This is a genomic window from Candidatus Accumulibacter sp. ACC005 (assembly GCF_907163215.1).
In the GTDB taxonomy this organism is placed as follows: domain Bacteria; phylum Pseudomonadota; class Gammaproteobacteria; order Burkholderiales; family Rhodocyclaceae; genus Accumulibacter; species Accumulibacter regalis.
In genome coordinates, this window is record NZ_CAJQUB010000007.1 from 1 (window position 1) to 57,523 (window position 57,523).

A 57,523-nucleotide genomic window follows, 5' to 3' on the forward strand; every position below is an offset into this window, starting at 1 on the left:
TTGCTGATTCCAGATGCCGATCTGCCGGAAGAGACCTTCCATGCCGAAGGTGCGCGATTCGTCGGGAACGATGGGGGACCACGTGGCGGCCGACCTTCTTGTCCTTGAGCAGGATGTTCAGGAGCGGACGATGGACATCGTGGTCGATACTTCACGCCCCTCGCCCGACGCCTTGAGCAGCGCGTCGAAAGCCGACAGGGCGGGGATATCCAGTGCTTCGGCAGTGCGGCGGCGTTTCGGCAGGTAGCCACCGAGGTCCATCCGCCGCTGGCGCATGTAGGTCAGTTCCGGCGAGCCCTCCGCGAACTTCAGGGTACGGCAGTTCCTTGAGCTGGTCGTCGGCGACCGGCAGGCTGAAGCGATCGCGGAAGCGCTTGATCGCCTCGTAATCGAGTTTCTTCTGCTGGTGCGAGATGTTCATAGCCTCGCCGGCCTGGCCCATGCCGAAGCCCTTGATCGTCTTGGCCAGAATCAGCGTCGGCTGGCCCTGGTGCTCGACGGCCGCCTTGTAGGCGCTGAAGATCTTGAAGATGTCGTGACCACCGCGGTTCAGCCCCCAGACCTGCTCGTCGGTCCAGTCGGCGACCAGTTCCCTGAGTTCCGGAGTATTGAAGAAATGCTCGCGGACGTAGGCCCCGTCCTTGGCCTTGAAGGTCTGGTACTCGCCGTCGACGGCGGTCCATCATGCGCTGCTTGAGGATGCCCTTCTTGTCGCGCAGCAGGAGCGTGTCCCATTGCGTTCCCCAGACCAGCTTGATGACGTTCCAGCCGGCGCCGCGGAAAGTGCCTTCGAGTTCCTGGATGATCTTGCCGTTTCCGCGCACCGGCCCGTCGAGACGCTGCAGGTTGCAGTTGATGACGAAGATCAGATTGTCGAGATTTTCGCGTGCGGCCATGCCGATGGCGCCCAGCGATTCGACCTCGTCGGTCTCGCCGTCGCCGAGGAAAGCCCAAACCTTACGGTCTCCGGCCTGGATGAAGCCGCGGCTGTCGAGGTACTTCATGAAACGCGCCTGGTAGATCGCCTGGATCGGACCGAGGCCCATCGACACCGTCGGGAACTGCCAGAAATCGGGCATCAGCCAGGGGTGCGGGTAGGAAGACACCCCCTTGCCATCGACTTCCTGCCGGAAGCAGTCCATCTGCTCGTCGGTCAGACGCCCGAGCAGGTGCGCCCGCGCGTAAACACCGGGCACCGAGTGTCCCTGGAAGAAGATCAGGTCGCCGCCGTGCTGCTCGGAAGGCGCGTGCCAGAACCACGAGAAGCCGACATCGTAAAGCGCCGCCGCCGAGGCAAAGGAAGCGATGTGGCCACCGACGTTGGTGTCGCGGTTGGCGCGCACAACCATCGCCATGGCGTTCCAGCGAATGTAGTTGTGAATCCTGATTTCGAGATCGGCATTACCGGGATACTTGGGCTGCTGATCGACCGGGATGGTATTGATGTACTCGGTAGTGGCGCTGTAGGGGATATCGATTCCCTCCTGGCGCGCCTGCGAAATCAGGCCGTCGATCAGGTAGTGAGCGCGCTCGGCGCCTTCCCTGTCGATTACACCACTGAGCGCGTCTTGCCATTCCTGGGTCTCTTGCGGGTCGGCATCGGTGGCGCCGGCCGACAGCGCGTTTTCGGGCAGAGCTGCCATGAACTTGTCTCCTGGTCTGCAGAATCATGAAATGAATAGTCTTGCCGGACGCCAAAGCGGACGCCAACACGGAGGGTAAACGCTTGCGTGCCGACAAAGTACCGCAGTGCAGCAAGCGCCTGTTTATCGCATTGTAAAACAGCATTTTGTATCGTGCAATTTTTTGGCCCCGAGTGGCACTTTCGAGGCTTTTCGGCACTTCCTATTGACCGTGCCTTGGCCAGGAAGTTGATCGGCGGCAACCGAAAATCGTCAATCAGCGGCTCGCTGGCCCGCTTAACACCGCTGCCTTGGTCGCCACTTCGGGGCGGGCGTGGCGCCGCAATTCCGCCGCCTTCAGCAAACTGGGCAGCCGCCTGAAAGCCTGTCGTCGCCGGAATCCTTGGCTTCCACACCGCGTGCAACACGACCCTTGCGCGCTTGCTTCCCTTGCGGCGGCCAAGCTCGACCAGCGACTCGGCACCACCCTGCTTGGCAGTACCGGGCAGGGGCCGATTTGCGATAAAATCGCGGCTTTCCCGAGGTGTTGAGAAGAGGCCGCGCTCCCTGCGACCGTCAGCGCGGCTGGCGCCCGTACGTCGCCCGCCGCTGCCGTCCGCCATTGCCCTTCCCGCCCCTTTCTCCACCTCCCTTCTGGCGACTCCAGGAACACCCGACATGACCGCAAAAATCCTCGACGGCACCGTTCTCGCACAAAAACTGCGTGCCGACTTCAAGACCCGCGCCGAAGCCCTTGCCGCGCGCGGCACACGCCCCGGACTGGCGGTGATCCTGGTCGGCGAAGACCACGCTTCGCAGGTTTATGTCCGCAACAAGGTCAACGCCTGCGCGCAGGCCGGCTTCCACTCCGAGAAAATCAGCTACCCGCCCGACGTCGAGCCGGCGGTGGTGCTCAAGAAGATCGCCGAACTCAATGCCGACTCCAGGATCCACGGCATCCTCGTCCAGTTGCCATTGCCAAAACACTTCGACAGCGACGCGGTACTCAAGGCGATCTCGCCGGAGAAGGACGTCGACGGCTTTCATGCCGAGAACTTTGGCGCCCTGATGCAGGGCAATCCGCGCTTCATCCCGTGCACCCCGTATGGCGTGATGAAGTTCTTCGCCGACGCCGGCATCGACCTGAAAGGCAAGGAGGCAGTGGTCATCGGTCGCTCGAACATCGTCGGCAAGCCGATGGCCATGCTCCTGATGCAGGCCGGCGCGACGATCACCGTCTGCCATTCGCAGACGCGCGACCTCCTGTTCCATACCCGGCGCGCCGACATCCTGGTCGCCGCGCTCGGGCGTGCCCAATTCGTCACCGCCGAGATGGTCAAGCCCGGTGCGGTGGTCATCGACGTGGGCATCAATCGCCTGCCCAATGGCAAGCTCTGCGGCGACGTCGACTTCGCTGCGGTCAGCCAGGTCGCCTCGGCGATCACGCCGGTCCCCGGCGGCGTCGGGCCAATGACCATCACCATGCTGCTCGCCAACACCCTCGAAGCCGCCGAAAGAGAGGCGCTCTGATGGCGCAGCAACAGGCTCCGCTGGTCGGCGTCGTCATGGGCTCGGATTCCGACTGGCCAACCATGCAGGCCGCGGCCGTGATGCTCAAGGAGTTCGGCGTGCCTTTCGAAGCACGCGTCGTCTCCGCCCATCGCACCCCGGACCTGTTGTTCGAGTACGCGTCGACAGCTGCCGCGCGAGGCCTGAAGGCGATCATCGCCGGCGCCGGTGGCGCGGCGCATCTGCCCGGCATGCTTGCCGCCAAGAGCACCCTGCCGATTCTCGGTGTGCCGGTGCAGTCGAAGGCGCTGTCGGGACAGGATTCCTTGCTCTCGATCGTGCAGATGCCGAAAGGGATACCGGTCGCCACTTTTGCCATCGGCGAAGCCGGCGCGGCCAATGCCGCGCTGTTTGCCGTCGCCATGCTGGCCACCGGTGACCCGGCGCTGGCCCAGCGCCTCGACGAGTTCCGGCAGGCGCAGGCGACCAAGGTCATGGCCATGAAGCTGCCGGAAGTGTGACGCAGCGCAGCGCCGAGCAGCCCCCCGCTTCCGGCAACACTTCCTTCACGCGCCGCTATCCGCGTCTCGTTCAACGGATCGCCGCGCGCCACGTGAGAAGAAAATGATTCTTCCTCCTGCAAATCTCGGCATGCTCGGCGGCGGCCAACTCGGCCGCTTCTTCGTCGCCGCCGCGCACGAACTCGGCTACAAGGTCTGGGTACTCGACCCCGACCCGCGCAGCCCCGCCGGACTGATTGCCGACCGCCATCTGGTCGCCGGCTACGACGACTATCCAGCGCTCGACGAACTGGCGCAGGCGTGCACGGCGATCAGCACCGAGTTCGAGAACGTCCCCGCCGCCACCCTCGACTACCTGGCCAAGTTCGTCCTCGTCCGACCGTCGGCAGCGGCAGTCAGCGTCTGCCAGAACCGCATCGCAGAGAAGAACTTCCTGCGCCAGCACGGCCTGCCGATCGCCGACTTCATCGCCGTGACGGGCGAAGCGGATCTGCGCAGTGCCGCGCCGGGCCTATTCCCGGCCATCCTCAAGGTCGCCCGTTTCGGCTACGACGGCAAGGGACAGGCGGTGGTCGACGGCCGTGAACAAGCCATCGCTGCTTTCCAGCACTTCCAGGGCGAGACCTGCGTCCTCGAACAGAAGCTCGCGCTCGGCAGCGAAATCTCGGTCGTCCTGGCGCGCGACGAAGACGGCCGGATGAAGAGCTTTCCGGCCGTCGAGAACAGTCACCGCAAGGGCATCCTCGACGTTTCCCTGGTACCGGCGCGCGCGCCGTCCGGGCTGCGCAGCAGGGCCGCCGAGCTGGCCGAGAAGATCGCCGACGGCCTGGGCTATATCGGCACGCTGGCGGTCGAGTTCTTCGTCGTTGACGGCGAGCTGGTGGTCAACGAAATGGCGCCGCGTCCGCACAACAGCGGTCACTTCACGCTCGACGCCTGCCTGACCAGCCAGTATGAGCAACAGGTACGCGCGCTCTGCGGCTTGCCACTCGGCGACCCGCGCGCGCACTCGGCAGCGGCGATGGTCAACCTCCTCGGCGACCTGTGGTACGAAAACGGCCCGGCCGGTCCTCGCTACCGGGAACCCGACTGGTCGCAGCTGCACGCCTTTGCGGGCCTCAAGCTGCACCTCTACGGCAAGCACCACGCACGGCACGGTCGCAAGATGGGGCATTTCACGGTGGTCGACGACGACCCGCAGCAAGCCCGCGAAAGGGCGCTGGCAGCGCGCGCTGCGATCGGCATCGTCGATGCTTCCTGAGCAGGCCGACATCGATCGTGCCGTCGCGCTGCTGCAGGCCGGCGAGCTGGTCGCCTTTCCGACCGAGACGGTCTACGGTCTGGGGGCCGACGCCGCCAACCCGCACGCAGTGGCGAGGATTTTTGCGGCCAAGGGTCGCCCCGCCGATCACCCCTTGATCGTCCATCTCGCCGGCGCCGGCTGTCTCGAACGCTGGGCCCGCGACGTCCCGCCACTGGCCTGGGAACTCGCCGAGGCCTTCTGGCCGGGACCGCTGACCCTGATCCTCAGGCGCGCAGCGGCGGTTCCCACCGCGACCACCGGCGGCCAGGACACGATCGGCGTACGCGTACCGGCCCATCCCGTGGCCCTGGCGCTGCTGCGTGCCTACGCCGAGGCCGGCGGAGGCGTCGGCGGCATGTGCGGTGTCGCCGCGCCGTCGGCCAACCGCTTCGGGCGCATCAGCCCGACCGAAGCGAGACATGTGCGCGAAGAGCTGGGCGAGACCGTGCCGCTGATCCTCGACGGGGGTCGCTGCCTGGTCGGCATCGAGTCGACGATCGTCGACCTGAGCCGCGGCGAGACCCAGCCGCCGCGGCTGCTGCGCCCGGGACGCGTGACGCCCGAACAGATCGCCGCGGTGATCGGCGTCCTGCCGCAGACGGCGACGCCGGCGACGAGCGACGACGCGCCGCGCGTGTCCGGATCGCTGGCCGCTCACTACGCGCCGACGACGCCCCTGCGACTGGTCGCCCCCGCGCAGCTTGCCGACGTCGTCGACGCGCTACAGCAGGCGGGACGCCGCTGTGCGGTCGTCTGCCGCAGCCCGCTGCCGCAAGCCGTCTCGCCGCACGCGCTGCGCAAGCTGCCCGACGATCCCCGCGGCTACGCGCGCGCGCTCTACCGGGCCCTGCGCGAGCTTGATCACAGCGCGGCCGACCTGATCGTCGTCGAAGACGTCCCCGTGACGCCATCCTGGGCTGCCGTCACCGACCGCCTGCGGCGCTCTGCCGCTGGCGCTCAGGCCACGGGTCTGCGCGACGGGTAACGCCGACTCCCGGTCAGCGGCAGGCCGGCCCGGAAAAACGAGGCTGACGGCGCGGGGAGTGCCGGGATTGCCGGGATTGCCGGGATTGCCGGGATTGCGACCGCCTCAACGCCCGAAACTGTATTTCCAGAAGAAATCCAGAGCGTTGTCTGAACCGGCACGACCGACGACGTAGAAGTTGCGGTTGAGATAGGCCGTCAGCTTGACGACGCTTTCCGCGGTGCTCAGTGACTGCTCGTAGCTGATCAGGACATCCGACGACAGCCGCTTGCCGACGCTGACGATCTGGCCGGTGGTGGTATTGGTCGAACCAAAGGAACTGGTGTTGGCAATGCTGCTGGTCTGCGAGCGGCCCGAACCGCCGATCGAACCGCTGCTGACACCGAATTCGTCGATCCCCAGACTGCGCTGCAGCTTGCCCAGCGTCCCGCCGTCCTGGCCGCCAAACAGCGTCTGCGCGGCGGCCAGCAGGACGCCACCACCGCCCGATCCCTCCTGGTCGGACGCGTGCCCAAGAACCAGCCACGAGAGTTTCTCGGCATCCGGCACCACGGGGTCGGAAACCAGGCGCACGATCGGCCGCCGGGCGGTTCCGGTGACTTCGACACCGGCCTCGACCGGCAGGTTGGTACGAATCGCGCGGATGTTGAGACCGGGATTGTCGATCAGTCCCTGGAAGTTGAGAATGCCACGCTCGATGGCCAGCTTCTGGCCGTAGGCGTCGAAGCGGCCGCCTACCGTCCGGATCGACCCGGTCGCTCGTGGCAGGCCGCTTCCTTCCGAGGCGATCTTGATCGAGCCTGCGAGGCGGCTTTCGACGCCGGCACCACGAAAATGGAAGTAGCGTCCGAGGTCAGCGTCGATGTTCAGCGACAACAGACGCGCCGCCGCCGGCGCCTTGGCTTTCTTCTGTTCCTTGCGTTTGATCACCACGTCGTCGGAGAGCTGCGGTGTGCCACTCTTGGCCAATTCCCAGTAACCGGCGTCGACCTTGAAACTTCCGAGAACGTCGAGCAGTTTCTCGCCCAGGGTCAGTTTGGCGTCGCCCGAGACGAGCATCCACTGATTCGCGCGCTGCGTCACCCCGAGACGATCTGCGCGCAGGGTCAAGACGCCATCGGTATTCCCGAGATGCAATTCGCCGCTGGCCTCGACACGACCGGGTTTGGCGGTCAGGTTGGCGGCAGCGACGCCGGGGTCGAGGGCCAGGGTGCGCGGCATGGCCTGGAAATCACTCTCGAAAGACAGCTGCTTGAGAAGCAGGCGCACGTCACCGGGTTTGTCGCCGGTCAGCTGCAGCAGCAACTTGCCACGTTCCAGGCGCATCCCGTGGTCCAGGGCGCGCACGGCGAGGCCGTCACCACGCAATTCTCCGCCGAGCTCAGGCTTCGCCGGAGTTCCGGCAAGCTGCATCGCGCCCTCCAGACGACCGCCCAATTGCCAGCCGTCTCCCACCAGGCGAGCGGCCCAGGCCAGATCCGGAACGTCCATCTTGAGTTGCCCGCGCCACGGCGCCTGCTGACTGATCAGCGTCGTCGCCGAACTCGCCGCGCTGAGCCTGCCACTCAGCTCACCCAGTTTCTTGCCCCGCAGGCTGAGTTCGGCGTCGAGACGTCCATCCTTGGCGAGAAGGCTGACCACTCCCTCCGTCAAACCGAGCGGAACGACGCCGATCGACAGGTCGCCGCTCTCGCGCCACAGCCGCAGACGGCCCGTCGGCAAGCTGCTCTTCGCCACTTTGCGCTGGCCGCTTGCACGGCTATCGCCGCTGTTGCCAAGATCCCACTCGGCGTTCAGGCGCAGCGTCTCGCCGCTGCCCTTGGCGGCCCCGATGGCCGAGTCGTCGAACCATTCCGGAAATTCGGCGAGCGTCGCGACCAGCGGCAGGCCGCGCAGACTGCCGGCGGTCTGCCAACGCTGCCCCTCGTAGAACACCCGCTCGAGGCGCGCCGACCACGTCGGCCCGACAAAGTCTGCGGGACCGGCGCTGAAGCGCGCCGCAGCGACCTGCAAGGGCAAGGGCCCGGCGAGGCGGACGAAGGGCTTGTCCTTGCTCGCCAGCGACGAGACACTCAGTTCGCTGAGCGCGCCAGTCCATGCCATGCCGCTCGCCGGAGTCGTCAGCCCCCCTTCGAGCAGCAGGCGCAGATCGCGTTTTCCGGGTAGCGCAAGCTGGCCGCGCAGGCGGTGTGCGCTGCGTACGCCGTCGGCCTCGAACAGCACTTTGCCGGCCACCGGATTGCCGTCGGCCAGATCGACGCCGCTGAGCTGCAACCTTCCCGACAGCGCGCCGTCCTTGCCGTCCCCCAGGCGGGCTGCGAGATCGAGCCCGCGGATTTCGCCGAAGTCCTTCCCCGCCAGACGCGCCGAACGCAGGTCGGCCGACACTTCGGGCGACTTCATGGTACCGGCGAGCAGCAGCGTCCCGTTGAGATCGCCGGCCACACCCAGCGGATCGAGTCTTGGCGCACTGATCGATACCGTCAGACGGTCGCCACGGGCGCCGAAAGCGCCTTTCGCGGTCAGCCGATTGCCGGCCGCGTTGAGCTCGACGTCGGCCTTGCGCAGGCGTTCACCGGCAAGATCGACTTCTCCGGAACCGGTCAGCGACTGGCCGCGAAAGCGACTGTCGTGCAGCTGAAAGCGCAGAGCGAGCGTCAGCGGCGGCCGGCTGCTGCCGTTGGCGTCGAAGTCGGCGTTGAGCCGTGCCGGCGGCACCTCGGCAAAGCGGCTGGGATCGAAGTTCTTCAGACTTCCCTTGACGACAAACCTGCCGGCGTCGACCAGGCCGAGCCGCCCACTGGCGACGAGCCTGGCGTCGCCAGTGGACAATCGCAGCTGGTCGACGACGATCTCCGTCGGCTTGATGGCGATCTTGCTGTCGAGGCTGAACTGCGGGTCGCGCAGTTCCAGCTCGAGCAGCTGCTGATTGATGCCCAGGCTGGCGCGCAACGGGCCGGCGAGCTTGGTTGGGCGCAATGTGCTGACCAGGGCGCGCGCGTCGAGCGCCGTGGCCATCAGGCGCAGGGTCAGTTCGCTGCCGCGGAGAAGGCCACTGCCGCGCAGGCGCCCGCCGCCGGACAAGCGCAGATCGAGATCGGCCAACTGCAACTCGTCGCCGCTCAGCCGCAAACCGGCGTGCAGGGACTCGACCGGCAGCGACTGCTGGTCGGCAGCGCCCGGACGCCGATTGCGCAGCGTCAAACGCCCACCCAGGACGTCCGGCGCGTCAGCGAGCGGCCGCAAATCGACGCCCAGATCGAGCGCTGCCTGTGGCGCACCCTTGCTCCATGCCGCCGGGTCGACTCCCGATATCTTGGCCACGATTTCGACGATCGGCTGCGCCAGGAAAGGCTTCAGTCGAGCACTGACTTCAGCCGCAAAACTCTCGCCGGTTCTACCGTCGATCGGCTCACCGCTGCCCCGCAGGCTCAGTTCTTCGAGCGGCCCGTCGGCGAGCAGATCGAAAGCCAGCGCTCGTCCAGCGGCTTCGCCTTCGATGCGCAACTTCGCCGCCAGCGCGTACGGCTTGTCGGCGGCCAGAGAGGCCTCGCCGCTGAGCGCCAGCCCGCTGACATTGGCGGTCAACGCAGTCACGCGATGCCATTCGCCAGCGCTGCTCAGCCTCAGCGCCAGCGCCTCGACGACCATCGCCGCCTTTCCGTCGGGGTGGGTATAGTCGCCGACTTCGATGCTTCCGAGCTGCAGTTGCTCGACGTCGATGGCCAGCGGCAGACGCAGGCTGTCGGGCACGACCAGCGGCTCGTCGCTGGGAAGGCTGGCGAAGCGCAGGCTCGCCACGGCCAGACGGCTGACCGAAAGTCGCGCCTGCAACAACTCGGCGGGGCGCCAGTCGAACTGCAGGTCCTGCAGCTGCACGTCGAGCGTCGCGTCGCGCCAGTGCAGCGACGGCAGGGTCAGCGAACCCTGCAACGAGCCCGTCGGTTCGCCGAGCGTCAGCTGCCCCCCGGCGAGCTGCTCGAGGGCGCGGCAGGCGACGCGAAAACCACTCTCGGTCGCCAGCAGCCAGGCCAGGGCGACGAAGAGGCCCAGTACGATGGCCAACGGGCTGATCCATAGCCAGCGCAGAGAACGCCTGGATGGCGCCGGCGGCGCCGCCCGGCTGTCGCCGCCGGCGCCCTCGGGCGCCTCCGCCTGTCCGTCGAGCGGACTCGCCACGGGCGCCGCGGGCGGTTCTTTTTCGTCGTTCAAAACGGCACCGCCAGCGAAAAGTCGAAGCGCAACTTGCCGTCGCGCTGGCCGTAAGCGAGATCCAGACCGAGCGGGCCAACCGGACTCTTCCAGCGCGCGCCAAGACCGTAGCCCACCGCCAGATCGAAGGCGTCACGACTGTCCTGTGCGTCACCCGCGTCGACGAATGCCGCCGCACCCCAGGAGGGGGTGATCCAGTGCGTGTATTCGGCACTCATGGTCATCAGGTAACGGCCGCCGACAACTGCTTCGCCTTGCTGCACACCGAGGCTCTGATAGGCGTAACCGCGAACCGAGTTGCTGCCGCCGGTACGAAAGAGGAAATCCTGCGGAATACCGTTGCTCGAGGGCGCCAAGGTGGCGCCCAGTTCGGCGCGCAGGAGCAGGCCATCGCTGGCGCCCAGCGGCACCCCCTGCGCGTAGCGAAAGTAGGTCCGCAGGAAGTTCTGATCGGACAGCAGCTGTTTGCTGGCTCCGCCAAGCTGAAACTGCAGGGCAATCCCCTCCGACGGATCGAGGGGATCCCGCGCGTGCCGCCAGGTCCAGCCGGCCTGCGCGGTGAGGGCCTGGTTGGTCGTCGTCGGCGAACCTTTCGGCGTCTGCTTTTCTTCCTGCCAATTGAGTCCCAGGCGCTGCTCGACACTGCCGCGCTGCTGCACGCGCGTCGCCCCCACGGAGAAACTCTCGAGCGCCAGATTTTCGATGTCGGAGCTCTGGAAAGCCATTCCCACGCCGTCACGCCGCCGCCGATCGTCAGGCGGGAAAAAGACATCGGCGTAGGCCGTCTGGCGCAGCTGCTCGATACGCACGCCGGTGTGAAGTTCCCAGGCGCGACCGAAGAGGTCGCTGCTGCGGTAGTTGGCTTCGACGCGCGCGCCGGTGTTGGTGCTGTAGCCGGCGCCCAGCGACACCTGGTAGGGCGCACGCTCGCGGACATGCACCAGTACCGGCGCGCTGACCCGTCCATCCGCGTCAACGGGCGGGCTGTCGCCATCCTTGCTGCGCTCGAGCGAAACGGTCACCGACCCGAAGTACGGCGTGTCCTGCAAGGCTGTCTGCAAGGCCAGCAGCCGGTCCTCGCGATAGGGCTTACCGGCTTCGACCGTACGGTTGTAGCGCTCGATCAGGGCCGGCTCATAGCGCTTCAGGCCACTGATCTTCAGCTCGCCAAAACTGTACGGCGGACCCGCAACGACGACCACGTGCAGGTCGACGCTGTGCGCCGCAGGGTCGACCTCGGCCGTACTGTCCTGCAAACGACCGCCGGCAAAGTCTACGGCCAGCAGGTCGGCGAGCAGGGATTGCTTGGCGTCATCCCAGTCGGCTTGCCGGAAAGGCTGGCCGCTTTTCAGTTTCCAGCCTTGGCGCAGGGCTTCACGACGCGCCTCGTCCACCGCACCGACGATTTCGATGCGCACGCCGCCGACCGTCGAGCGTACGCCTGGATCGACATCGACGAGCAGCGTGTCGTCACTCCCGGTGACCACAACCTGCGGCGAGAAATAGCCCTCGGTCGCCAGCAGGGCGGGCACTTCGCGCCGCATCCGGCGCTCGAAGGCGGCCTCCGCCGGGGCGTCGGCGACGTCGCCGAGTTCCAGGTAGTCGGTCAGCAGCTGGCGAACGTCTTCCGGCGCCTGCAATTGCGGCACAGCGGCGGCGACCGGCAGGGCGAGCAGCAGCGCTGCCAGAACAACGGGCTTGTGCATGGACGGAGAGAGGAACGGCTGTAGCAAACTGAATAGCGTGACTTCGATCGTTCTGACGCGCCGCGCGAGCGCTGCGTCGCCGGCCGACGTGCCGGAGGCGCTTGCGGCAGGCCGTATAGCATAGACGTTTTGCGCGCGCCGTTGGCAAGAACTGTGCAAACGTCCGCGCAAACCGACGCCGTAGACGCTGCCGGCGTCGCCTGGAGACGACAGGAGACAGCTTGCGGGAGCCAGGCATGGCGCTCGCCGAGCAGCGGCTGGCGCTCACCCGCGACAGGTTTCGGGCCGCGCGCCACGAGCACCATCCTCGCCCGGGGCGATCTCCGAAATGCTTAAGCGACGTAACATTGCCGTCTTCTTCTCATGGTGCATTTCCATGCGCTTCAACACATCGCACAGGAAGCGCAGCGTTTGCATGATGTAAGGCCCCTTGTTGAGCATTACGCATTCGGCGCGGGTTCCCATCGCCGCGTCGGTCACTTCGGCGCGCGACGGCATGCCCCCCTTGGCCAGAGATTCGAGCACCTGCGTTGCCCAGATCACCGGGACATGGGCGGCCTCGCACAGCCAGAGAATCTCCTCCTGCACTTCCGAAAGACGTTCAAAGCCCAGTTCGACACCGAGATCGCCGCGCGCCACCATGACCGCGACGTTGGGGTGCCGCATGGCCGCAAACAACAGGCTTGGCAGCCGGCTGAAAGCCTTAGTGGTCTCGATCTTCAGGACCATGCCCAGGTGATTGGCGTCGAACCGGTCAAGTGCGAGCAGCAAGTCTTCGATATCCTGCGGCCGCTGCACGAAAGACATGGCCACCATGTCGGCGTGCCGCACGACGAAAGCGAGGTCCGCAAGATCGTTCGCACCCAGCGCCAGCAGCTTGAGGTCGGTGTCCGGCAGATTGATTCCCTTCTCACCCTGGAGCTTTGCCGCGCCCCCCGCTGCGTAGGTGACATCGACGCTGAAGCGCTCGGGCGTCACCCGGCGGATTTTCCCGGCGATCTTTCCGTCATCGAAGAAAATCCTCTCTCCTTCGCGGACGCTGATGAATGCCTCGTCCAGCGAACAGGCGATGCATGCCGCTTCGAGCAGCTTGCCATCATCATCATAGGTTGCCGGCCGGCCGAGAATCTCGCCTCTGACCACCTCGAGGACCTCCCCAGGCTTGAGCAACAAGGCCTGCGGCGTTGGCGGCAGGGGGCCAACGGTGGCTTTCGCTACGGTTCTTGCCTTTCGCCGTACGCTCAGTCGGGTGCCCTCGACGACGTAAGCCGTGCGCACCCCCTGGCAAAGACAGGCGTCTGCAGAAACGGCGATCACCTCGAGCGTTCGTGCCCGCCCGCGTGCATCGTGCAAGGCGATGAAATCGCCCCCTCTGACCCGGGCCAACAGCTTCCCCTGCACCGGCACTGTCGTTCCGGCAAAAGCATCGTCGGGAACTTCGTTGACGAAGCGAACCAGCGCCGGCGCAATCGTCTGGCCGAGCGCATTTCTCTGTGGCCGCCACTTGACGACGCCCGGCGACGATTCGACGGCACCGGTGCGCAGCTTCGGTCCGGCCAGATCGCAACAGACCTTGCACGAGCGCCCCAGCTTCCTTTCCGCCTGCCGCAGCTGGTCGACCATTCGCCCCCAGACGTCTGCGCTGTCGTGCGCACAGTTGATGCGCATGATGTCCATCCCCTGGGCGAGAAGGTTGCTGACGAAGGACGGGTCGGCAGCCGCTTCACTCGGCATGGTGACCATGATCCGCGTCTTGCGGTCGCTGTGCAGAGGCCCCAGGATCGCATGCGCATGCCGTGCCAGCACTTGATCGCCCTCGTGGAAACGAATCGGCCGGACCGCCTGCACACGATCGGGAACAGCGCTCTTGCGCAAGAGGCAGAGGACATCGGCCACGTTGTCCAGTGAAGCCATCACGTGCGCCTCCATGCGGCCCAGCGAACTCAGCCCCAATCGGCCCAGTTCGCGCTGCAGGATGCGGATGTCGACCCGCCGCACGGCCAGATAGTGTGCCAGGTTGCGAGCACTCGCTGCGCATTCCGGCGCAACGAGGCGCAACCGGTCATCCAGTTCATCCTCGATGGCCATCGCATCTTCGCGCAGCCTCTCGACGGCAAGCCCCACGCGGCGCACAAGGGCGTTGCGCGATTGCTCGTCGGTCATCTCTTCTTGCTCGCTGGCCACGCCGGCTTTCCCCAATCAACTTGAAATGTTCCTTGCCAAGGGCGCCATTCTTGGCAAGCAAGGTTTCAGTTGTGTGAAGCTGACCGGCAAGCGCACCAGACAGGCCTTGCGCCGACCCTCGTTCGCGGCAGCAAAAAAACAAGCTTGATGCCCATAGCATTGCCTGTTGCCGGCCGAAGGCGACAGCCGCGCCGGCCCACTTCCATCCGCCAGGCGGTGCCCGGAGGACGCCATCCCGCATTTTTTTTCGGCGCCGCTCGCGGATTACGGCAGCGTCCTCGCCCGCCAGCGTTGCGGACCTCCGCAATCGTCCGAAACCTGTCTGATTCCCGGCTTTTAGCGCCGCCAAGCATTGCACCGTCGAAGCCGAATTGGGTATGATCACTGAGTCACGTCCACGCGGCTGTTCCCACCAAATCACTCCTACGGAGCCCAATTATGGCAAAAGCAGAAAAAGTAAAAAAATCGAAGAAAATTGCAGATACCGAACAAGGCGAAACACTGGCTGTAAGCAGCCCTGAGTTCGTCAAGATCACCAAGGTCGTCGGTCGGCAGATCCTCGACTCGCGCGGCAACCCGACCGTCGAAGTCGACATCACGCTCGACAATGGTTACATGGCTCGCGCCGCTGTCCCGTCGGGTGCGTCGACCGGTGAATTCGAAGCCTGCGAACTGCGCGATGGCGACAAGAAAGCCTACCTCGGCAAAGGTGTCCTGAAAGCCGTTGCTGCGGTCAATGGTCCGATTGCCAAACTGCTCAAGGGCAAGAACCCGCTCGAGCAACGTGCCCTCGACGAAGCGATGATCGCCCTCGACGGCACGCCGAACAAGTCGAATCTCGGTGCGAACGCACTACTTGGCGCGTCGATGGCCATCACCCTGTGCGCTGCCAACGTCAGCAAGATGCCCCTCTGGAAGTACATCGGCAAGATTCACCACAACCGCGATTTCTGCCTGCCAACGCCGATGGCCAACATCATCAACGGAGGCAAGCACGCCGACAACCTGATCGACTTCCAGGAATTCATGATCATGCCGGTCGGCGCGCCGAGCTTCTCGGAAGGCCTGCGCTGGATCACCGAGATCTTCCACGCGCTGAAGAGCATCCTGAAGAAAGGCGGGCATGTCACCGCCGTCGGCGACGAAGGTGGCTTCGCCCCCAACCTGACCAACGACCAGTCACTCGAAGTGATCATGGAAGCCATCGTCGCGGCCGGCTACAAACCCGGCAAGCAGATCGGCATCGCCCTGGATTGTGCGTCTTCCGAGCTCTTCGACGAAGGTGACCGCAAAGGCTACAAGTTCTGGAAGTCCAACCCGGACAAGCTGTTCACCGACGACGAGATGATCAAGGTGTACAGCGACTGGTGCAAGAAGTACCCGATCGTGTCGATCGAGGATGGTCTCGACCAGAGCGACTGGGAAGGCTACGTCAAGCTGACCAAGGCACTCGGCGCGAAAGTGCAGATCGTCGGCGACGACTTCTTCGTCACCAACCCGGTCCGCCTCAAGCAGGGTATCGACATGAAGGCGGCCAACGCGATCCTGATCAAGGTCAACCAGATCGGCACGGTGACCGAGACGCTCGACGCCATCAAGATGGCGCAGAAGGCGGGTTACGGCGTCATTTCTTCGCACCGTTCGGGCGAGACCGAGGACGCGTTCATCGCCGACCTCGCTGTCGGCACCGGCGCCGGCCAGATCAAGACCGGTTCGCTGTCGCGTACCGACCGCATCTGCAAGTACAACCAGCTGCTGCGCATCGAGGAGCAACTGGGCAGCAAGGCCGTCTACAAGGGCCTCAAGTCGATCAAGGGCGCCGGCTTCTAAGTCGCGCTACCCGTGAGCAAAAAGGCATCGCCAGGCGATGCCTTTTTTTGTTCACCCGCCTGCTCCGCCGATTACTCGCCGAGGTCGCCGAGCCGGATCGGCTTGCTGCGCGTGCCCGCCTGACGCGGTAGCAGCAGCGAAAGCAGGCCGGCCACCAGGACGAATGCCGAGGACGCCCACAGGCAGGCGACGAGACCGTTCTGGGCTCCGCTTTGCAGCCCCCACTGATAGAGCGCACCGGAGAGAACCGTTCCGGCAAGGCGACCGGCAGCGTTGGCCATGTAATAGAAGCCGACGCTCATCGCCACCTTGTCGCTGTCGGTGTAGGCCAGAATCAGGTACGAGTGAACCGCCGAGTTGAGCGCAAAGACGGCGCCGAAAACGATCAAGCCGGCGACGACGACGACCGCCGGCGCCGCACCGGCGCTCAGCGCCAGGGCAATCGCCGCCGGCAGCGCGGCGAGGACGAACGCCAGGATCGTCGCCGTCCGTCCGTCGGGTTCGTGCCGCCCCTCGACCCGGCTGCGCAAGAGTCCCGGAGTCGCCGCCTGGACGATGCCGTAGCCGATGATCCAGATCGCCAGAAAGCCACCCGACTGCCAGAAGGTCCAGCCGAGGACGCTGGACAGAAATACCGGCAGACCGACGACGAACCAGACGTCACGCGCCCCGAAGAGAAAGATGCGCGCCGCCGCCAGCTTGTTGACCGCCGCGTTGCGCGAAAACATCTGCCCGAACTTGGCCTTCCTGTTGGCCTGCCCGAGGCCGCCGCGCATGAGCACGGCGGCGAGGGTCAGGGCGACGGCAACCAGCACCACCAGCAGTTTCAGCGCGCTCTGAAAGTCGAGCACGCTGAGCAGAAGGCCGCCAAGGAAGAAGCCGACACCCTTCAGCGCGTTCTTCGACCCGGTCAGAATGGCCACCCAGCGGTACAGGGTTGCCGACGAATCCTCCGGGACGATCAGCTTGACGGCACTCTTGGAACTCATCTTGGTCATGTCCTTGGCGATCCCGCTCAAGGCCTGCGAGGCCATCACCCAGGCGACGACCAGCCAGGCCTGCGGCGCGAAGGCGAGCATCGACAATGCCGCCAGCTGTGTGCCAAGACCAATGAACAGCGTCGTCTTGAGCCCGAAACGGGCGCCGATGTAGCCACCGAAAAGGTTGGTCAGGATGCCGAAGACCTCGTAGAAGACGAACAGCGAAGCCACCGCAAGCGGCGTGTAACCGAGGTTGTAGAAATAGAACAGCACCAGCATGCGCGTGGCGCCATCGGTCACCGTATCGGCCCAGTAGGCACCGGTGACCAGCACGTAATTGCGCAGACCGGCGCGCGACGCGTCGCTGCTCACTGCGGATGGATCGCTCATCGCCCTTTTCCTCTTTCGCTGTTCGCCTCCGCCGCGAGCGTCAGCGCTGCGCACGCTGCCCCGCTACGGAAAGGCTCCTAAAGCGATCTCGCCAGCTTGCGCGCGAGTTCGGCGTAACGATTGGCGTAGCCCCACTCGTTGTCGTACCAGGCGTAGATCTTGAGCATCGTCTCGTTGACCACCAGCGTGTGCGCGGCGTCGATGATCGACGAACGGGCATCGCCCAGGTAGTCCATCGACACCAGCGGCCGCTCCTCGTAACCGAGGATTCCCTGCAGCGGGCCTGCCGCAGCGGCCTTGAACAAGGCATTGACCTCGGCGGCCGTCGTCGGCCGCTGCATTTCGAAGACACAATCGGTCAGCGACGCGTTGAGCAGCGGCACGCGCACCGCGTGGCCGTCGAGCTTGCCTTTCAGTTCCGGGAAGATCAGCGCGATCGCCGTCGCCGAGCCGGTCGTCGTCGGGATCAGCGACAGACTGGCCGCCCGCGCTCGCCGCAGATCCTTGTGCATCTGGTCGTGCACCACCTGCGTGTTGGTCGAGCTGTGGATGGTGGTGATCATCCCGCGCGTGATGCCGATCGCTTCGTGAACCACCTTGACCACCGGCGCCAGGCAGTTGGTCGTGCATGACGCCGCAGTGACGATCTGGTCGCGATCCGGGTCGTAGAGATGGTCGTTGATGCCCATGACGATGTTCAGCACGCCGCCATCCTTGACCGGCGCGGCGACGGCCACCTTCCTGACTCCGGCGTCGAGATAGGGGGTCAGCTGATCGACGCTGCGCCACTTGCCGCTGGCTTCGAGAACGATATCGACGCCGACGTCGCTCCAGGGCCCGCCGGCAACGTCCTTGGCGCTGCTGTAGCTGATCGACTTCCCGTCCACCAGAATGCGTCCGTCGCGCACCTCGATGTCGCGCCGCCAACGGCCCTGTACCGAATCGAATTCGAGCAGGTGCGCCGCCGACTCGACCGGGCCGTTCGCCTCGTTGATATGCACGAACTCCAGCTCCGGGAAATCCCAGGCCGCGCGCAGCGCCAGCCGGCCCATGCGTCCGAAACCGTTGATGCCAACCTTGATAGCCATTTTTAGTTCCTCCGAGTGGTGACCTGGTGCGTGCTGCCTGGCCGGAACGCAGCGAGTCGGCGAGGCTAACGCGGCCAACGCCGCAAGCAGCAGTGCCCTGCGGCACGTTTCCATAATGCTAGAATCTTCGAAATATGTAAAGCCGCCCATCGTTGCGGCTGTCGCCAAGGCCGGGGGTAGAGCATGTCGGACCACGGCCGTGCGGACCGGGCGCTGAACATGAGCGGCGAATCGCCGGGCAAACGCTTTGCGGCAGCGCCAGTATTTCGGTATTGTTGGAACAATGAACAATACCAATGCCGTCACCGCGCTTGCCGCGCTGGCGCAGGAAAGCCGTCTCGCCGTCTTCCGCTTGCTCGTCCAGAATGCCCCTGCCGGCCTGACCGTGGGGCTCATTGCCGAGCAACTGGAGCTGCCCGCGCCGACGCTGTCCTTCCACTTGAAGACGTTGACCCACGCCGGCCTGGTGAGCACCGTACAGGAAGGCCGCTTCGTTCGCTGCCACGCCGACATGCGTCGCATCGACGCCCTGATCGGCTTTCTGACCGACAACTGCTGCGGCGGCCATCCGGAGATCTGCAAGCCGGCGGCGCAGGGGGAACGGTAGATGCCGTTTCCGGAAGCTTGCCGATCGCCGACCGCTGCACCGCCGCCTGGCTGCGTGCGCGCGCATTGGCGATGGCCGGGCCAATGAGTTTCTTCGAGCGCTGGCTGACGCTTTGGGTGTTCCTGTGCATCATTGCCGGAACGATCATTGGCGTCGCCGCTCCCGAACTGGCGCAGACCGTCGGCCGCCTGCAGATCGCCCAGGTCAACCTCCCGGTCGGGCTCCTGATCTGGGTGATGATCATCCCGATGCTGATGAAGGTCGACTTCGCCGCGCTGCATCAGCTGCGCAGCCAGAAGAACAGCATCGGCATCACGCTGTTTGTGAACTGGGCGGTCAAGCCGTTCTCCATGGCGCTGCTCGGCTGGATATTCATCCGCCACGTTTTCGCGCCTTTCCTGCCCGCAGCGCAGGTCGACAGCTACATCGCCGGCCTGATCCTGCTTGGCGCCGCGCCGTGCACGGCGATGGTTTTCGTGTGGAGCAATCTGTGCCGGGGCGACGCCAACTTCACGCTCACCCAGGTCGCGCTCAACGATCTGGTGATGGTCTTCGCCTTCGCTCCGATCGTCGCCCTGCTGCTTGGCGTATCGGCGATTCCCGTGCCCTGGGAGACGCTGTTTCTGTCGGTGGTGATGTACATCGTCCTGCCGCTGGCGATCGCCCAGTTCGCCCGCCAGCGTCTGCGTCGTCACGGCGAGGCGTTTTTCCAGCGCGCCCTGACACGCATCGGGCCCTTCTCGATCGTCGCCCTGCTGGCCACCCTGGTTCTACTTTTTGCCTTCCAGGGGCAGGCGATCAGCGAGCAGCCGCTGATCATCGCCATGCTCGCCGTGCCCATCCTCCTGCAGGGCCTGTTGATCGCCGCGCTTGGCTACTGGCTCAACCGAAAGTTCTGCGTTGCCCATGCCGTGGCCGGCCCGTCAACCATGATAGGAGCATCAAACTTTTTCGAACTGGCTGTCGCGGTGGCAATTGCCCTGTATGGCTTCGATTCCGGTGCTGCACTGGCCACTGTCGTCGGCGTCCTGATCGAGGTCCCGGTGATGCTCTGGCTGGTGCATCTGGTGAATCGCAGCAAGCCCTGGTACGAAGCCGGCCTGCGCCCGCGCGAGCCGCTTCGCGAATCGCACTGAGCAAGGACCAGCACCCGCAAGGCCTGGGCAGACGGCGCTTGACGAGTCGCTGTGCGAACGAGATACTTCCAGTGAACCGGTCAACTACACTGGCCGTGCTCCCCTCGCTTCTGAACCCTTTCGATCAACCGAATCTGGATAAGAACTCATGAATGCCAAAAACATCAAACCGGGTGTTGCCACCGGCGACCAATTGCAAGCGATCTTCGAACTGGCCAAGGAAAAGCAGTTCGCTCTTCCAGCGGTGAACGTCATCAACAGCAGCACCGTCAACGCAGTCATGGAAACCGCCGCCGAGCTGAAGGCTCCGGCGATCATCCAGCTGTCCAACGGCGGCGCGCAGTTCTACGCCGGCAAGGGCCTCGACAATGCCGGTCAGCGTGCCTGCATCGCGGGTGGCGTCTCCGCCGCCACGCACATCCATCAGATGGCCGAACTGTACGGCGCCACGGTGGTGACCCATACCGACCACGCGGCCAAGAAATTGCTGCCGTGGATCGACGGCCTGCTCGACGCCGGTGAGCAGTACTTCAAGGCCCATGGCAAGCCGCTGTACAGCTCGCACATGCTCGACCTCTCCGAAGAGCCGATCGAAGAAAACATCGAAATCTGCAAGCGCTACCTCGAGCGGATGAGCAAGATGGGCATGACGCTGGAAATCGAACTGGGCGTCACCGGCGGTGAGGAAGACGGCGTAGACAACACCAACGTCGACAGCTCCAAGCTCTACACCCAGCCCGAAGACGTCGCGCTGGCGTACGAGGAACTCTCCAAGGTCAGCGACCGCTTCACCATCGCCGCCGCTTTCGGCAACGTGCACGGCGTCTACAAGCCGGGCAACGTCAAGCTGCAACCGATCATCCTGAAGAATTCGCAGGACTACGTGCAGAAGAAATTCGGCACCAAGGCGCAGCCGGTCGACTTCGTCTTCCATGGCGGATCGGGTTCGACCCTCGAGGAAATCCGCGAAGCGATCTCCTACGGCGTCGTCAAGATGAACATCGACACCGACCTGCAGTGGGCGTTCTGGGAAGGCGTGATGGGCTTCTACAAGAAGAACGAAGGCTATCTGCAAGGCCAGATCGGCAACCCCGAAGGCGACAGCAAGCCGAACAAGAAGTACTACGATCCGCGCGCCTGGCTGCGCAAGGGTGAAGACGCTTTCCGCGCCCGCCTGACGCAGGCCTTCAAGGACCTGAACAACGTCGGCACCCTGGCGTAAGCAAGCCGCTGAGGACGCCGCGACGGGCTGGCCCAGGAATCTTGTTCCGGGCTGGCCCTTTTTTGTGTTGGTCGAGAGCGCTGCCAGGCTGTTGAACATACGCAGCCAGCGAGCCGCCGCGGGTTTGGCAAGCCTTCCCGAGCGCTGACCCGGCCGGCCCGCAGCCGGTACTCCGACAATACACTTCCCGCAAATCGAGGACCCAAGCATGAGCACTCTGGCAGAACAGCTAATCAACACCGAAGCGCACAAGTCGATTTTCGAATCCGCAGTGCGCCAACTCCCCCTTCCCGTCTGTGCCGCCTTCGGCTCGTCCGAGAAGCCGCAGCCGGTCAGCTTCAGCAGCACCGATCGTGTCCTGAGCACCAAGGACAGCGACGCCGTCGCCAAGCAGTTTCCGAAAACGGTCGCCGCTTCGGGCAACGTCGTTCTCACCTCCGCGGGCAGCCGGACCACCAGCATCAAGGGCAAGCGCGTCGCCGTCCTCTTCTCGGGCGGTCCTGCCGCCGGTGGCCACAACGTCGTCTGTGGCCTGAAGCGCGTTCTCGGCGCCGGCAACACGCTGCTCGGCGTCAAGGCCGGCCCGAAGGGCCTGCTCGAAGGCTCGCTGTTCGAAATCAGCGATGCCGATGTTGACTTCGTCCTCAACACCGGTGGCTTCAACTTCCTCGGTTCGGACCGCACCAAGATCAAGAGCGACGCCCAGTTCGCACAGGTTCGCGAAACCTGCATCAAGCACAATCTCGACGCCATCGTCGTCGTTGGCGGCGACGATTCGAACACCAACGCCGCCGTGCTGGCGGAGTCGCTTTTTCGCGGCGTCAAGGCCGACGGCTCGGGCGTGCAGGTCATCGGCGTGCCCAAGACCATCGATGGCGACCTGCAACTCGGCGACCTGCTGGCCATCTCGTTCGGTTTCGATACCGCCACGCGGATCTACAGCGAAATGGTCGGCAACATCCTCCAGGACACCAGTTCTTCGCTGAAATACTGGCACTTCGTCAAGCTGATGGGCCGCTCCGCATCGCACGTGGCGCTCGAAGTCGCACTGCAGACCAAGCCGGCCATCACCATCATTTCCGAGGAAGTGTCGAGCCGGAAGATGTCGCTGGCCAGCATCATCGACAGCATCGCCAAGATCGTCGTCGAGCGCTCGCACAAGGGAATGAACTACGGTGTACTGCTGGCCCCGGAAGGACTGATCGAGTTCATCCCCGAAATGAACGCCATGATCGCCGAACTCAACGATGTTCTGGCGCATGAAGCGACGGCTTTCGCCGCCCTCGCCGACGACGCCAAGGCGGCTTTCGTCGAAAGCAAACTGAGCGCCGACAACGCGAAGTTGCTGGCGTCGCTGCCGCACTACATCGTCGCCATGCTGCTCGCCGAGCGTGACTCGCACGGCAACCTGCAGGTCTCGCTGATCCCCACCGAGCAGCTCCTCATCGACATGACCAAGGCGCGCGTCAAGGAACTCGACGCCAAGGTGCCGTTTGCCGCGCACAGCCACTTCCTCGGCTACGAAGGTCGTTGCGGCGCACCGACCCTGTTCGACGCGGCGTACACCTACAATCTCGGCCTCACCGCCGGCTCGCTGATCCTCGACGGCCACAGCGGCTACATGGCGACGATCACCGGACTGACCAGCGGCGGGGTTCCCCAGGCGATCCCGCTCGCCGGCCTGCTCAACATCGAGCGCCGGCACGGTCAGGACGAGTTCGTGATCGAGAAGGCGCTGGTCAGGATGGACTCGCCGGCGATGACGTTCTTTGCCTCCCGACGTGACGAGTGGGCCGCCAGTGACCTGTTCACCTCGCCCGGCCCACGCCAGTTCTGGGGCCCGACGACGCATCAGCAACCGATCAGCGTCGCCCTCAACTCGGGGTCGAAGTCGCTGATGTTCAAGATCGGCTGACCGCGCGCCAGCCTGCTGCAAACCGGGGCCATCGGCTGACGATGGCCCTTCTTCTTTTTCCATCACCGCTTGTCATGGCCCCGCCACCGGCCAGGGAGAAAGAATGAAAGTGATCGTTCTCGGTGCCGGCGTCGTCGGCATCGCCACCGCCTACTACCTGGCGCGTGACGGCCATCAGGTCAGCCTGGTCGACCGCAACCAGGGCGCCGCGCTGGAAGCCAGTTACGCCAACGGCGGCCAGCTGAGCTACAGCTACGTGGCACCACTTGCGGACCCGGCGGTATGGCCGAAACTCGTCCCCTGGCTGCTCTCGCCCAGCTCGCCAGTACGTTTTCGGCCGCAACTCGACGCCCGGCAATGGCGCTGGTGCCTGCAGTTTCTCGCCGCCTGCCGCAGTTTGCGCAGCGCCGAAACGACCCGCCACCTGCTCCGGCTCGGGCACGCCAGCCGTCGCCTGATGCACGAATTGCTCGCTGACGATCCGGCGCTCGACTTCGCCCACGCCAACAGCGGCAAGCTGGTCGTCTATCGCGACGCGGCAGCGCTGGAGAGCGCGCGCCGCCAGGTCGATTTCCAGCAACGCCTGGTGCGCGACGACGACTATCGCCAGGAGGTGCTCGACCGCGCGGCGTGCATGGCCATCGAACCGGCGCTCGACGGCCTGCGCGGAGAGATCGTCGGCGGCGTGCACACGGCGAGCGAAGACACGGCGGATTGCTATCGCTTCAGCGGCGAACTACTGGACCGGACTCTTGCCGCCTCGCCGGAGAACCGCTGCTTCTTCGCCACCTCGATCAACGGACTGAGCGTCCGCCAGGGCGAAGTCGTCGGCGTGGAAACCAGCGCCGGACGGCTGGAAGCCGACGCCTACGTCCTCGCCGCCGGCTGCGACAGCGAGCGCCTGGCGCGCCGGGCGGGCTTGTCGCTGCCCATCTACCCGCTCAAGGGCTATAGCCTGACGGCGCCGATCAGCGACCCGGAAGCGGCGCCGACGCTGAGCGTCACCGACTTCCAGCGCAAGATTGTCTACGCCCGCCTCGCCGGTCGATTGCGCGTGGCCGGAATCGCCGACATCGGCGGCTACGACGGTTCGATCGCCCCGCGGCGGCTGGCGATGCTGCTCGGCGAAGCGCGCGGCGCCTTCCCCGGCGCGGCCGACTACGAGCAGGCCGAGGCCTGGGCCGGTCTGCGCCCGGCGACACCGAGCGGCCGGCCGATCCTTGGCCGCAGCAGCTGCCGCAAGCTCTGGCTCAACGTCGGCCACGGCGCACTCGGCTTCACGCTGGCGCTGGCCAGCGGCCGGGTGCTCGCCGACCTCATCGCCGGCCAGCCGCCCTTCGTCGCCCTGGACGGCTTCACCCTGCCCGGCCGGGAAAGCAGCGCGCGAAACGCTTGATCTGGCGGCGCGACGTTCGCGCAGCGATGCCCGAAGGGGCAAGACCGGGCAAGGCGCGCGCAACCGCGGGCGCAGGGGTCGCGCCCGCTGTCGATTACTCGGGCAGGCCGTTGAGAAGAACCATCACCTTCAGGACTTCGCCCGGGTCGCCGAGCGGTCCGAACCACTTCTTGAGGACGGGGCCGATCTCGCCACTGCGATACAACTGCGCCAGCGAACGGTCGACGGCCAGTCGCATGTCCGCGTCGCGGCGCATCATCAGGCCGTAGGGTTCGTAGGTGAACTGACTTTCAGCAAGGGAATATTCCGTTCCGCCCCCGCCGAGCAGCGCGGTGGTGATCAATACCGTGCGATCGGCGGCATAGGCGGTCGCCTTCTTGCTCTTCAGAGCCGCCAAGGCCTCGTTGTGGTCCTTGACCTTGATCAGTTGCACGCCCAGCTTGTCGTCGGCCGCCAGCTGAGCCATGGCCTTTTCGGTGGTCGTCCCGGAGACCACGGCAATGCGCTGCCCCTTGACGTCCTGCAGGGACTTCGGGTTCTCACCACGCAGATAGAGCAGGCTGGCGCCATCGACAAAAGTCATCAGGCTGAAGTCGAAGTCGGCGCGGCGCGACAGCGTCTGCGTGCTGTTGCCGCACTCGATATCGATCTCACCGTTCTTCACCGCGTCAAAGCGGCTTTCTGCGCTCACCGGCACCCAGTGCACAGTCAGCTTCGCGATGCCCATTTGCCTGGCAATGTCGTCCGCCACGCGCATGCACAGGTCGACGCTGTAGCCCTGGGCCTTCTTGTCGTCGGCGGCAAACGAAAACGGCGGCGAGTTCTCGCGGTAGCCGAGCTTGATCGTCGAAGTTTCCTTGATCCGGGCCAGGGTCGATTGCTCGGCCGCTGCCGGGGCGGCAAGGAAACAAGAGGCTGTGACGGTGGCCGCAATGAAAGTACGCAATATCATCATCAATCCTTGGTTGACGGCTCGTTCGAGCCATGAAAGAACAACCGCTTGCCAGACGCCTTTTCGGCTTTCTACGGCGAATGGCCGCGCTTCATCGGTGCTGCACTGGTGATGGCGAGAAGGTCGCCGCTGGGCGGAAGACGTTCAGCCAGCGATGAATCCCTGTTTCTTCAACTCGCCGTCAATAAGGCTCGTGACCTCGTCGATGAGTTGCTGCCGGGAATCCGGGCTCACCGATTCGCTGGTCATCGTCCACAGCATTTTCCCGCCCGGGACGTCGTAAAGGATCGTCTCGATCATGTACCTGGTCTGTTGATAGGCATAGCCGGGGACGGCATACAGCGAAGCGTAGGCATAACGGCCGTAGCCGTAAAAAGACCCGTAGGGACCGAGCATTCCTGGCGCGAAATAGGTCTGCGGCGGCACATAGACGTTTTCCTTATCCACTGACGCCAGGCGGGCGGTCAACGCGCCGTCGAAGCCTTCTTTCTGAAGACGCGCCGAGAGTGCTTTCTCGTTCTGTTCGTTGATTTCCTTCGCCTCCGGGAACAGGGTGTAACTGGCGACGCCCTGCGTCCCCTCGGGGAACGACGACGCCAGACGATCCTCGACCGTGCGGCGCACGGCGTCGTCGCTGGCCGCGATGTAGACCAGAACCTTTTTCAGCGCCGCGCCGCGATAAGCGGGATCGCGCCACTCGGAGATCACCGAAGTCGAGGTACAGGCGGTCAGAAGCGCCGTGAATAGCGCGGCAAGCAGGGTGCGACGGAGCAGGCTGAAGCCCATGGCGAATTTCCGAAAGGTGCGCAATGGGGAATGAGTATAGCCCAGTGTTCGTCACCCGACGCCGTCAGGCGCCGCGCGCCGGCTCATGAGCGGCCGCCGCCACCGCCCCGCATCAAGGCGGTCTCCGGCCCGCGGCGCACCACGAGGGGGCGCCAACGGCGATCGCCCGCGTGTCACGCCCTCCAGATCAACGACTTGCAGCCATGGCACGGCTGTTGCTTTGCACAAGCAGGAGCCAGGAAACCATGCACAAGCAAGTCAAATCCACCTGTTGTTACTGCGGCGTCGGCTGCGGACTGCTGATCGAGACCGACAAGGACCGCATCGTCGGCGTGCGCGGCGACCCCGAGCACCCGGCCAACCTTGGCCGCCTGTGCACCAAGGGTGCCTCGCTGCACCTCACCGCGCGCCCCGACTATCGCCTGCTGCATCCCGAGCTGCGCCGTCAACGCCAGCTGCCGCGCCAGCGCGTCGGCTGGGAGCAGGCGCTCGACCATGCCGCCGAGCGCTTCGCCGAAATCATCGCCGCGCACGGTCCGGACAGCGTTGCCTTCTACATTTCCGGACAGCTGCTCACCGAGGACTACTACGTTTTCAACAAGCTCGCCAAGGGGTTGATCGGCACCAACAACGTCGACACCAACTCGCGTCTGTGCATGTCGTCGGCGGTGGCCGGCTACAAGCAGACGCTCGGCGCCGACGCGCCGCCGTGCTGCTACGAGGACATCGCCGCCACCGACTGCCTGTTGATCGCCGGCGCCAACCCGGCGGTCGCCCATCCGATCGTCTTCCGCCGCATCGAGGATGCGCGCGCGGCCAATCCCGGCCTGCGCATCATCGTCATCGACCCCCGGCGCAGCGAAAGCGCGGCGATTGCCGACCTGCATCTGGCGCTCAAACCGGGCACCGATATTGCGCTGTACAACGGCCTGCTGCACGTCCTGCTCGGCGAGGATCTGGTCGATCGCGAATATATTGCCGCGCATACCGAGGGCTTCGCCGCACTCGAACAGACGGTCGCCGCTTTCCCGCCCGCCGTGGTGGCCGAAATCTGCGCCCTCGCCGAGGCCGAGATCATCCAGGCCGCACGCTGGTTCGGCAGGTCGGCAGCGGCACTGTCGCTGTATTGCCAGGGGCTCAACCAGTCGTCACACGGCACGCACAACAACGCCGCGCTGATCCACCTGCACCTGGCCACCGGACAGATCGGCCGGCCCGGTGCCGGCCCCTTCTCCCTCACCGGCCAGCCAAACGCCATGGGTGGCCGCGAAGTCGGCGGTCTGGCCAATCTGCTCTCTGCACACCGCGACCTCGCCAACCCCGAACACCGCGCCGAAGTCGCGCGCCTGTGGGGCCTGCCGTCGGTTCCCGCGCAACCCGGCAAGGCGGCGGTCGAACTCTTCGCCGCGCTCAAGCGCGGTGAAATCAAGGCGGTCTGGATCGCGTGCACCAACCCGGCGCAATCGCTGCCCGATCAGGGCGCAGTGCGTGCCGCCCTGCAGGCCGCCGATTTCGTCGTCCTCCAGGAAGCGTTCGCCAATACCGACACCGCCGCCTACGCCGACCTGATGTTGCCGGCGACCACCTGGGGCGAAAAGGAAGGCACGGTCACCAACTCCGAGCGCTGCATCACGCACATCACGCCGGCGGTGTCCCGCCCGGGCGAGGCGCGCGCTGACTGGGAAATCGTCGTCGACTTCGCACGCCGGCTCGGCGCCCGCCTCGCACAGCCGCTGACCGGGCAGCTCTTCCCCTACGCCAGTCCCGAAGCGATCTTCAACGAACATCGCGAGAGCACGCGCGGCCGCGACCTGGACATCACCGGCCTCAGCTACGCGCTGCTCGACAGCGCCGGACCGCAGCAATGGCCGTTCCCCGAAGGCGCGAGCAGCGGCCGCCGGCGTCTCTACGCCGACGGCGTCTTCCCGACTCCCTCCGGTCGCGCCCGCTTCGTCGCCGTCGAGCACCGGCCGACCGCCGAGAGCACTGACGACACGCACTCGATCAGCCTTCTCTCCGGCCGCCTGCGCGACCAGTGGCATGGCATGAGCCGCACCGGCACCGTCGCCCGACTGTTCAATCTCGACGACGAACCCCTGCTCTCGATGCACCCCGCCGACCTGCGCCAGCGCGGCCTGGTCAGCGGCGATGTGGCGCACGTCGGCAATGCGCGCGGTCAGCTGCACGTGCGCGTCAAGCCCGACGCCGGCCTGCTGCGCGGACGTGCCTGGTTGCCGATGCACTGGGGCAGCCAGTTCATGAACAGCGCCGGCGTCAACGCGCTCACCCTCTCGGCGTGCGACCCTTTCTCGCAACAACCCGAGCTCAAGCATGCCGCGGTCGCTGTCGCCAGGGCCGACCTGCCGTGGCAACTGGTGATTCTGCGCCAGGCGGGCGCCGGCGAACTGGCAGCGCTCGCCCTGCTCGCCAGGGCGCGCACGCTGCTCGCCGACTTCGCCTTTGCCAGCGTCGGACTCTACGGTCGCAGCGAACCGCTGGTGGTTTTCCGCGCCGCGCACGGCGAAGCGCTGCCCGAATCCCGCCTGCAGGAGATCGACGCGCTGTTCGGCCTTGACGCCGATGACGCGGCGATCGTCTATGCCGATCAGCGCCGCCAGATCAGCAAGCGCGCCATCGCCCCGGACGGCAAGCTGATCGGCATTCGCCTCGCCGGCGAAACACAGGCGCAGTCGTGGCTCAAGGAGGTGATGGCCGCCGAGGTCGAAGAGGCCGAAGGCAGCGACGGCGCCCCTGCAGGGCTCGATCCGGCGCTCATCCGCTGGGCGCTCGCGCCGATCGGAAAACGACCGGGAAAGCTGCCGCAGCGCAGCCGCGTGGTCTGCAACTGCGCCGACATCAGCGAAGCGCAGATCAAGGCCGACCTCGACGGTGGCGCGACGCTGACGATACTGCAGGAGAAGCGGAAATGCGGTACCTTCTGCGGATCGTGTCTGCCCGAGTTGCGGCAGATGGTCGCCAGTCAGGCGCAGCGCAGCGCCACTGAAGCGGTGGCCTGAAGACGTATCACGGAGAGAGAATGGCGAAGAGCGAGGAAATGGAAGGAATCGACCTGGCAGCGGTCATCCGGGAGATCGGACGCGGCGCAGCCGGTGCGCGCGACATGCCCTGCGGCGCAGCAGAACAGCTCTACGGCGCCATTCTCGATGGGCAGGTACCGGACCTCGAACTGGGCGCCATCGCCATCGCCCTGCGCATGAAGACCGAAACAGTCGACGAGATGGCCGGCTTTCTTGCCGCGGCCAACGCGCGCCTGCCAGGCCTTGGCCGCCCACCCGGCCAGCTGCGCCCGGTCGTCATCCCGACCTACAACGGTGCCCGCCGCAGCGCCAACCTGACGCCGCTGCTGGCGCTGCTCGTGCAACGCTTTGGCGTACCCGTCCTGGTACACGGCCTCGCTGACGACTACGGACGCGTGACCAGCGAGCAGATCTTCGCCGAGTTTGGTTTGCCGGCGTGCGCCAGCCTGGCCCAGGCACAGCTGGCGATCGACGAATTCGGCCTGGCCTACGTGCCGCTGCCACTCCTCTCGCCCGGCCTCGATCGACAACTTGCCTTGCGCAGCCGTCTCGGCCTGCGCAACAGCGCCCACAGCCTGGTCAAGATGCTCGACCCCTTCCACGGCGAAGCCTTGCTGCTGGCAGCGGCGACGCACCCCGACTACATCACCAGCATGCGCGCCGTGCTCACCGCCACCGGCGCACACGCCCTCCTTCTGCGCGGCAGCGAAGGCGAGCCCTTCGCCAATCCCAAACGCCGCCCGCAGATCGAGCATCTGCACGATGGTGCCTGCGACGTCCTCTTCGAAGCCGAACGCGACAGCCTCAGGGTCCTGCCGCAACTGCCCGCCACCTGCGACGCCGGCAGCACTGTCGCCTGGATGCACCGCGTCCTCGCCGGCGAAGCGTCGCTGCCGCTGCCGATCGCCAATCAGCTTGCCTGCTGCCTCTACGCCTGCGGCCGCGCCAGCGACTTCAACCAGGCGAAAGCGCTGGTCGCCGTCGAATGCAGCGGGCTGGCGGTCGCCTGAACCACACGGAGTACCCCCATGAAGCGCCAGAGAGCCACCGTCATCGTCGAGATCGACGGCAAGATCCTGCTCGTCGAAAACCGCGGCGGACTACTGCTGCTGCCCGGCGGCGGCATCAACGCGGACGAATCGCACGCCCAGGCGGCCGCCCGCGAACTCACTGAAGAAACCCGCCTGCTCTGCGCTTCGCTGCAGTTCCTCTTCAGCCACGAATCGCAGACCAATTGCCACCATGTCTTCCGCGCCAGCGCCAGCGGCGCGCCGCTCGCCGGCGACGACGCCATGGCGCTGCATTACTTCGCTCACGGAGACCTGCCGCTCAGCGCCAGGATGTCGGCGGCAACCCGGCAGATCATCGAGCGCTTCGAGGACACATGTCCCGCAGCAGCCGGCTGACCCCGACGGCGAGGGGCAGCAGCCAATGCGCTTCCTCAATCCAGGGCGTCATGCAATACATGGCTTTCGCCGCGCTGGCAAGCAAGTGGAATGCTGCAAACGTGATCAGACTTTCAGCGACCCTGACAGCAGCGTGAAGCCCCTGTCGCGACCGGCTTTCGCCCGGCCGATACCGCTGCCCTCGTCACCCACTCCGGGCAACCATTCCCCAGCCACCGTCATTGCGAGGAGGCGTAGCCGACGCGGCAATCCCGTTCCATTCTCTGACGACTTATCCGCCACATCAGCCAGGCGAAAAGCAACACCTCTGGATTGCCACGTCGGCTACGCCTCCTCGCAATGACGTGCGGGCGGGTGTGGCGCCACCTTTCTGACGACGCTTTCAACACGCCGGACAGCCCTTGAAACCAACTCGTCGCTGGCATCCCTATGTTCCACACTGCGTGCAGCACTCTAATGGCGGCAGCCACCAGCCGGAGTTCCCGGAGCACTTTCCCTGAACTGCCTGCACACGGTCGATGCAAAAGCCCGGGACGCCGTCGGAGCTCAGCACGCGGCGAGCGATACACGCCCGATCACGCCAGGTGATCGCCCACTCGCATTTGAAATATCGGCGACAGGCGACTAGGGTTATAGGACCTGCTGACACTTCGCTGTGCGCAATCCGGAGCGTGTTATCAGGATTTCTTTCAATCCGGAAAAGACAAGGAGGACGCCATGGGATTTCTCGACAAGCTGTTCGGCGGCACGAAGGACTACCCACCGCTGCCGGAAGACAATGCGGCACAGGCCAGACTTGAGCAGGTGAAAGGCCCTCTCGAAGAGTTGGCCCAGCGCGTTTCAGACCCCCTGGAGGTGGTTCCAGCCGACAGACAGGCCTTTGTTTTTGTTGGCAAACCTCCAAAACGTTTTGGCATCGCATGGGTCCACGACGACAAGGTGAGTGGCCTCAAGGAGCTGGCAGACGACCACAAACTGTCGCAGGTCGAAGTCGGGAAAATGATCAATGAACTGGGCCAAGCGTATGAGCATGCCAGCGCTGCACCGCGCTTTTCAACCGAGGTTGGCGGCAAGAAGGTGGTGGTCATCCCCTCCGACGGCCTCGAGCGGGAGGTTCATCAGATCATCGAACGCGCGACACATTAAGCCTCGACCTGCCGCGAAGTCGGCGGCATCAGGCTGAGAGCCGCTCAGAGCGGCAAGGAAGGTCACTTACGGCGGGGTCACCACGGTGGCCCCGGCGCATTTTTGCGACAATGCCTTTCGCCGCGGTTCAGCCGCGCGGCCCGAGTCCGGAACGACGACTAAGGGGACTTCGCCTTTTCCTGCGCACGCGGGCGGCATTCACGCTGCATCGACTGCCTTCGCCGGTGACGGGGTGGCACGCATTGCGATGGCCTGCGTCGATCAATCGCACTTTCCCGAGCATCTGGCCGGACTACGCGGCCTGGGCCGCGTGACGCCTGGCGACGCCGCTGGAGTTCCTGCACGTCGTCGACCACCATCCGGAGATCGGCTTTGGCGACGACGACGGGGCAATCGGCGCCGACGCGCCCAGGAAGAATTGCTCAGTCGCCCTCTCCAGCGACGACGCACTGCGCAGTCTGCTCTTCGGCAGCAAGACCTCTGATCTGCTGCGTTCGGCCACCATCCCGACCCTGTTGCTGCGCTGACCTCCCGCGGCGTTCGACCGAGGCGGCGGCAACGGGGACCTCTGTCGCGGCGTCAAACCTGGCCGCTCGCGATCCCGTCAGGTGACTGCATTGGGGCGCTTGTGCCGAGAGCCGGCGGGCGGGCGATACTAATAGGATTAGAATCAGCCTGACACGGCAAGCCCAGCGACGCTGCACCCCGTCACACTTCATTTCCGGCCACGGCATCACCACTGGCGAAGGCCCGCGCTCCATGCTGCCTGCCGAACTGGCTCGCTGGCGGCGCGGGCCGGCAAGGCTCGCCGTGGCTGCGCCAAGCCAGCCCGCTGGCCCGACCGGCGTCGACGACCACAGGATCCTCGCGATGCACCAGAAGATTTCGCTCATCGTGCAACCCGGTGACAGTTTCTTCCCGATCGTTCGGGCGATCGACCATGCCGATCACACGATCAACCTGACCGTCTTCCGCATGGACGACCCGATCATCCAGCGCGCACTCATCGAGGCCCGCCAGCGGGATGTCCGCATTCGCGTGCTGATCTCCAGCAGCGCCCGCGGCTGGCGAGAGCAGAACCACAAGCTGGTCAAGGAAGCCACCGAGGCGGGTATCGCCACCCGAGAACCCGCTGGCGACAGCAAGCGCGCACGCTACCACTACAAGATGATGACGGTGGACGACAAGGAGGCCTTCGTATTCACCTTCAACCCGACACGCGAAAACCTGCACTACGCGCGCGACTTTGGCATCGAGGTCTTCAGCCCGGCCATCGCCGGCGAGATCAACCGTCTTTTCGACGCCGACTGGCACGACCGGCCTTTTGCCGCCGACCATGAATCGCCCCTGCTGGTCAGTCCGTTCAACAGCCGGCAGAAGATGACCGACCTGCTCGCCGCTGCGACGAGCTCGATTCAGATCACCGACGCCAAGCTGCAGGATCCGGCCATTGTCGCCCTGCTCGTGAAGAAAGCGCGCAGCGGTATCCCGGTTCGCGTCCTCGGCGACGAACGGCACACCAGCAGGCTGCCGGCAGAGATCGCCTTTCGCGCCGTTGCACGCTACCGGCTGCACGCCAAGTGCACGATCATCGACGGCGCCACGGCGGTCATCGGCAGCATGAACCTGCGCACGGAGAGCCTTGATCGGCGCCGCGAACTGTCGATCACGGTTGACGATGGCGAGGTCCTGCAGCGCCTGACGGCGGTTTTCGAAAGCGACTGGGAACGCCGGGCGGCGCCCCGCTCCGACAACGTGACAACGCAGGTACTGCGGGCGTTCCCGCCAGCGCGCCCGGAGCCTGCCGAATCGCCCGCGCCGGGCCTGGTGCTGATCTCGCGCAGCAACACGCTGCTGCGCCACGTCATCAACGACGGGACGACGAGCATCGGACGGGCGGAGGAGAACGATCTGGTGATCAGAGACCCCTCGGTCAGCCGATATCACGCCCGCATGGAGCTGGATGCGGGCATCTGCACGCTGACCGACCTCGACAGCGGCAACGGCACCTTCGTCAACGGTGAGCGGATCGCGGGCGAGAAGTGGCTGCGTCCTGGCGATGTCCTCAGCTTTGCCCGGAGCGAAGAGTTTCGCCTGCTCGAAGTCTAGCTGCGGCGGCACGCTCGGCGGCCACCGCTTCAAGGCCTGCGTCAGAATGGGCGTGCCCGTCCAGCCATTGGCCAGGGCGTTGACCTCGCTCGCCGCCCCCTGCTCTTCGCATGGCCGACATCCGCTGCGCGCGAAGCTAATCGCGAAGGTCGGTCACCGGCTCGGCGCCAAAGCCGTCGTCCAGCAGATACGCCACCAGACGCCCGGCGCACTCGCCGGCGTCGGCAAGCTGGCCGTTGCGCTGCAGGGCCTCGAACTTGCCGCGCACGGGAAAGCGGGCCAGCGGCGTGGCGCGGATTTCGGCCTGCATCTCGGTATCGATGACCCCGGGCGCGACGCTCGCGATGCGCACACCCGGGACCCGGTCGAGGGCCACCGAACGCGCGTGCTGGTCGAGCGCCGCCTTGCTCGCGCAGTAGACGCTCCAGCCCGGGTAGGGGCTGCGCGCAGCGCCGCTGGAAACGTGCAGGATGCGCTTTTCCGGGACTTCCGCGGCGACCGCGATGACGGCGTTGGCGAGGATCAGCGGGGTGGCAACGTTGATGTTCAGGGCACTGGCGATCGCCGCGTTATCCGCGCTGCCGACCGCGCCGACGGGTTGCACCGTGCCGGCGTTGTTGATCAGCAGGATCGACGTGCAGCCGGCCAGAAATAGCCGCAGGTCGTCACCGCCAAGCCAGGATTGCAGCGCTGCGACGTCGCTCAGGTCGATGGCCCGCTCGTGGAACAACTGCGGGCAGGCCGCCACCAGCCCGGCGTTGCCGTGCCGAGCCAGGCCGAGCACGGCAATGCCGCGTGCCAGCAGGGTTTCCGCAATCGCCGCGCCGAGGCCGCGACTGTGTCCGGTAACGATGGCTTTCATGTCGGTTTCCTCTGCGAATGGTGATTGCACGCCGGCAATTATGGCGGCAGGCACGCTGTGCGAAAAGAGCGGCGGCGCCACCCGCCGCGCCACTCGCGGCTTCCACGCGACGCGGCAGCTGTGCTATTACTTGCCGTTCCCGATCAACCCCGCTCCGGGGAGACTGACCATGGCCGAGTACTGCGCACAGCTTCTCTGGCTTCGTGGCGAGCAGGATTTCCTCGCCAACCGCTACAGCCGCCGCCACCTGCTGCGCTTCGATGGCGGCCTCGAAATTCCTGCTTCGTCGTCGCCGCACGTCGTTCCGGTACCCATGTCCGATCCGGCGGCCGTGGATCCGGAAGAGGCCTTTGTCGCTTCGCTGGCCAGTTGCCACATGCTGTGGTTCCTTTCCATCGCCGCCCGGCGTGGTTTCTGCGTCGACCGCTACGCCGACAGCCCGGTCGGCGTGATGGCGAAAAACAGCGACGGCAAGCTGGCAATCACCGTCGTCACGCTCAAACCGGAGGTGGCGTTCGCGGGCAATCGCGCGCCTGGGCGCGAAGACGTGATGCAGATGCACCAGCAGGCGCACGCGGAGTGCTTCATCGCCAACTCGGTGAAATCGGAAGTGCGTTGCGAACCGGTTTTTGCCACATCACCCGACTGAGCGGCCGGCAGCCCGGCCGTTTCAGGAGCGCTACCCCGGCCGCACGCCGAGCAGCGCTTCGGGCAACAGCCCCTCCACCACTTTCGCCAGCGCGGCCCCCAGGCGGGCGTGCTGGTCGGCGTCGAGATGCACGCCGTCGAGCTGACTGACTGCTGCCACCGTGCCGGCGTCGAAGTAGGGACAGCCAAGCGTGTCGGCGACCTCGCGGCAGGCGGCGGCGAGGCCGATGCACTTGCGCTCGCCGCCGACGAACTTCGGCGCGATCGTTCCGCGCGGTTCCTCCTGCGGCGGCGGCGCGACGAGCAGGATCGGCGGCACCGGCATAGCGGGCTCGATCGGCGCCTGACGGATGGCGTTGACCAGGGCAGCGAGGCCCTGCGCCGAGTGCCAGGCGTTGTGCGGGTGAATCGACTGGAAATCGTTGCTGCCCAGCATCAGGATCACCAGCGCCAGCGGCGAGTGGCTCTCGATGCGCTGAGCGAGGCCGTCGATGCCCTTGCGACCGGGCTTGAAGGGATCGTCCCAGACGGTCCGACGACCGTTGAGGCAGTCCTCGATGACGCGCACGCGGCGGCCATCCGCGTTGAGCAGGTTTTCCATCACCCCCGGCCAGCGCTCGTCGAAACTCAGCCGACGACGCGTTTCGGGAATGATCCCCCAGGAGAGGGAATCGCCATAGAGAAGAATCTGCAGCATCGCAGGCACCTCGAGGTCTTCATCGAAGGGGAGGAGCTTGCCATCTTCAGCGACGGTCGACAAGCTCTCTGCACGACGACAGCGCTCCGGCAAAACGACCGCTCTGCAGCATCCGGCCGGCGGGAGCGCCAGGGAAGCGTGCCTACTGCATCGAGTGCAGGCCGATGATATTGCCTTCGCTATCCTGGACCAGCGCGATATGGCCGTATTCACCGATCGCCATCTTCGGCTGGATGACCCGGCCCCCCGCCTCGACCGCTCGCTCGGCCTCGTTGGCAGCGTCGTCGCAGTTGAAATAGACCATCGTGCCGCCCTTTCCCGGAGCGTTCATCGGGTGCCGCACCAGCGCACCGGCAGCGCCACCCCCGCCCTCGACCCACGAGAATGCGTACATTTCGCCGCCTTCGCCGATTTCGGGCAGGGCGATCAGCTCACGCCCGAATACCGCCGTGTAGAAGTCGCGCGCGCGGGTCATGTCTGAAACGTAGATCTCGAACCATCCAACCGGATTTGCGGGCTTTTCCATGCTGATACTCCTCGGTTTGTCATTCGAAAGGGATGGCGATGCTCTGCCGGTGGAGAACAGGTACGCGAGAATGAGTACGGGCTCACAAGCGATGGAGCAGGACTTCGGCGACGAAGCGGCTGCCCATGTAGGCCAGCAGCAGAACGAGAAATCCGGCCAGCGTCCAGCGCAGCGCGATGCGCCCGCGCCAGCCATAGATACGCCGGCCGACGAGCAGGGCGGCGAAAATACCCCACGAAGCGAAGGCGAACAAGGTCTTGTGGTCGAGGACCATGGCCTTGCCAAAAATGGCTTCGGAGAACATGACACCGCTGACCAGCGCCACGGTCAGCAACAGGAAGGCGACAGTGATCATGCGAAAGAGCAGCGCTTCCATGGTCAGGATCGGCGGCAGGCTGGACAGGCTCTTGGTAATCGCCCGCTGATGCAGCTTGCGCTCGGCGAAACCCATGAAGATGGCGTGCAGTGCGGAGAGGGTAAACAGGCTGTAGGCCAGCATCGCGGTCAGGAAATGGAGCTGGAAACCCCAGGCGCCGGCATGGGCGATGACGCGCAGTTGCGGAAACACGGCCGGTGACAGGGCGCCGAGTGCGGCGAGCGGCAGGACCATCGGCTGCAGACCATCCATGCGCGAACGGAAGCTCTCCAGCCAGTAGATGAGAACGGCCAGCCAGAGCATCAGCGACATCGCGAAGCTGAACGAGAAGCGCATGCCGCCAGCGCTGAAGAGCCCCTGGTAGAGCCCGAAACCCTGAATCACGAGGGCGCCGAAGAGGACCCCCCGCTCCCATCCCTGCATCGGCAGGGTGACCAGTGGGCGGTCGCTTTCACGCCAGCGCGTATGCCAGAAATGCACGCCCATCACCGCGTAAATCAGCGATGAAACGATGTGCGGGAGAAGCTGCAGTAGAATGTCTGGCATTTTTTGAGTTTACACCAAGCCGGAATCCAAATGCTCGACAACCTGACCCAACGCCTTGCCCGCGTCATGAAGACGCTGCGCGGTGAAGCGCGCCTGACCGAAGCCAATATTGGTGACGCGCTGCGTGAAGTTCGCCTCGCCCTGCTCGAAGCCGACGTCGCCTTGCCGGCCATCAAGGAACTCATCGCCGCGGTCCGCGAAAAAGCGATCGGCGAGGAAGTTATCGGCTCGCTGAGCCCGGGGCAGGCCCTGATCGGCGTCGTCCATCGTGAGCTGACCAAGCTCATGGGTGACGCCCACAGCGGCCTTAACATGGCCACCCAACCACCGGCAGTCATGCTCATGGCCGGCCTGCAGGGTGCCGGCAAGACGACCACCGTCGGCAAGCTGGCCAAGATGTTGCGCGAGACGCAGAAGAAGAAGGTGCTGGTGGTTTCCTGCGACGTTTATCGTCCTGCAGCCATCGAGCAGTTGAAGACCGTCGCTGCGCAGGCAGGGGTCGAGTTTCTGCCCTCGACGTCGAGCGAAAAGCCGGTGGACATCGCCCGCAACGCGCTCGATTGGGCGAAACGACACTTTCACGACGTGCTGCTCGTCGACACCGCCGGCCGCCTGGCCATCGACGAGGCGATGATGAAGGAGATCGCCGAGCTGCACGCGGCGGTGAAGCCGATCGAAACGCTGTTCGTCGTCGATGCCATGCTCGGTCAGGACGCGATCAATACGGCCAAGGCATTCAGCGAAGCGCTGCCGCTCACCGGCATCATCCTGACCAAGCTCGACGGTGACGCGCGGGGGGGCGCGGCGCTGTCGGTACGCCACGTCACCGGCCGGCCGATCAAGTACGCCGGCGTCGGCGAGAAACTGACCGGTCTGGAAGCGTTCCACCCCGAGCGCATGGCGTCGCGAATCCTCGGCATGGGCGACGTGCTGTCGCTGATCGAAGACGCGAAGAAGGGCATCGACGAGCAGCAGGCGGTCGACTTCGCCAAGAAGCTCAAGTCAGGCCGGGGCTTCGACCTCAACGACTTCAAGGGCCAGATCAGCCAGATGCGCAAAATGGGCGGCCTGTCGTCGATGATGGAGAAACTGCCGGCGCAGTTTTCGCAGGCGGCGGGCCAGTTGCCGGCAGGCGGCGAGGAGAAGGCGGTGGCCAGGATCGAGGGCATCATCAACTCGATGACCCCGGCCGAGCGGGTCAATCCGGAGCTGCTCAAGGCCGCGCGCAAGCGCCGCATCGCGCTCGGTGCCGGCGTTCAGGTGCAGGAGGTCAATCGCCTGCTGAAGCAGTTCGAACAGACGCAGAAGATGATGAAGCAGTTCTCGAAAGGCGGCATCGGCCAGCTCATGCGCGGACTGAAAGGGATGATGCCGGGGATGCGCTGACGACGGTGCACCCGGCAGGTCAAGCCGAACGCCGGATCAGCGCAGGGCCAGTGTGCTCGGGGTGAACTTCCACTGGTTTTGCCAGGCTGCGCGCACCATGTTCGGGTAGGCGGCCTGGCCAAGACTGCCGTTGTAGCGGCCGAGCGCGCGGTAGAGATCGCCGCGCTCGATGTCCAGGTAGTGGCGAAGGATGGTGCATCCGTAGCGCAGATTGGTGCGCAGATGGAAGAGGTTGTCGTCGCTACGTCCGACCAGTTTGACCCAGAAGGGCATCACCTGCATGAAGCCGCGCGCGCCGGCGCTGGAGACGGCGTATTTGTTGAAGCCGCTTTCCACCTGGATCAGGCCAAGGACCAGCTGCGGGTCGAGACCCGCCCGCGTCGCTTCGTAATGCACCGAACGCAGGAATTCCTGGCGGGCCACCCGGTCGGGAATGCGTTTGACAAGGCGTCCCGACATCTCGCTGAGCCAGTCGCTGGCGACCGCCGAATCCTCGAACGAGCTGTGCTGCGGCGCGCGATCGGAGACCGATCGCGACAGCGCGCCATGCACGCTGGCCGAAAGCGGTTCATACTTCTGCGCCCCGGCGAGCGCCGCGGACGGCGCCAGCAGCGGCAGCGCGAGCAGCAGCGGAATGAGCGTCAGGACGCGGCGCACAGCCGGGCTTTCAGGAAGGCGCCGATCTCGGCGAGCGGCAACATCTGCGACTCGGCGTCGCCACGTCCCTTGTACTCGAGCTTGCCTTCGGCGAGACCCCGGTCGCCGACGACGACCCTGTGCGGAATGCCGATCAGTTCCATTTCGGCAAACATCACGCCCGGACGCTCGTTGCGGTCGTCGAGCAGAACGTCGATGCCGGCAGTGCTCAATTCGGCGTACAAGGTATCCGCCGCGGCCTTGACGGTTTCGCTCTTGGCGTAACCCATGGGGACGATGCACACCTCGAACGGAGCGATCGCCGCGGGGAAACAAATTCCCCGCTGGTCGTGCCCCTGCTCGATGGCCGCCCCGACGATACGCGTAACGCCGATCCCGTAGCAGCCCATTTCCATGATCTTGCTCTGCCCGCCCTCGTCGAGAAAGCTGCACTTGAGTGCCTCCGCATACTTGGTCCGGAGCTGGAAGATATGGCCCACCTCGACGCCGCGGCAAAGTTCCAGTTGGCCTTTTCCGTCTGGCGACGGGTCGCCGGCGACGACGTTCCTGAAATCGGCGACCAGCGTCGGCTCGGCAACGTCACGGCCAAAGTTCACGCCGGTGAGGTGGTACCCGGCCTCGTTTGCTCCACAAACGAAGTCGGCCATCGCCGCGACGCTGCGATCAACGTAGATCGGCCGCTCGCCAACGGCGACCGGGCCGAGATAGCCGGGCTGACAGCCGAGGGCGCCGATGATCTCGTCTTCCCGCGCAAAGCGAAACTCGCCAAGCTGCTTGGCCGCCTTGACTTCGTTCAGATTATGGTCGCCGCGGAGCAGGATCATGGCCAACGGGCCAGGCTTTTCGGCTGCCGGGTCGACAACCACGGCAATCACCTTGACCGTTCGGATCAGCGGCAGGCCGAGAAACTCGGCGACGTCGGCACAGGTGATGCGGCCCGGCGTGGCAACTTTCTGCATGGACTCGGCAGCAGGCGGGCGCGCGGCTGCCGGGGCAAGGGCTTCGGCGAGCTCGACGTTGGCGGCAAAATCCGAATCCGGACAATAGGCCAGTGCGTCCTCGCCGGAGTCTGCCAGGACGTGGAACTCGTGCGATCCGGTCCCGCCGATCGAACCCGTATCCGCCGCGACGGCACGGAATTTCAGCCCCAGGCGGGTGAAGATGCGCGTATAGGTTTCGAACATGTTGCGGTATTCGCGCTGCAGGTCGGCGAAACTGCTGTGGAACGAATAGCCATCCTTCATCAGAAATTCGCGGCCGCGCATGATCCCGAAGCGTGGCCGGATCTCGTCGCGGAACTTTACCTGCACCTGGTAGAAGTGCAGCGGCAGCTGACGGTAGCTCTTCACGTCCTTGCGCACGACGTCGGTAATCACTTCTTCGTGCGTCGGGCCAATGACGAAATCGCGTTGGTGACGGTCCTTGCAGCGCAGCAATTCGGGACCGTACTTCTCCCAGCGTCCGGATTCCTGCCACAGCTCGGCGGGCTGCACCGCCGGCATCGACAATTCGATCGCCCCGGCGCGGTCCATCTCCTCGCGCACCACCCTCTCCACCTTGCGCAGCACGCGCAGGCCAAGCGGCATCCAGGTGTAGATCCCGCCGGCCAGGCGTTTGATCATTCCTGCGCGCACCATCAGCTGGTGGCTGATCACCTCAGCGTCGGAAGGCGCCTCTTTGAGTGTCGCCAGGAAGAAACGGGAAGTGCGCATGAGAATCCGCGGCAAAAGGATGGAAACGGCGATTTTACTCGACAGAGAGCCGATCGGCGACGCCTATTGCGCGCGCAGGCGCACGCAGTTCGGGCCACCGGCAGGGCGGGCCAGCGCCCCTCCGGCGCGGAGTCCTGCTGGCGATCGCCTGGCTGACGGGCATGACTTTGATCTAATTGCGCCAACCTCCACCCGAGCTGCTGGTCATCGGCGGCAGAGCGTCTCTACTTCGCGCTTCGGTGAGCGTGCGCCGGCGGGCGTATGCGCTCCTTTGCAAGGGCATCGAAGTGTGAAAAAATGCGCTCAATCAATAGAATCGCAGGTTCCATCAATGCTTGATCGTGAAGGCTATCGCCCGAACGTCGGCATCATTCTTTGTAATACCAAGAACGAGGTGTTCTGGGGCAAGCGTATCAGAGAGCATTCATGGCAGTTTCCGCAAGGCGGCATCAAGCGGGGCGAAACGCCGGAACAGGCGATGTACCGTGAATTGCACGAAGAGGTAGGCCTGTTGCCGGAACATGTGTTCATCCTTGGTCGCACCAAAGACTGGTTGCGCTACGACGTTCCGACGCACTGGGTGAGACGCGAATGGCGTGGCAGTTACCGAGGCCAGAAGCAGATTTGGTTTCTGCTGCGGCTGATCGGGCGCGACAGCGATGTTTCCTTGCGCGCCTGCGACCATCCCGAGTTCGATGCCTGGCGCTGGAATCATTACTGGGTGTCACTCGACGCGGTAATCGAGTTCAAGCGCAGGGTCTACGAAGAGGCATTGAACGAACTCGCCCGCTTCCTGAACGCCGACCACCGGCGGGCACGCCGTTCCACGACGCCTGAGGCGATGGGTTTGGCGATCGAGGCGACAGGAAAGAAATGAAATCCACCGTCCCTGAACTGCGGCGACGCACGCGCCCCAGCTGTGCCGTATCCCTCTCGCGCCTGGCCTGCTGCTTCTTGCCGCTGGTCGCCTTTTTGTCGTCGCCGGCCTCTTCGGCCAGCGACGATAGCGATGGTGGCAGCTCTGCAAAGCAACGCGCAGAAGCGATCGAAGTCCGCTTCCCACCGTTTCCGCGGGCCGAGAACCTGATCCCGTTCACGGTCAGTGCGACCGCAGACAACAAATTCATGATCGACAGCGAGTCACTATCGGTGACCCCGGAGCGCGTCGTCTACTACACGCTGGTCATCGTGAGTTCCGCCGGCGCGCGCAACGTCAGTTATGAAGCGATACGCTGCGCCACCGGCGAGCGCCGAGTCTTTGGCTTTGGTCGCTCCGACGACACCTGGTCCAAAGCACGCAGCGAACAGTGGCTACGGATCGAGGAAAGCACGGTCAACCGGCAGCACGCAGCACTGTTTGGCGAGTATTTCTGCACCGTCGGCACCAGCCTGCGCGATGCCGATGACGCGCGCCGGATTCTCCGCTCCGGTGGCAATCGAACCAACCTTCGGCCCTAGGCTCGCCGATTTCTTTAACTCTCGACACAACAACGGGAAGAGCAAAGGCCGCGCATGATCACCGACCGCATCGTCATCGAGTTCGACAAGGCTCTGCGTACGCTTTTTGCGCCCGCGCCGACCACTCGTCGGGTGCCCGGCAGCGAGCAGCCCGAAGCGGAGCTGTCGGACAAGGAACGAGCGCACGCCGCGGCCCTGATGCGTATCAACCATGTCGGCGAGGTCTGCGCGCAGGCCCTCTACCAGGGGCAGGCGTTGAGCTGCAACGATCCGCAGGTCAGGCTGGCGCTGCAAGAAGCCGCGCATGAAGAAACGGAACACCTGGCCTGGACCGAGCGCCGCCTCGCCGAACTGCGTGGGCGGACCAGCCTGTTGAACCCACTCTGGTACCTCGGCGCCCTGTCCATCGGAATCGGCGCAGGCAAGCTGGGCGACACGTGGAGCCTGGGTTTTCTTGCCGAGACCGAGAGACAGGTCGAGGCACACCTCGACCATCATCTCAGCGATCTACCATGGCAGGACCTCAAGTCACGCGCGATCGTCGAGCAGATGCGCCTGGACGAGATTTCACACGCCGCGACCGCCGTGCGCCTGGGCGCTCGCGAATTGCCGGCCGGCGCCAGGCTGGCGATGCGCCTGGTGTCGCGCACGATGACGGGCACCGCCTACTACGTGTAGGCTGGACGCGGCGGCGCACGAGTAGCGAGGCACGCGGGCCGGCAGCCACTGCTGACTTCCGGGCGCACCCTGCACCGCACCTCACTCGTCGACGATTTCGAAGTCGTGCGTGATCTCGGCGGTCTTGCTGAGCATGCTGGTCGCCGAGCAGTACTTGTCCTTCGACAACTCGATGGCACGCGCCACCGCCTCCGGCTTGAGCTGCTTCCCGGTGACGCGAAAGTGGAAATGAATGCGGGTAAATACCCGCGGCTCGACGTCCGCGCGCTCTGCCTGAAGGCTGACCTCGACGCCTTTAACCGCATGCCGCCCTTTCTTGAGAATCAGGACGACATCGAAGGCCGCGCAACCACCGGCGCCAGCAAGCATCAACTCCATCGGACGGGGCGCCAGGTTGCGGCCCCCAGCCTCGATCGCCCCATCCATGACTACCGTGTGATTGGTCCCCGTTTCTGCGATGAACGACATCCCGTCGCCGGTCCACTTCACCTTACAGTCCATGCCCTTTCCTCCCCTCTTTTCCCAGCGGGCATGACAAGGTGTCAGACCCCGACCGCAAAGACCTGCGCCCGCCCCCTATTGTAGCCTCAAGGCCCATAGACCCGGCAGCCCGCACCAATGCTGCATTGCAGCATTTACGCCAAAAAACATCGTTCCCAGAAGGTCTACTTGAATTGCATATTGTGTAACGCATGTACCCAAGACATTCCACCACATTGTATTAATGGGTTTTGTATTTGCCTCCTTTCATTTCATTCTAGATTTGCGGAAAAAGATGGCGCAGCGCACAAATAATACTTGACCTTTACACTCGGGCGAGCCATAATGCTTTCAACGTAAGCAGTAAGCACCTTGCTGATCGGCCTTTTTTTCCGGTTGTCTCCTCCACCCTCCTCCTTTGGTGTGGATTTAGCGCGGCTCCAACGAGCCGCGCTTTTTTTTGTCTGCGATTGGCCGTCGATGATTGCAACGAGCAGTGGCCCCGCTCGCTGCCCGCCCAACGCCTGCGCAGCCGCCCGTCGCAAACGAATTTATTCTCCGCCGCGGCCAAAGATCGATTGACACCCACTGTACAGTTACCCTAAGATGCTGGGCTTTCCGTGATCAGGCAAATAAGGACGGCGTTTTTGATGAAGACTTTCTCCGCCAAGTCGCATGAAGTGACACGCGAGTGGCTTGTGGTTGATGCCACGGACAAGGTGTTGGGTCGCCTTGCAACCGAAATTGCTCGTCGCCTGCGCGGCAAGCACAAGCCTGAGTTCACCCCGCACGTCGATACCGGCGACTACATCGTCGTCACCAACGTCGAGAAGCTGCGCGTGACCGGCAACAAGGCCGAAGACAAGAAGTACTATCGCCACTCGGGCTATCCTGGCGGTCTCTACGAGACGAACTTCAGCAAGATGCAGCAGCGCTTCCCGGGCCGCGTCCTTGAACAGGCGGTCAAGGGCATGCTCCCCAAGGGGCCGCTCGGCTACGCCATGCTCAAGAAAATGAAGTGCTACGCCGGCACAACCCATCCGCACGCTGCCCAGCAGCCCAAGGTTCTGGAACTCTAAGGGGTCACAAATGGCTGATAACTATTTCTATGGCACCGGTCGCCGAAAGAGCGCCGTAGCGCGCGTATTCATGAAGCGCGGCAACGGCAGCTTCGTGGTCAACGGCAAGCCGGTCGATGAGTTCTTCACGCGCGTTACTGGCCGAATGATTGTTCGCCAGCCGCTGCAACTCATCGAGCAACTGCCGGACTTCGACATTCTGGTCAACGTCGGCGGCGGTGGCGAATCCGGACAGGCTGGTGCAGTGCGGCACGGAATCACGCGCGCGCTCATCGCCTACGACAACGAGCTCAAGCCGGCGCTTTCCAAGGCTGGCTTCGTCACTCGCGATGCACGTGAAGTCGAGCGCAAGAAAGTCGGCTTCCACAAGGCCCGTCGGCGCAAGCAGTTCTCGAAACGATAAGCCGCCGGTCACGAATCGGCTGCGAACCATTGCCCAGCCAGAAGCCGCCTCAGGGCGGCTTTTGTGTTTTGGGAAACTCGGAACTATGATGGCAGGCTATCCGGGAGTCTTTCATGATCAAGGTTGGAATCGTCGGCGGCACTGGCTACACCGGTGTCGAACTGCTGCGCTTGCTGGCACAACACCCACAGGTGCAACTTGTCGCCATCACCTCGCGTGGCGAGGCCGGCACGGCCGTCTCGGACATGTTTCCCAGCTTGCGGCGACGGCTGGATCTCAAGTTCGAGGATCCGGCCAGCGCTGATCTGCGCAGCTGCGATCTCGTTTTCTTCGCCACTCCCAACGGCGTCGCCATGACCCAGGCGCCGGCACTGCTCGACGCCGGGGTACGGGTAATCGACCTGGCTGCCGATTTCCGCATCAAGGACGTCGCCGAGTGGGAACGCTGGTATGGAATGTCGCATGCCAGCCCCGACTGGGTGGAAAAAGCCGTCTACGGACTGCCCGAGCACGACCGTTCCGGGATCAGCAAGGCTCGCCTGGTGGCCAACCCGGGGTGCTATCCGACAGCCGTCCAACTCGGCTTCATGCCCTTGGTTGAAGCGGGAGTGGTGGACCTTGGCCAATTGATTGCCGACACCAAGTCGGGGGTCTCGGGAGCCGGTCGCAAGGCCGAGATTCCGACATTGTTCGCGGAAGCCTCAGACAATTTCAAGGCCTACGCCGTCCCCGGGCATCGCCATCTGCCCGAAATCCAGCAAGGCCTGTCGACCATGGCCGCACAGCCGGTTGGCCTGACCTTCGTCCCGCATTTGACGCCGATGATCCGCGGTATCCATGCCACTCTCTACGCGCGTATCAAGAACGACGCCGACTTTCAGCGGCTTTTCGAAGAACGCTACCGTGGCGAAGCGTTCGTCGACGTCCTGCCCCCCGGATCGCACCCCGACACACGTTCGGTCCGCGCCGCCAATCTCTGCCGCATCGCCCTGCACCGGCCGCAGCAGGGAAAGGTCCTGGTCGTGCTTGCGGTCATCGACAACCTCGTCAAGGGCGCCGCAGGACAAGCGGTGCAGAACATGAACATCATGTTCGGCCGACCGGAAACCGAAGGCCTTTGGCAACTGGCGGTGCTTCCCTAAGGCTCGAACGCCCGCGCCAGCACGCGTGGGCATCAACGCCTCGAGCGCATGCGCGGCGCCCGCCGTCCGCCTCCGGCCAGTAGCTCCATAGGATATTATTCATCGACAGCGCCGGGCCAACGGCGAAGGAGGCCAGGCGAACGCTTGAGCGGCTGCTCGCGGTCCGCCAGGAAGGCAAAAATGTTATCATCCGCTTGCCGTCGAAGGCGGCCCAGCGATCATCGGAGTATCGTCTTGAAATCAAGCACACTCAGCGCATTGAAGGGTTTTTTTCAGTGTCCGTTGGCGCCACGCTGAAAAACGTCGAAGCTCGCGTCTTGCAGGACGGCCAGCTTCGCGCCCGGCAGATGCCGGCGCGCTCGCGCTCAGCGAACAAGCAAGAGTCGAGGGCAGGATCACGCTGTCGCATGCGGCAATCAATGGCAACGTCATGGGTTCGATTGTGGCCAGCGACGCGCTGGAACTCCTCCCCAACGTACGTGTCAGAGGTGACGTTGAATACCGTCAAAGCGAAGTTCAGCTCGGAGCCATTGTCGAGGGCCGCCTGATGCGTCAGGCAGGCACCGGCACAGCGAAACTAAAACTTGCTTCAAGTGGCTGACTTTCTCGTCAGCAGTCTCATCAGATAACAGCTTCAGGAGGATCACCAATGAACGCAGCAACTGAAATACCCATGCCTTTCGTCTTTACCGACAACGCGGCCGGAAAAGTGAAGGAATTGATCGAGGACGAAGGCAATCCCGATCTGAAGCTTCGCGTTTTCGTCACCGGCGGAGGATGCTCCGGCTTCCAGTACGGTTTCACCTTTGACGAAGTCGCCAACGACGACGACACGGCACTGCAGAAGAATGGCGTAACGCTGCTCGTCGACCCGATGAGCTATCAGTACCTGGTGGGCGCTGAAATCGACTACACGGAAGGCCTCGAAGGCTCGCAATTCGTCATCAAGAACCCGAACGCGTCGACCACCTGCGGTTGCGGTTCCTCGTTCTCGGTCTAGCTGAAGGCAAGCAGGAAAGCCTCTCGTTGGCATCGCTGTCCTGTCTCACGCCGCAGGACAGCCGCACTCGCACACCCCAGCCTAGCCGCTGGCCAACCAGGTCGACCGACTTGGTCACAGACTCCCGGCCGCCGCGAACCCGAGCGCGTGTCGAGCGCCACTAGCCCCTGCCGGGGTCGCCGGCGCGCTTCGTCGGGTTGAACCAGCGCCACAGCAAGCCCTGCGCATCATGCCCGGTAAGTACGTATTCGAGGGCATTGCGATTGTCGAGCGCGAGGTTCTGCGCTGTCTTGGCGGCCCGCGTGCCGGCAAACAGCAGCTCGTCACCCGGTTTCAGGACCGTTTCATCTTCGGGCAGTTCCTGGTCGCGTCCGTCGCGCACCAGCAACAGCGGCAGCAAGGGCAGGAAGTCCTGGCGCGCGGCCGGATCGCGCCGCAATATCTCCATACGGATGGTCACCTGCTCCATCATGAGAAGCTTGTGCGCTGCCGGCGCGTCTGCGGCATTCAGTCGCACGCTCCAGACCAGGGGTACGCGGTGGACACAGAGCTCCTCAAGTTGCCGGGCGACGCTTGCCGCGCGCGTGTCCGGCCAGGCGCGGACATGGCGCAGGAAACGGGTCAGCAATGGCGAGGTGATCAGCGCCATGCACTCGCGTGCGACGATCCGTGACGGAACCATGGTGAAGTCGGCATCATAGGCGTCGAAGAGGACTTCGTTGGCCACCCGGTTCTGGCGCACCACGACGAATAGCGCCGGGTTGATCTCCTTGGCCGTCATCGCGATCGACAGGTTGTTGGTGTCATTGTCGCCACCGGCGACGATGCCCACCGCGGTTTCTATTCCTGCCAGCCGCAGGGGCTCCGCTTCCATACCGTGGCCGACGATGTGGCGAACCGTGGCGGGCAGATTCTGTTCCGGCGCGATGACCGTCAGGCTGACGCCCTGCCGCTCCAGATTACGTACCACCGCCTGCCCGAACAGACCATAGCCACAAACGACCCAGTCGCCAACCGGCGGATCGTGCCGCTCGGGTACTTTCTGTCCGGGCAGCCCGGTGAGCAGGTCGACCAGACGGAACCAACTCGGTGAATGAATCGCCTGCGCCAGATAGTCGGCAAACTTCTCGAAGTGATTGACCACGTAGTGCGTCCCAAAGGACATCATGTTGCGCTCCACCGACGGGCTGGCGACGCGCGCCACGACCATCAGCCGCGGATTGACCAACCGGCTGGCAATGGCCACCGCAAGATTGGCCGAATCGTCGTCTGTGATCGCCAGCACGCCGCGACAACTACGGTGCTTCAAGCCGGCGAGAATCAGGTTTTGCGGTTGCGCAGCATCGGCACAGAGGACGAGAATGTCCGCCGCGAAATCCTCGAGTTCCACTTCCTGGATGCGCTGGTCATTACGCTCGAGGGCCACCACCCGGATGCCGCTGCGATCGAGCGCGCGCGCAATCAGCATCCCGGTTTCGCCACAGCCGCAGACGATGTAGAAAGGCTCGCCGAGATGCCGTACCCGGCGCGCAAACTGGCCGCTCTGCAGGACCTGCTGAAAACCCTTGTCCTGGACCAGCGCGAGCAGGCTGATGATCGAGTATGACCAGCCGATCACCGAGAGGAAAATGCACACCGTGACCCACATCCGCTGGGCGTCGGAAAAGGGCACCGGAATCTCGCCAAAGCCGATCGTACTGGCCGTGTAGCTGACGAAATAGAAGGCGTGAAAGAAACTCATCGGCGGCGCTGGCCGACCTTGCGCATCGATGCCGGGAACCAGCGTCAGTCCGAGCGTGGACACCGCATACAGGACAATCAGCACGATCAGCGGCACGCGCATCCGCCGCAGGGCGAGAAAGAAGATGCTGGTGTTCATTCCGGCGTCGCCATCAGCGCCGCAACATCACCGTCTCGGCAATCAACAACACCAGCGAAACGAAGTTGGCCAGCAAGGCCCCGCCACTGAGCGAAACGACACTGGTAGTGACGTCGGCCGACATTCCCTCGCCGGTGACATGCACGGCGATGGCCCACACGCAGGCCGCCGCAACCAGTTGCAGGTCGGCCACCAGGCTGGTCGACAGGTGCACCGCGCCGATCTGCGTGCGGTCGCCGAACTTCAGGACAGTGGCAATCAGGTTGACGACGATCGCGGCAAACAGCTCGTAGATGTGGTGGTGCGTCGGATTGTCGATATCGCCGATGAAGAAGCCGAAGTTCAGCGTTGCCGCAAGAACGATGAAAAAACCGAAAATCACCTTCTCGAGATTCATGAGCACCTTCTCCACGGCAGACCAGGCCAGCGCACGATCGCCCGGCACTTAGCTCGACAGCATACTCGCCTGAGCTAGGAAAGAAAACCGGCCAGCAGCCGCGCCGGTGAGCGGTGATGCAGAAGGCCGCAAAGGTCGCTAAGGCACCGCGATGCTCACCGCGGCAGCGGCAGCGTCACCGCCAGCGGCGCTCTTGCGCCGCGCCAGCAGGCTGTAGACGGTAGGCACGACGAAGAGTGTGAAGAAGGTGCCGAGGAGCAGGCCGCCAACGATCACCCAGCCGATCTGCTGGCGACTCTCGGCGCCGGCGCCACTGGCCAGGGCGAGTGGAATCGTCCCCAGCACCATCGCACCAGTGGTCATCAGAATCGGCCGCAGGCGCATTTCCGCAGCGTCGATCACCGCCTCACCGACCGCCTGCCCCCGCTCCAGCAACTGGTTGGCGAACTCGACAATCAGGATGCCGTGCTTGGTGATCAGGCCAACCAGGGTCACCAGCCCGATCTGGCTATAGACGTTGAGCGAACCGCCGCTGAGCAGCAGCGCCAGCAGCGCACCGGTCATCGACAGCGGCACCGTGAGCATGATGATGAAGGGATCGCGAAAACTCTCGAACTGGGCAGCCAGCACCAGATAGATGAAAGCCAGCGCGAGAACGAAAGTCAGCGCCAGCGACGACGACGAAAGCTTGAACTCACGCGACTGGCCCGCGTAATCAACCGCGTAGCCGGCCGGCAGAACGTGCCCGGCGGCCTCGTCCAGAAAGCGCAGCGCATCCCCCATGCTGTAGCCCGGTGCGAGGTTGGCGGTGATGGTCACCGCCCGACGCTGACCGAAATGGTTCAGCTCACGGGGACTGACGGTTTCGCTGACAGAGAGCAGATTGGCCAGAGGAATCATGCTGCCGTCCTTGGCGCGGACAAAGATGTCACGGATGTCGGAAGGCGTCGCACGATCGCTGTCCGCGACCTGCACGATCACGTCGTACTGCTCGCCCGCGCGCTTGAAGCGCGTCACCTGGCGACCGCCGAGCATCGTTTCCAGCGTGCGCCCGACGGTCTCGATCTGCACACCGGTATCCGAGGACTTGTCACGATTGACCAGCACCGAGAGCTCGGGTTTGTTGAGTTTGAGATCGGTATCGACGTTGGTAAAGCCCGGATTCCTGGCCACCTCGGCGAGAATCTTGCCGGTCATCTGCTCCAGCTCGACGTAAGACGCCGAGGTCAGGATGACGAAGTTGACCGGCCGCTCGCGCGGATTCTGACCGAGCGAAGGCGGCTGCACCGGAAACGCCAGCACGCCGGGAATGCCCATGAACTTCGGAAACAACTCCTTGACCACCGCACCCGAATTGCGCGAACGCTCGTCCCAGTCGCTCAGCCCGACGAAGGAAATGCCCTGACTGACGGTCGGGTTGCCAGCGACGACGAAGTAGCGCTCGACGTCCTTGGTATTGGCGTAGATGTCTTCGAGTTGGCGCGCGTACCTGTCGGTATAGTCCAGCGTCGCGCCTTCCGGGGCCAGAAAGACGCCGAGAATGATGCCCCGGTCTTCAACCGGCGCCAGCTCGGACTTCAGCGCCTTGAGCAGGAAGACATTCGACCCGGCAACGACGGCGAAAACCAGCATCACCAGCCAGCGCCGCTGCAGGGCCATGGTCAGCGCCCGACGATAGCCCCGCGTCAGCCCGTTGAGGACGTTCTCGACCCAGACGTAGACCTTCCCGTGGCGCGTCTCGTGTTTCAACAGCAGCGAACACATCATCGGCGAGAGGGTCAAGGCAACGAAACCCGAAACCAGCACCGCGCCGGCCAGGGTCAGCGCAAACTCGACGAACAGCTTGCCGGTGCGACCGGTCATGAACGCCACCGGCGCATACACGGCGGCCAGGGTAATGGTCATCGCCACGACCGCGAAACCGATCTCCTGCGCTCCCTGCCGGGCTGCCTGCTGCCGCGGCATGCCCGCTTCGATGTGCCGGTAGATGTTCTCGAGGACGACGATCGCGTCATCGACGACCAGGCCAATGGCCAGCACCAGCGCCAGCAGGGTCAGCGTGTTGATGCTGAAGCCGAGCATCAGCATCAACGCAAAAGCGCCGATCAGCGACACCGGAATGGTCACCAGTGGAATCAGCGTCGCGCGGAAGTTGCGCAGGAAGAGGAAGATGATCAGCAGGACCAGCAACATCGCTTCGCCAATGGTCTCGAAAACCGCGTCGATCGAACGTGCGATGAACACCGACGAGTCGTAGGCGATATTTACCGTCATTCCCTCGGGCAGCTCGTCGATCACTTTCGGAAGTTCGCTGCGCAGCGCCTTCGACAGCTCGAGCGGATTGGCCGTCGCCTGCTTGATGACCCCGAGAGCGACGGCCGAGCGACCCTTGAAACGAACGCTGCTGCGCTCGGATGCGGCGCCGACTTCGACCCGCCCGAGGTCAGCGATGCGCACCGGGTAGCTGCCTTTGCCGTCGCTGGCCTGCTTTACGATGATCGCGGCGAACTGTTCCGGCTCGGTCAGATCGGTCCTGGCGACCACCGAGAACTCACGGCTGCGGCTTTCGATGCGCCCGGCCGGCACTTCGACGTTCTGCCGGCGCAGCGCATCCTCGACATCCTGTGGCGTGAGATTGAAGGCCGCCAGGCGATCGCGGTCGAGCCAGATGCGCATGGCGTACCGGCGTTCGCCGAAAACGCGCACGTCGGCGGCTCCCGGCAGCGTCTGCAGGCGCGGCTTGACAATGCGGTTGGCGACGTCAGTGACTTCCAGCGCCGAATGGTGGTCGGACGAGAACGCCAGCCAGATGATCGGATTGGCGTCGGCTTCGACCTTGGCGATCACCGGCTCGTCGATGGCCGTCGGCAATTTGTTGCGCACCCGTGAGACACGGTCGCGAACGTCCGCCGCCGCCGAATCGGGATTGCGCTCCAGCTTGAAGCGCACTGAAATCTGGCTGTTCTCCTGGCGCGAAATCGAGGTAATCACGTCCACCCCCTCGATACCGGCCAGCGAGTCCTCGAGCGGTTTGCTGATCTGCGATTCGACGATCTCGGCAGAGGCGCCGCGATAGGTGGTGTCGACGGTGACCACCGGTTCGTCGATCTTGGGATACTCGCGCACCGGCAGGCGGGTATACGAGACCAACCCGACGAGCATGATGGCCAGCGAGAGCACCGTCGCAAACACCGGCCGACGGATGCACAGATCGGAGATTTTCATTTTCCGCTACCTGCCGCAGCGGCCGCCTTGCCGTCGCTCGCCGGCGCAGCAGCGGGCGCGCCCGCGCCCAGCGAGCGTACCGGAGCACCATCGCGCAGCTTCAGCTGGCCGGCAGTGACGATCTCGTCGCCGGCGCTCAAGCCCTCGACAACCTCGACCTGGGCGTTGCGGCGCAGGCCGGTCTTGATCGGCACGCGTTGCGCCTGGCCATCGACGACGCGATAGACGTAAGGCGCCTTGCTGTCGGGAACCAGCGCCTGCTCCGGAATCAACAGCACCTTGTCGCGCCGGTCGAAGATCAGGCGGACGCGGACGAACATCCCCGGGCGCAGCTTCCGCTCGCTGTTCGACAGCTGCGCGCGCAGAGAAATGGCACGACCGCTGGCCTCGACCAGCGGATTGATCGCCTCGAGCACCGCCGCGAAGACCTGCCCCGGCAGCGCGTCGCTGGACACTTCCAGTGGCTGCCCTGGACTGAGTTGCGCCAGATACGATTCCGGCAGGCGGAAGTCGACCTTCAGCGTCCCGATGTCCTCGATATTGATCAGTTCCTGGCCTTCCTTGACGTAGTCGCCGACGCTGACATTGCGAATACCGAGGACCCCGGAGAACGGCGCCCGGATACGCGTCTTGTCGAGCCTGGCCTGCGCCAGGGCCAGCGCCGCCTCCTGTACCTTCAGCGCCGCCTGGGTATTGTCCAGCGCCTGCCCGCTGACGAATTTCTTGGCGAACAGGTCCTGCGTCCGCTGCTGATTGGCCTGGGCCAGCGCCAGAGCCGCCTTCGCCTGATCGAGCTCGGCTGCCTGCGTCGCGTTGTCGAGCGCCACCAGCAGCGCGCCCTTGCTGACTGCGACGCCATCCTTGAAGTTGATCGAAGCGATACGGCCGGCGATCTCGGGGCGCAGGACGACCGACTCGTTCGAGCGCAGGGAGCCGACTGCAGTGGCATCGACCGCGAGTTCCGACGCTTGCACGCGCGCTGTCTCGACCGCCATCGGGAAAGCACCCGGCGGCGCGGGGCGGGCGACTTCCTTGCCGGCGCCAGCGGCTGGCGCCGGCGGCAGCGTCGGCGCACTGGGCAGACGAAAACCCGTATAGGCGAGGTAGCCGACGGCGACAAGTCCGACCATTGCGACAGCCAGAACCACGAATCGATGATTTCCGCGCGACATGGCGATCCAAATCCGCCGCCGCAGCGGCCAAGTGAAGGGTCTGCAAAGCAGCCAACAGCATGCTGGCCGCCGGCGGGCGAAGTGTACCGAAGCCAGCTCGCATCGCCAACCCCGCTGCAGCCGGGGTGCGCAAGCTGCGGCGCCCGCCGGCCGCCAGTGCTAAAGTTCGCCCCGAGACCTGCCGTTAACCGTTTGTCTGCCGAGTGTCTGAAGGCCACTCGGATAGCTTGTGCAGCGGCCCTGCGAATCGAGAGACCGCCGCTGGCGAGGAATGAGGAGAAAGCCGAGCCGTGAGAATTCCCGCTGAAGTCGTACCGCCCGCCACCAACGTCGGCAGAGAGCCCGACGATGTCAGCAAGCCGGAGCCCGTCACCGGTGCAAAAGGCATCGGCAGCGGCCTCTCGACCGCGCTGCCCAAGCACCCCTGGCCTGCCCGTGAGCGGCGGCCGCGAGAGCAGGCGCGGCGCGCGCAGCAAGAAACCCCCGAAGCCACGCCGGCCGAGACGGCCGAGGCGGCAACTCCGCCCGGAGCGGTCGAGCGCCGGCAGAAGGAACGCCGCTCCAGCACGCAAGCGGTGATACTCGACACCCGTTCAGAACGCGGGCGTCGAAAAGCCGGCGGCGACGTCAAGATCAACATCAAGGTCTGACCACCAGGCGCTCGCCACACGGCGGCGAACAACGAGTGCCGGCAAAGGCGCCGGCAAACGCGCAGCGCCGCTGTCCCGGCTTTGGCGCAGAAAGTCCTATCCCCCGTCGTCATGGCGCACGCCCTTCACACCAGCGTGGTCTGCGCCTCGCCCTCGTTGCGCGCCTTGATGCTGCCGATGACCAGTGCCGGCTCGCCAGCGTCGTTCAGAATCCTGACCGCCTGTGACGCGTTCTCGCGAGCGACGACGACGACCATGCCGATCCCGCAGTTGAAGACGCGGTGCATTTCGTCATCGCTGACGCCGCCTTCGTGCTGTAGCCAGTCGAACAATTTCGGCCGCTGCCACGCCGCCTGGGCGATCTCGGCACGAACATTTTCGGGCAGGATGCGCGGAACGTTACCGGTCAGCCCGCCGCCGGTAATGTGCGCCATCCCCTTGACCGGCAGAGCCTGCATCAGCGCCAGGAGCGGCTTGACGTAGATCCGTGTTGGCGCCATCGCCGCGTCGGCCAGGGTCCGCTCGCCGTCGAACGGCGCGGCCAGGTCGGCACCGGAACGGGCAACGATCTTGCGCAGCAGCGAATAGCCGTTGGAATGCGCCCCCGACGACGGCAACCCGAGCAGCACATCGCCCGGGACGATCGTTGCGCCATCGATGACCGCCGACTTTTCGACGACGCCGACCGCGAAACCGGCGAGATCGTATTCGCCTTCGGGATACATCCCCGGCATTTCGGCGGTCTCGCCGCCGATCAAGGCGCATCCGGCCAACTCGCAGCCCTCGGCAATGCCCTTGATGACGCGCGCCGCGGTCCCGACATCGAGCTTGCCGCAGGCCAGGTAATCGAGGAAGAAGAGCGGTTCGGCACCTTGCACGAGAATGTCGTTCACGCTCATCGCCACCAGGTCGATACCGATCGTGTCATGCCGCCGGAGCTGAAATGCGAGCTTCAATTTGGTGCCGACGCCATCGGTACCGGAGACCAGAACCGGCTCACGGTAGCGCTTCGGGACCTCGAACAGGGCGCCAAAGCCGCCGATACCGCCGAGAACGCCTTCGCGCAGCGTCTTCCTGGCAAAGGGCTTGATACGTTCGACGAGTTCATCGCCGGCGTCAATGTCGACACCGGCATCGCGATAGGAGAGAGATTCCAGAGTCATCTTGTAGCGCGTCCCGAGCAAGGCAGGCAGATGCCGCGTAGTGGTAGAATGGACCACTTTGCTCTGCCCGATCCCGAATCTTATCCGAAATGGCCCTCCCGCGTGCTGATCGCACCGCAAACCGACAAGCCTGACCCCCCCCGGATGCGCCAGTTGATTCTCGACCTGCTGCCCGAAGAGCGGCCCAGCTTCGAGAATTTTGTCGCCGGCGGCAACGCTGAAGCGCTGACCGGACTGGCCGCCTGGCTGGCGCCGGTCAACCGCGAGCCGCTGTTCTTTCTCTGGGGCGAGGCGGGTGCCGGGAAATCGCATCTGCTGCAGGCCAGCGAAGCCGCGTACAGCGACGCGCGCATCGACCCCGATCTCGCGCAAATCGCGCCGGATGGCTGCACGCACGCCGTCGATAACGTCGAAGCGCTCAGCGCGCGTGGGCAAATCAGCCTGTTCAACCTGATCAATCGCCTCTGCGCCAGCGGCGGGCGATTGCTCGCCGCAGCCAGCGTGCCGCCGCTACAACTTCGCTTGCGCGAGGACCTGCGTACGCGCCTCGGCAGCAGCCTGGTGTACCGGCTGCAGCCCCTGAGCGACGGCGAAAAGCTGGCCGCGCTCGGCGAGCAGGCGCGGGCGCGCGGTTTGCTCCTGCCGGCGGAGGCCTTCGCCTATCTTTTCCTGCGCGCGCCACGCGACATGCGCAGCCTGACGGCCCTGTTGATGGCCATCGACCGTTACTCGCTCGAGCACCAGCGCCCGGTCACCCTGAGCTTGCTGCGCGAAGTTCTGCAGACGCCACTGGAGCGCTGAGCTGCGCGAAAGGCATAGCCATGGATCTTGTTCTTTTTGACCTCGACAATACCCTCATCGCCGGCGACAGCGACTTTGAATGGGCGCAGTTCCTGATCGCCAAAGGCGTTCTCGACCGCGCCTTGTACGAAGCCCGAAACCTCGAGTTCTACGAACAGTACAAGGCCGGAACGCTCGATATCGAGATCTTTCTCGACTTTCAGCTGCAGCCCCTGGCGCGCTACCCGCGCGCGCAACTCGACGCCTGGCTCGGCGAATTCATGCGTCGACACATCCTGCCGATTGTCGGTCGCAAGGCACGCGCGCTGGTTCACCACCATCTCGACAGCGGCGCCCTGTGCGCCATCGTCACCGCCACCAACAGCTTCGTCACCGCGCCGCTGGCCCGCAATCTCGGCATCGCGCACCTGATCGCCACCATTCCGGCGCACGAGAACGGGCAATTCACCGGCCAGCCGCGCGGCACACCCTCGTTCCGCGAAGGCAAGATCATCCGCGTCGAGGACTGGCTCGAAGCGATGGGCCTGTGGTGGGGCAGTTTCG

General features: G+C 64.7%; 47 protein-coding genes and 2 pseudogenes (1 of these 49 cut by a window edge). 29 read left to right on the forward strand and 20 right to left on the reverse strand.

Going from position 1 to position 57,523, the window contains the following annotated elements; translation table 11 throughout:
• Window positions 1-1,643, reverse strand: a pseudogene (gene aceE, locus QZ613_RS09450) (pyruvate dehydrogenase (acetyl-transferring), homodimeric type); the annotation flags it as partial.
• Between the two features lie 657 nt (window positions 1,644-2,300).
• Here aceE and folD point away from each other — a divergent pair.
• The 4 genes from folD to QZ613_RS09470 all read left to right on the forward strand — a co-directional run bounded on the left by folD (window position 2,301) and on the right by QZ613_RS09470 (window position 5,940).
• Window positions 2,301-3,152, forward strand: coding sequence for a bifunctional methylenetetrahydrofolate dehydrogenase/methenyltetrahydrofolate cyclohydrolase FolD (gene folD, locus QZ613_RS09455; RefSeq protein ID WP_291864617.1), 852 nt, complete (start codon window positions 2,301-2,303; stop codon window positions 3,150-3,152).
• Window positions 3,152-3,652 carry a 5-(carboxyamino)imidazole ribonucleotide mutase gene (gene purE, locus QZ613_RS09460; protein ID WP_043570912.1) on the forward strand — a complete coding sequence of 167 codons (501 nt, stop codon included), beginning with the start codon at window positions 3,152-3,154 and terminating at the stop codon, window positions 3,650-3,652. Before folD ends, purE begins: the two co-directional genes overlap by 1 nt.
• Window positions 3,653-3,755: 103 nt before the next feature.
• The gene (locus tag QZ613_RS09465) at window positions 3,756-4,913 is read left to right on the forward strand and encodes a 5-(carboxyamino)imidazole ribonucleotide synthase (RefSeq protein ID WP_043570909.1); all 1,158 of its coding nucleotides are present in this window, start codon (window positions 3,756-3,758) and stop codon (window positions 4,911-4,913) included.
• The gene (locus tag QZ613_RS09470) at window positions 4,903-5,940 is read left to right on the forward strand and encodes an L-threonylcarbamoyladenylate synthase (RefSeq protein WP_291864624.1); all 1,038 of its coding nucleotides are present in this window, start codon (window positions 4,903-4,905) and stop codon (window positions 5,938-5,940) included. Before QZ613_RS09465 ends, QZ613_RS09470 begins: the two co-directional genes overlap by 11 nt.
• Before the next feature lie 105 nt (window positions 5,941-6,045).
• On the opposite strand, the gene QZ613_RS09475 is transcribed toward QZ613_RS09470, so the two are convergent.
• From QZ613_RS09475 to QZ613_RS09485, 3 genes are all read right to left on the reverse strand, one after another.
• The gene (locus tag QZ613_RS09475) at window positions 6,046-10,152 is read right to left on the reverse strand and encodes a translocation/assembly module TamB domain-containing protein (protein WP_291864629.1); all 4,107 of its coding nucleotides are present in this window, start codon (window positions 10,150-10,152) and stop codon (window positions 6,046-6,048) included.
• Window positions 10,149-11,858: an autotransporter assembly complex family protein gene (locus tag QZ613_RS09480; protein ID WP_291982141.1), complete on the reverse strand. Its 1,710-nt coding sequence runs from the start codon at window positions 11,856-11,858 to the stop codon at window positions 10,149-10,151. The genes QZ613_RS09475 and QZ613_RS09480 overlap by 4 nt, the downstream gene beginning before the upstream one ends.
• A 264-nt stretch (window positions 11,859-12,122) precedes the next feature.
• Window positions 12,123-14,042, reverse strand: coding sequence for a pyruvate kinase (locus QZ613_RS09485; RefSeq protein WP_291901413.1), 1,920 nt, complete (start codon window positions 14,040-14,042; stop codon window positions 12,123-12,125).
• 25 nt (window positions 14,043-14,067) lie between these two features.
• Between QZ613_RS09485 and QZ613_RS09490 the strand changes: the two genes are divergently transcribed.
• Window positions 14,068-14,190, forward strand: coding sequence for a hypothetical protein (locus QZ613_RS09490; RefSeq protein ID WP_291864637.1), 123 nt, complete (start codon window positions 14,068-14,070; stop codon window positions 14,188-14,190).
• A 290-nt stretch (window positions 14,191-14,480) separates the two neighbouring features.
• Window positions 14,481-15,872, forward strand: coding sequence for a phosphopyruvate hydratase (eno, locus tag QZ613_RS09495; protein ID WP_291864640.1), 1,392 nt, complete (start codon window positions 14,481-14,483; stop codon window positions 15,870-15,872).
• A gap of 71 nt (window positions 15,873-15,943) precedes the next feature.
• On the opposite strand, the gene arsJ is transcribed toward eno, so the two are convergent.
• Window positions 15,944-17,242, reverse strand: coding sequence for an organoarsenical effux MFS transporter ArsJ (gene arsJ, locus QZ613_RS09500; RefSeq protein WP_043568211.1), 1,299 nt, complete (start codon window positions 17,240-17,242; stop codon window positions 15,944-15,946).
• A 77-nt stretch (window positions 17,243-17,319) separates the two neighbouring features.
• Window positions 17,320-18,330 carry an ArsJ-associated glyceraldehyde-3-phosphate dehydrogenase gene (locus QZ613_RS09505; protein ID WP_291982143.1) on the reverse strand — a complete coding sequence of 337 codons (1,011 nt, stop codon included), beginning with the start codon at window positions 18,328-18,330 and terminating at the stop codon, window positions 17,320-17,322.
• A gap of 283 nt (window positions 18,331-18,613) precedes the next feature.
• Between QZ613_RS09505 and QZ613_RS09510 the strand changes: the two genes are divergently transcribed.
• The 5 genes from QZ613_RS09510 to QZ613_RS09530 all read left to right on the forward strand — a co-directional run bounded on the left by QZ613_RS09510 (window position 18,614) and on the right by QZ613_RS09530 (window position 24,606).
• Complete coding sequence (locus QZ613_RS09510) at window positions 18,614-18,937, forward strand: metalloregulator ArsR/SmtB family transcription factor (protein WP_291982146.1); 324 nt, start codon at window positions 18,614-18,616, stop codon at window positions 18,935-18,937.
• Between the two features lie 71 nt (window positions 18,938-19,008).
• On the forward strand, window positions 19,009-20,073 hold the full coding sequence (arsB, locus tag QZ613_RS09515; RefSeq protein ID WP_291865528.1) for an ACR3 family arsenite efflux transporter: 1,065 nt from the start codon (window positions 19,009-19,011) through the stop codon (window positions 20,071-20,073).
• Window positions 20,074-20,221: 148 nt separating this feature from the next.
• Window positions 20,222-21,295 (forward strand): class II fructose-bisphosphate aldolase, encoded by a 1,074-nt coding sequence (fbaA, locus tag QZ613_RS09520; RefSeq protein ID WP_291982148.1) that lies wholly within the window; start codon window positions 20,222-20,224, stop codon window positions 21,293-21,295.
• A gap of 208 nt (window positions 21,296-21,503) precedes the next feature.
• Entirely contained in the window at window positions 21,504-23,210 is a 1,707-nt protein-coding gene (locus tag QZ613_RS09525; protein ID WP_291865507.1) for a diphosphate--fructose-6-phosphate 1-phosphotransferase, read from the forward strand.
• A gap of 103 nt (window positions 23,211-23,313) precedes the next feature.
• Window positions 23,314-24,606, forward strand: coding sequence for a D-amino acid dehydrogenase (locus QZ613_RS09530; protein WP_291982150.1), 1,293 nt, complete (start codon window positions 23,314-23,316; stop codon window positions 24,604-24,606).
• Between the two features lie 94 nt (window positions 24,607-24,700).
• Here the strand turns inward: QZ613_RS09530 and QZ613_RS09535 are convergent, their stop codons facing one another.
• Window positions 24,701-25,561, reverse strand: coding sequence for an amino acid ABC transporter substrate-binding protein (locus QZ613_RS09535; protein ID WP_043570662.1), 861 nt, complete (start codon window positions 25,559-25,561; stop codon window positions 24,701-24,703).
• Window positions 25,562-25,702: 141 nt separating this feature from the next.
• On the reverse strand, window positions 25,703-26,344 hold the full coding sequence (locus tag QZ613_RS09540) for a hypothetical protein (RefSeq protein ID WP_291865514.1): 642 nt from the start codon (window positions 26,342-26,344) through the stop codon (window positions 25,703-25,705).
• Between the two features lie 245 nt (window positions 26,345-26,589).
• Here QZ613_RS09540 and QZ613_RS09545 point away from each other — a divergent pair, with 245 nt between their 5' ends.
• The 5 genes from QZ613_RS09545 (at window position 26,590) to QZ613_RS09565 (ending at window position 34,043) form a co-directional block, all read left to right on the forward strand.
• Window positions 26,590-29,361, forward strand: coding sequence for a nitrate reductase (locus tag QZ613_RS09545; protein WP_291982152.1), 2,772 nt, complete (start codon window positions 26,590-26,592; stop codon window positions 29,359-29,361).
• 20 nt (window positions 29,362-29,381) lie between these two features.
• Window positions 29,382-30,392, forward strand: coding sequence for a DNA-binding protein YbiB (gene ybiB, locus QZ613_RS09550; protein WP_291865520.1), 1,011 nt, complete (start codon window positions 29,382-29,384; stop codon window positions 30,390-30,392).
• Between the two features lie 18 nt (window positions 30,393-30,410).
• Window positions 30,411-30,788 carry an NUDIX domain-containing protein gene (locus tag QZ613_RS09555; RefSeq protein ID WP_291982154.1) on the forward strand — a complete coding sequence of 126 codons (378 nt, stop codon included), beginning with the start codon at window positions 30,411-30,413 and terminating at the stop codon, window positions 30,786-30,788.
• 717 nt (window positions 30,789-31,505) lie between these two features.
• Entirely contained in the window at window positions 31,506-31,934 is a 429-nt protein-coding gene (locus QZ613_RS09560) for a hypothetical protein (protein ID WP_043570667.1), read from the forward strand.
• Between the two features lie 759 nt (window positions 31,935-32,693).
• Window positions 32,694-34,043, forward strand: coding sequence for a phospholipase D-like domain-containing protein (locus QZ613_RS09565; RefSeq protein ID WP_291982156.1), 1,350 nt, complete (start codon window positions 32,694-32,696; stop codon window positions 34,041-34,043).
• A gap of 136 nt (window positions 34,044-34,179) precedes the next feature.
• Here the strand turns inward: QZ613_RS09565 and QZ613_RS09570 are convergent, their stop codons facing one another.
• Window positions 34,180-34,905, reverse strand: a complete 726-nt coding sequence (locus tag QZ613_RS09570) for an SDR family oxidoreductase (RefSeq protein ID WP_043570671.1) — start codon at window positions 34,903-34,905, stop codon at window positions 34,180-34,182.
• Window positions 34,906-35,074: 169 nt separating this feature from the next.
• Between QZ613_RS09570 and QZ613_RS09575 the strand changes: the two genes are divergently transcribed.
• Window positions 35,075-35,554, forward strand: coding sequence for an OsmC family protein (locus QZ613_RS09575; protein ID WP_043570761.1), 480 nt, complete (start codon window positions 35,075-35,077; stop codon window positions 35,552-35,554).
• A gap of 30 nt (window positions 35,555-35,584) precedes the next feature.
• On the opposite strand, the gene QZ613_RS09580 is transcribed toward QZ613_RS09575, so the two are convergent.
• The 3 genes from QZ613_RS09580 to ccsA all read right to left on the reverse strand — a co-directional run bounded on the left by QZ613_RS09580 (window position 35,585) and on the right by ccsA (window position 37,698).
• On the reverse strand, window positions 35,585-36,250 hold the full coding sequence (locus tag QZ613_RS09580) for an SGNH/GDSL hydrolase family protein (protein WP_043570763.1): 666 nt from the start codon (window positions 36,248-36,250) through the stop codon (window positions 35,585-35,587).
• A 142-nt stretch (window positions 36,251-36,392) separates the two neighbouring features.
• Entirely contained in the window at window positions 36,393-36,776 is a 384-nt protein-coding gene (locus QZ613_RS09585) for a VOC family protein (RefSeq protein ID WP_043570673.1), read from the reverse strand.
• An 82-nt stretch (window positions 36,777-36,858) separates the two neighbouring features.
• Entirely contained in the window at window positions 36,859-37,698 is an 840-nt protein-coding gene (gene ccsA / locus QZ613_RS09590; RefSeq protein WP_043570675.1) for a cytochrome c biogenesis protein CcsA, read from the reverse strand.
• Between the two features lie 30 nt (window positions 37,699-37,728).
• Here ccsA and ffh point away from each other — a divergent pair, with 30 nt between their 5' ends.
• Entirely contained in the window at window positions 37,729-39,084 is a 1,356-nt protein-coding gene (gene ffh / locus QZ613_RS09595) for a signal recognition particle protein (protein WP_291982158.1), read from the forward strand.
• Between the two features lie 36 nt (window positions 39,085-39,120).
• Here the strand turns inward: ffh and QZ613_RS09600 are convergent, their stop codons facing one another.
• Together QZ613_RS09600 and QZ613_RS09605 are read right to left on the reverse strand one after the other, a co-directional pair.
• Window positions 39,121-39,741: a lytic transglycosylase domain-containing protein gene (locus QZ613_RS09600; RefSeq protein WP_043570680.1), complete on the reverse strand. Its 621-nt coding sequence runs from the start codon at window positions 39,739-39,741 to the stop codon at window positions 39,121-39,123.
• On the reverse strand, window positions 39,726-41,453 hold the full coding sequence (locus tag QZ613_RS09605) for a proline--tRNA ligase (protein ID WP_291982160.1): 1,728 nt from the start codon (window positions 41,451-41,453) through the stop codon (window positions 39,726-39,728). The genes QZ613_RS09600 and QZ613_RS09605 overlap by 16 nt, the downstream gene beginning before the upstream one ends.
• 331 nt (window positions 41,454-41,784) lie before the next feature.
• Between QZ613_RS09605 and QZ613_RS09610 the strand changes: the two genes are divergently transcribed.
• From QZ613_RS09610 to coq7, 3 genes are read left to right on the forward strand one after another with little or no spacing between them, the layout of a single operon-like run.
• Window positions 41,785-42,330 carry an RNA pyrophosphohydrolase gene (locus QZ613_RS09610; protein WP_043570685.1) on the forward strand — a complete coding sequence of 182 codons (546 nt, stop codon included), beginning with the start codon at window positions 41,785-41,787 and terminating at the stop codon, window positions 42,328-42,330.
• Window positions 42,327-42,911 (forward strand): CNP1-like family protein, encoded by a 585-nt coding sequence (locus QZ613_RS09615; RefSeq protein WP_291982162.1) that lies wholly within the window; start codon window positions 42,327-42,329, stop codon window positions 42,909-42,911. The genes QZ613_RS09610 and QZ613_RS09615 overlap by 4 nt, the downstream gene beginning before the upstream one ends.
• A 57-nt stretch (window positions 42,912-42,968) precedes the next feature.
• Entirely contained in the window at window positions 42,969-43,589 is a 621-nt protein-coding gene (coq7, locus tag QZ613_RS09620) for a 2-polyprenyl-3-methyl-6-methoxy-1,4-benzoquinone monooxygenase (RefSeq protein ID WP_043570767.1), read from the forward strand.
• An 81-nt stretch (window positions 43,590-43,670) separates the two neighbouring features.
• Here the strand turns inward: coq7 and QZ613_RS09625 are convergent, their stop codons facing one another.
• Window positions 43,671-44,090, reverse strand: a complete 420-nt coding sequence (locus tag QZ613_RS09625) for an OsmC family protein (protein ID WP_043570688.1) — start codon at window positions 44,088-44,090, stop codon at window positions 43,671-43,673.
• Window positions 44,091-44,719: 629 nt separating this feature from the next.
• Between QZ613_RS09625 and rplM the strand changes: the two genes are divergently transcribed.
• The 5 genes and pseudogenes from rplM (at window position 44,720) to erpA (ending at window position 47,693) form a co-directional block, all read left to right on the forward strand.
• Window positions 44,720-45,148, forward strand: coding sequence for a 50S ribosomal protein L13 (gene rplM, locus QZ613_RS09630; RefSeq protein WP_042331563.1), 429 nt, complete (start codon window positions 44,720-44,722; stop codon window positions 45,146-45,148).
• Window positions 45,149-45,158: 10 nt separating this feature from the next.
• Window positions 45,159-45,551 (forward strand): 30S ribosomal protein S9, encoded by a 393-nt coding sequence (gene rpsI, locus QZ613_RS09635; protein ID WP_043570691.1) that lies wholly within the window; start codon window positions 45,159-45,161, stop codon window positions 45,549-45,551.
• A 113-nt stretch (window positions 45,552-45,664) separates the two neighbouring features.
• The gene (gene argC / locus QZ613_RS09640) at window positions 45,665-46,693 is read left to right on the forward strand and encodes an N-acetyl-gamma-glutamyl-phosphate reductase (protein WP_043570694.1); all 1,029 of its coding nucleotides are present in this window, start codon (window positions 45,665-45,667) and stop codon (window positions 46,691-46,693) included.
• Between the two features lie 358 nt (window positions 46,694-47,051).
• Window positions 47,052-47,294 (forward strand): annotated as a pseudogene (locus QZ613_RS21110) (polymer-forming cytoskeletal protein); the annotation flags it as partial.
• 48 nt (window positions 47,295-47,342) lie between these two features.
• Window positions 47,343-47,693, forward strand: a complete 351-nt coding sequence (gene erpA, locus QZ613_RS09645) for an iron-sulfur cluster insertion protein ErpA (protein ID WP_043570698.1) — start codon at window positions 47,343-47,345, stop codon at window positions 47,691-47,693.
• A 160-nt stretch (window positions 47,694-47,853) separates the two neighbouring features.
• On the opposite strand, the gene QZ613_RS09650 is transcribed toward erpA, so the two are convergent.
• The 4 genes from QZ613_RS09650 to QZ613_RS09665 form a co-directional block, all read right to left on the reverse strand.
• On the reverse strand, window positions 47,854-49,572 hold the full coding sequence (locus tag QZ613_RS09650; protein WP_043570702.1) for an NAD-binding protein: 1,719 nt from the start codon (window positions 49,570-49,572) through the stop codon (window positions 47,854-47,856).
• Window positions 49,573-49,585: 13 nt separating this feature from the next.
• Window positions 49,586-49,969 carry a DUF6394 family protein gene (locus QZ613_RS09655; RefSeq protein WP_043570771.1) on the reverse strand — a complete coding sequence of 128 codons (384 nt, stop codon included), beginning with the start codon at window positions 49,967-49,969 and terminating at the stop codon, window positions 49,586-49,588.
• A gap of 138 nt (window positions 49,970-50,107) precedes the next feature.
• Window positions 50,108-53,194 (reverse strand): efflux RND transporter permease subunit, encoded by a 3,087-nt coding sequence (locus QZ613_RS09660; protein ID WP_291982164.1) that lies wholly within the window; start codon window positions 53,192-53,194, stop codon window positions 50,108-50,110.
• Complete coding sequence (locus QZ613_RS09665; protein ID WP_043570705.1) at window positions 53,191-54,366, reverse strand: efflux RND transporter periplasmic adaptor subunit; 1,176 nt, start codon at window positions 54,364-54,366, stop codon at window positions 53,191-53,193. The genes QZ613_RS09660 and QZ613_RS09665 overlap by 4 nt, the downstream gene beginning before the upstream one ends.
• Before the next feature lie 290 nt (window positions 54,367-54,656).
• Between QZ613_RS09665 and QZ613_RS09670 the strand changes: the two genes are divergently transcribed.
• The gene (locus QZ613_RS09670; protein ID WP_043570708.1) at window positions 54,657-55,016 is read left to right on the forward strand and encodes a hypothetical protein; all 360 of its coding nucleotides are present in this window, start codon (window positions 54,657-54,659) and stop codon (window positions 55,014-55,016) included.
• A gap of 125 nt (window positions 55,017-55,141) precedes the next feature.
• Here QZ613_RS09670 and purM read toward each other — a convergent pair whose 3' ends face one another.
• Window positions 55,142-56,179: a phosphoribosylformylglycinamidine cyclo-ligase gene (gene purM / locus QZ613_RS09675; protein WP_043570774.1), complete on the reverse strand. Its 1,038-nt coding sequence runs from the start codon at window positions 56,177-56,179 to the stop codon at window positions 55,142-55,144.
• Window positions 56,180-56,227: 48 nt separating this feature from the next.
• Between purM and hda the strand changes: the two genes are divergently transcribed.
• Complete coding sequence (hda, locus tag QZ613_RS09680; protein ID WP_291922355.1) at window positions 56,228-56,980, forward strand: DnaA regulatory inactivator Hda; 753 nt, start codon at window positions 56,228-56,230, stop codon at window positions 56,978-56,980.
• 20 nt (window positions 56,981-57,000) lie between these two features.
• Window positions 57,001-57,523, forward strand: the 5' portion of a protein-coding gene (locus tag QZ613_RS09685) for an HAD family hydrolase (protein ID WP_043570715.1). The gene runs 143 nt beyond the window's last position; the window shows 523 of its 666 coding nt (coding positions 1-523); the start codon lies at window positions 57,001-57,003; its stop codon lies beyond the right edge, outside the window.

Bases quoted from the DNA above. Each gene is read 5' to 3' on its own strand.
- folD (WP_291864617.1), top strand. From the start codon at position 2,301: ATGACCGCAAAAATCCTCGACGGCACCGTTCTCGCACAAAAACTGCGT.
- purE (WP_043570912.1), top strand. From the start codon at position 3,152: ATGGCGCAGCAACAGGCTCCGCTGGTCGGCGTCGTCATGGGCTCGGAT.
- QZ613_RS09465 (WP_043570909.1), top strand. From the start codon at position 3,756: ATGATTCTTCCTCCTGCAAATCTCGGCATGCTCGGCGGCGGCCAACTC.
- QZ613_RS09470 (WP_291864624.1), top strand. From the start codon at position 4,903: ATGCTTCCTGAGCAGGCCGACATCGATCGTGCCGTCGCGCTGCTGCAG.
- QZ613_RS09480 (WP_291982141.1), bottom strand. From the start codon at position 11,858: ATGCACAAGCCCGTTGTTCTGGCAGCGCTGCTGCTCGCCCTGCCGGTC.
- QZ613_RS09490 (WP_291864637.1), top strand. From the start codon at position 14,068: ATGTTCCTTGCCAAGGGCGCCATTCTTGGCAAGCAAGGTTTCAGTTGT.
- eno (WP_291864640.1), top strand. From the start codon at position 14,481: ATGGCAAAAGCAGAAAAAGTAAAAAAATCGAAGAAAATTGCAGATACC.
- arsJ (WP_043568211.1), bottom strand. From the start codon at position 17,242: ATGAGCGATCCATCCGCAGTGAGCAGCGACGCGTCGCGCGCCGGTCTG.
- QZ613_RS09505 (WP_291982143.1), bottom strand. From the start codon at position 18,330: ATGGCTATCAAGGTTGGCATCAACGGTTTCGGACGCATGGGCCGGCTG.
- QZ613_RS09510 (WP_291982146.1), top strand. From the start codon at position 18,614: ATGAACAATACCAATGCCGTCACCGCGCTTGCCGCGCTGGCGCAGGAA.
- arsB (WP_291865528.1), top strand. From the start codon at position 19,009: ATGGCCGGGCCAATGAGTTTCTTCGAGCGCTGGCTGACGCTTTGGGTG.
- fbaA (WP_291982148.1), top strand. From the start codon at position 20,222: ATGAATGCCAAAAACATCAAACCGGGTGTTGCCACCGGCGACCAATTG.
- QZ613_RS09525 (WP_291865507.1), top strand. From the start codon at position 21,504: ATGAGCACTCTGGCAGAACAGCTAATCAACACCGAAGCGCACAAGTCG.
- QZ613_RS09530 (WP_291982150.1), top strand. From the start codon at position 23,314: ATGAAAGTGATCGTTCTCGGTGCCGGCGTCGTCGGCATCGCCACCGCC.
- QZ613_RS09535 (WP_043570662.1), bottom strand. From the start codon at position 25,561: ATGATGATATTGCGTACTTTCATTGCGGCCACCGTCACAGCCTCTTGT.
- QZ613_RS09540 (WP_291865514.1), bottom strand. From the start codon at position 26,344: ATGGGCTTCAGCCTGCTCCGTCGCACCCTGCTTGCCGCGCTATTCACG.
- QZ613_RS09545 (WP_291982152.1), top strand. From the start codon at position 26,590: ATGCACAAGCAAGTCAAATCCACCTGTTGTTACTGCGGCGTCGGCTGC.
- ybiB (WP_291865520.1), top strand. From the start codon at position 29,382: ATGGCGAAGAGCGAGGAAATGGAAGGAATCGACCTGGCAGCGGTCATC.
- QZ613_RS09555 (WP_291982154.1), top strand. From the start codon at position 30,411: ATGAAGCGCCAGAGAGCCACCGTCATCGTCGAGATCGACGGCAAGATC.
- QZ613_RS09560 (WP_043570667.1), top strand. From the start codon at position 31,506: ATGGGATTTCTCGACAAGCTGTTCGGCGGCACGAAGGACTACCCACCG.
- QZ613_RS09565 (WP_291982156.1), top strand. From the start codon at position 32,694: ATGCTGCCTGCCGAACTGGCTCGCTGGCGGCGCGGGCCGGCAAGGCTC.
- QZ613_RS09570 (WP_043570671.1), bottom strand. From the start codon at position 34,905: ATGAAAGCCATCGTTACCGGACACAGTCGCGGCCTCGGCGCGGCGATT.
- QZ613_RS09575 (WP_043570761.1), top strand. From the start codon at position 35,075: ATGGCCGAGTACTGCGCACAGCTTCTCTGGCTTCGTGGCGAGCAGGAT.
- QZ613_RS09580 (WP_043570763.1), bottom strand. From the start codon at position 36,250: ATGCTGCAGATTCTTCTCTATGGCGATTCCCTCTCCTGGGGGATCATT.
- QZ613_RS09585 (WP_043570673.1), bottom strand. From the start codon at position 36,776: ATGGAAAAGCCCGCAAATCCGGTTGGATGGTTCGAGATCTACGTTTCA.
- ccsA (WP_043570675.1), bottom strand. From the start codon at position 37,698: ATGCCAGACATTCTACTGCAGCTTCTCCCGCACATCGTTTCATCGCTG.
- ffh (WP_291982158.1), top strand. From the start codon at position 37,729: ATGCTCGACAACCTGACCCAACGCCTTGCCCGCGTCATGAAGACGCTG.
- QZ613_RS09605 (WP_291982160.1), bottom strand. From the start codon at position 41,453: ATGCGCACTTCCCGTTTCTTCCTGGCGACACTCAAAGAGGCGCCTTCC.
- QZ613_RS09610 (WP_043570685.1), top strand. From the start codon at position 41,785: ATGCTTGATCGTGAAGGCTATCGCCCGAACGTCGGCATCATTCTTTGT.
- QZ613_RS09615 (WP_291982162.1), top strand. From the start codon at position 42,327: ATGAAATCCACCGTCCCTGAACTGCGGCGACGCACGCGCCCCAGCTGT.
- QZ613_RS09625 (WP_043570688.1), bottom strand. From the start codon at position 44,090: ATGGACTGTAAGGTGAAGTGGACCGGCGACGGGATGTCGTTCATCGCA.
- rplM (WP_042331563.1), top strand. From the start codon at position 44,720: ATGAAGACTTTCTCCGCCAAGTCGCATGAAGTGACACGCGAGTGGCTT.
- rpsI (WP_043570691.1), top strand. From the start codon at position 45,159: ATGGCTGATAACTATTTCTATGGCACCGGTCGCCGAAAGAGCGCCGTA.
- argC (WP_043570694.1), top strand. From the start codon at position 45,665: ATGATCAAGGTTGGAATCGTCGGCGGCACTGGCTACACCGGTGTCGAA.
- erpA (WP_043570698.1), top strand. From the start codon at position 47,343: ATGAACGCAGCAACTGAAATACCCATGCCTTTCGTCTTTACCGACAAC.
- QZ613_RS09650 (WP_043570702.1), bottom strand. From the start codon at position 49,572: ATGAACACCAGCATCTTCTTTCTCGCCCTGCGGCGGATGCGCGTGCCG.
- QZ613_RS09655 (WP_043570771.1), bottom strand. From the start codon at position 49,969: ATGAATCTCGAGAAGGTGATTTTCGGTTTTTTCATCGTTCTTGCGGCA.
- QZ613_RS09660 (WP_291982164.1), bottom strand. From the start codon at position 53,194: ATGAAAATCTCCGATCTGTGCATCCGTCGGCCGGTGTTTGCGACGGTG.
- QZ613_RS09665 (WP_043570705.1), bottom strand. From the start codon at position 54,366: ATGTCGCGCGGAAATCATCGATTCGTGGTTCTGGCTGTCGCAATGGTC.
- purM (WP_043570774.1), bottom strand. From the start codon at position 56,179: ATGACTCTGGAATCTCTCTCCTATCGCGATGCCGGTGTCGACATTGAC.
- hda (WP_291922355.1), top strand. From the start codon at position 56,228: ATGGACCACTTTGCTCTGCCCGATCCCGAATCTTATCCGAAATGGCCC.